The organism is Streptomyces sp. NPDC050988 (assembly GCF_044456225.1).
Taxonomy (GTDB): domain Bacteria; phylum Actinomycetota; class Actinomycetes; order Streptomycetales; family Streptomycetaceae; genus Streptomyces.
Genome location: NZ_JBITFQ010000005.1, coordinates 283978 through 341648 on the forward strand (window position 1 = coordinate 283978; position 57671 = coordinate 341648).

Annotated in this window: 45 protein-coding genes (2 of these 45 only partly in view); 20 read left to right on the forward strand and 25 right to left on the reverse strand. The window is 70.1% G+C overall.

Going from position 1 to position 57671, the window contains the following annotated elements; all coding sequences use genetic code 11:
* Both ACIBEI_RS15090 and ACIBEI_RS15095 read right to left on the reverse strand, forming a co-directional pair.
* Nucleotides 1–1132: the 5' portion of a helix-turn-helix domain-containing protein gene (locus ACIBEI_RS15090; RefSeq protein ID WP_398888742.1), read on the reverse strand. It extends 98 nt beyond the left edge of the window; 1132 of the gene's 1230 nt are visible here — the first part of the coding sequence; its start codon is at nucleotides 1130–1132; the stop codon falls past the left edge of the window.
* 377 nt (nucleotides 1133–1509) lie between these two features.
* Entirely contained in the window at nucleotides 1510–1893 is a 384-nt protein-coding gene (locus ACIBEI_RS15095; protein WP_398888744.1) for a hypothetical protein, read from the reverse strand.
* Between the two features lie 440 nt (nucleotides 1894–2333).
* Here ACIBEI_RS15095 and ACIBEI_RS15100 point away from each other — a divergent pair, with 440 nt between their 5' ends.
* Both ACIBEI_RS15100 and ACIBEI_RS15105 read left to right on the forward strand, forming a co-directional pair.
* Nucleotides 2334–2858 carry a universal stress protein gene (locus tag ACIBEI_RS15100; protein ID WP_055616056.1) on the forward strand — a complete coding sequence of 175 codons (525 nt, stop codon included), beginning with the start codon at nucleotides 2334–2336 and terminating at the stop codon, nucleotides 2856–2858.
* Nucleotides 2859–3105: 247 nt separating this feature from the next.
* The gene (locus ACIBEI_RS15105) at nucleotides 3106–3681 is read left to right on the forward strand and encodes an acetate uptake transporter (RefSeq protein ID WP_398888747.1); all 576 of its coding nucleotides are present in this window, start codon (nucleotides 3106–3108) and stop codon (nucleotides 3679–3681) included.
* Between the two features lie 185 nt (nucleotides 3682–3866).
* On the opposite strand, the gene glmS is transcribed toward ACIBEI_RS15105, so the two are convergent.
* Entirely contained in the window at nucleotides 3867–5684 is a 1818-nt protein-coding gene (glmS, locus tag ACIBEI_RS15110) for a glutamine--fructose-6-phosphate transaminase (isomerizing) (RefSeq protein WP_398888749.1), read from the reverse strand.
* An 80-nt stretch (nucleotides 5685–5764) separates the two neighbouring features.
* Nucleotides 5765–6022 (reverse strand): hypothetical protein, encoded by a 258-nt coding sequence (locus tag ACIBEI_RS15115; protein ID WP_055616059.1) that lies wholly within the window; start codon nucleotides 6020–6022, stop codon nucleotides 5765–5767.
* Between the two features lie 163 nt (nucleotides 6023–6185).
* Here ACIBEI_RS15115 and ACIBEI_RS15120 point away from each other — a divergent pair, with 163 nt between their 5' ends.
* On the forward strand, nucleotides 6186–7760 hold the full coding sequence (locus ACIBEI_RS15120) for a purple acid phosphatase family protein (protein WP_398889014.1): 1575 nt from the start codon (nucleotides 6186–6188) through the stop codon (nucleotides 7758–7760).
* Between the two features lie 114 nt (nucleotides 7761–7874).
* On the opposite strand, the gene ACIBEI_RS15125 is transcribed toward ACIBEI_RS15120, so the two are convergent.
* Complete coding sequence (locus ACIBEI_RS15125; protein WP_398888751.1) at nucleotides 7875–8753, reverse strand: DUF4429 domain-containing protein; 879 nt, start codon at nucleotides 8751–8753, stop codon at nucleotides 7875–7877.
* 62 nt (nucleotides 8754–8815) lie between these two features.
* Between ACIBEI_RS15125 and ACIBEI_RS15130 the strand changes: the two genes are divergently transcribed.
* Entirely contained in the window at nucleotides 8816–10411 is a 1596-nt protein-coding gene (locus ACIBEI_RS15130; RefSeq protein WP_398888753.1) for a beta-N-acetylhexosaminidase, read from the forward strand.
* 137 nt (nucleotides 10412–10548) lie between these two features.
* Here the strand turns inward: ACIBEI_RS15130 and ACIBEI_RS15135 are convergent, their stop codons facing one another.
* From ACIBEI_RS15135 to ACIBEI_RS15180, 10 genes are all read right to left on the reverse strand, one after another.
* Entirely contained in the window at nucleotides 10549–12345 is a 1797-nt protein-coding gene (locus ACIBEI_RS15135; protein WP_398888755.1) for an IucA/IucC family protein, read from the reverse strand.
* On the reverse strand, nucleotides 12342–12902 hold the full coding sequence (locus ACIBEI_RS15140) for a GNAT family N-acetyltransferase (RefSeq protein ID WP_398888757.1): 561 nt from the start codon (nucleotides 12900–12902) through the stop codon (nucleotides 12342–12344). Before ACIBEI_RS15140 ends, ACIBEI_RS15135 begins: the two co-directional genes overlap by 4 nt.
* Nucleotides 12899–14191, reverse strand: coding sequence for a lysine N(6)-hydroxylase/L-ornithine N(5)-oxygenase family protein (locus tag ACIBEI_RS15145; RefSeq protein ID WP_398888759.1), 1293 nt, complete (start codon nucleotides 14189–14191; stop codon nucleotides 12899–12901). Before ACIBEI_RS15145 ends, ACIBEI_RS15140 begins: the two co-directional genes overlap by 4 nt.
* Complete coding sequence (gene desA, locus ACIBEI_RS15150) at nucleotides 14175–15617, reverse strand: lysine decarboxylase DesA (protein ID WP_398888761.1); 1443 nt, start codon at nucleotides 15615–15617, stop codon at nucleotides 14175–14177. Before desA ends, ACIBEI_RS15145 begins: the two co-directional genes overlap by 17 nt.
* Before the next feature lie 174 nt (nucleotides 15618–15791).
* Nucleotides 15792–16733, reverse strand: a complete 942-nt coding sequence (locus ACIBEI_RS15155; protein WP_398888763.1) for a siderophore-interacting protein — start codon at nucleotides 16731–16733, stop codon at nucleotides 15792–15794.
* Between the two features lie 314 nt (nucleotides 16734–17047).
* Nucleotides 17048–18097, reverse strand: a complete 1050-nt coding sequence (locus ACIBEI_RS15160) for an ABC transporter substrate-binding protein (RefSeq protein WP_398888765.1) — start codon at nucleotides 18095–18097, stop codon at nucleotides 17048–17050.
* A gap of 263 nt (nucleotides 18098–18360) precedes the next feature.
* Nucleotides 18361–19527: an acyl-CoA dehydrogenase family protein gene (locus tag ACIBEI_RS15165; protein ID WP_398888766.1), complete on the reverse strand. Its 1167-nt coding sequence runs from the start codon at nucleotides 19525–19527 to the stop codon at nucleotides 18361–18363.
* Between the two features lie 5 nt (nucleotides 19528–19532).
* On the reverse strand, nucleotides 19533–20489 hold the full coding sequence (locus ACIBEI_RS15170; RefSeq protein ID WP_398888768.1) for a hydroxymethylglutaryl-CoA lyase: 957 nt from the start codon (nucleotides 20487–20489) through the stop codon (nucleotides 19533–19535).
* Nucleotides 20486–22813, reverse strand: a complete 2328-nt coding sequence (locus ACIBEI_RS15175) for an acetyl/propionyl/methylcrotonyl-CoA carboxylase subunit alpha (protein ID WP_398888770.1) — start codon at nucleotides 22811–22813, stop codon at nucleotides 20486–20488. Before ACIBEI_RS15175 ends, ACIBEI_RS15170 begins: the two co-directional genes overlap by 4 nt.
* 56 nt (nucleotides 22814–22869) lie before the next feature.
* Entirely contained in the window at nucleotides 22870–24486 is a 1617-nt protein-coding gene (locus ACIBEI_RS15180; RefSeq protein WP_398888772.1) for a carboxyl transferase domain-containing protein, read from the reverse strand.
* Nucleotides 24487–24641: 155 nt separating this feature from the next.
* Between ACIBEI_RS15180 and ACIBEI_RS15185 the strand changes: the two genes are divergently transcribed.
* From ACIBEI_RS15185 to tesB, 3 genes are all read left to right on the forward strand, one after another.
* Nucleotides 24642–25232, forward strand: coding sequence for a TetR/AcrR family transcriptional regulator (locus ACIBEI_RS15185; RefSeq protein ID WP_398888774.1), 591 nt, complete (start codon nucleotides 24642–24644; stop codon nucleotides 25230–25232).
* A 109-nt stretch (nucleotides 25233–25341) separates the two neighbouring features.
* Entirely contained in the window at nucleotides 25342–26499 is a 1158-nt protein-coding gene (locus ACIBEI_RS15190; protein WP_189843518.1) for an acyl-CoA dehydrogenase family protein, read from the forward strand.
* Between the two features lie 34 nt (nucleotides 26500–26533).
* Nucleotides 26534–27412: an acyl-CoA thioesterase II gene (gene tesB / locus ACIBEI_RS15195; protein WP_398888776.1), complete on the forward strand. Its 879-nt coding sequence runs from the start codon at nucleotides 26534–26536 to the stop codon at nucleotides 27410–27412.
* Nucleotides 27413–27434: 22 nt separating this feature from the next.
* On the opposite strand, the gene ACIBEI_RS15200 is transcribed toward tesB, so the two are convergent.
* Nucleotides 27435–27533, reverse strand: coding sequence for a DUF397 domain-containing protein (locus tag ACIBEI_RS15200; RefSeq protein ID WP_398888778.1), 99 nt, complete (start codon nucleotides 27531–27533; stop codon nucleotides 27435–27437).
* A gap of 450 nt (nucleotides 27534–27983) precedes the next feature.
* On the opposite strand from ACIBEI_RS15200, the gene ACIBEI_RS15205 reads away from it, so the two are divergent.
* Complete coding sequence (locus ACIBEI_RS15205; protein WP_398888780.1) at nucleotides 27984–28901, forward strand: helix-turn-helix domain-containing protein; 918 nt, start codon at nucleotides 27984–27986, stop codon at nucleotides 28899–28901.
* Between the two features lie 16 nt (nucleotides 28902–28917).
* On the opposite strand, the gene ACIBEI_RS15210 is transcribed toward ACIBEI_RS15205, so the two are convergent.
* A complete protein-coding gene (locus tag ACIBEI_RS15210; protein ID WP_398888782.1) occupies nucleotides 28918–29739 on the reverse strand; it encodes a phosphatase in 822 nt (273 codons plus the stop codon).
* Between the two features lie 217 nt (nucleotides 29740–29956).
* The gene (locus tag ACIBEI_RS15215; RefSeq protein WP_398888784.1) at nucleotides 29957–31768 is read right to left on the reverse strand and encodes a PucR family transcriptional regulator; all 1812 of its coding nucleotides are present in this window, start codon (nucleotides 31766–31768) and stop codon (nucleotides 29957–29959) included.
* 244 nt (nucleotides 31769–32012) lie between these two features.
* On the opposite strand from ACIBEI_RS15215, the gene ACIBEI_RS15220 reads away from it, so the two are divergent.
* The 3 genes from ACIBEI_RS15220 (at nucleotide 32013) to ACIBEI_RS15230 (ending at nucleotide 36304) form a co-directional block, all read left to right on the forward strand.
* Nucleotides 32013–33506 carry a sodium:solute symporter gene (locus tag ACIBEI_RS15220; RefSeq protein WP_398888786.1) on the forward strand — a complete coding sequence of 498 codons (1494 nt, stop codon included), beginning with the start codon at nucleotides 32013–32015 and terminating at the stop codon, nucleotides 33504–33506.
* A gap of 63 nt (nucleotides 33507–33569) precedes the next feature.
* On the forward strand, nucleotides 33570–34571 hold the full coding sequence (gene speB / locus ACIBEI_RS15225; protein WP_398888788.1) for an agmatinase: 1002 nt from the start codon (nucleotides 33570–33572) through the stop codon (nucleotides 34569–34571).
* Nucleotides 34568–36304, forward strand: coding sequence for a thiamine pyrophosphate-binding protein (locus tag ACIBEI_RS15230; RefSeq protein WP_398888790.1), 1737 nt, complete (start codon nucleotides 34568–34570; stop codon nucleotides 36302–36304). The genes speB and ACIBEI_RS15230 overlap by 4 nt, the downstream gene beginning before the upstream one ends.
* Nucleotides 36305–36389: 85 nt before the next feature.
* On the opposite strand, the gene ACIBEI_RS15235 is transcribed toward ACIBEI_RS15230, so the two are convergent.
* The 3 genes from ACIBEI_RS15235 to ACIBEI_RS15245 all read right to left on the reverse strand — a co-directional run bounded on the left by ACIBEI_RS15235 (nucleotide 36390) and on the right by ACIBEI_RS15245 (nucleotide 41405).
* A complete protein-coding gene (locus ACIBEI_RS15235) occupies nucleotides 36390–37877 on the reverse strand; it encodes an FG-GAP and VCBS repeat-containing protein (protein ID WP_398888792.1) in 1488 nt (495 codons plus the stop codon).
* Nucleotides 37878–38053: 176 nt separating this feature from the next.
* On the reverse strand, nucleotides 38054–38857 hold the full coding sequence (locus tag ACIBEI_RS15240) for an endonuclease I family protein (protein WP_398888794.1): 804 nt from the start codon (nucleotides 38855–38857) through the stop codon (nucleotides 38054–38056).
* A 238-nt stretch (nucleotides 38858–39095) separates the two neighbouring features.
* Nucleotides 39096–41405 carry an ArnT family glycosyltransferase gene (locus tag ACIBEI_RS15245; RefSeq protein ID WP_398888796.1) on the reverse strand — a complete coding sequence of 770 codons (2310 nt, stop codon included), beginning with the start codon at nucleotides 41403–41405 and terminating at the stop codon, nucleotides 39096–39098.
* 192 nt (nucleotides 41406–41597) lie between these two features.
* Between ACIBEI_RS15245 and ACIBEI_RS15250 the strand changes: the two genes are divergently transcribed.
* The 8 genes from ACIBEI_RS15250 to ACIBEI_RS15285 all read left to right on the forward strand — a co-directional run bounded on the left by ACIBEI_RS15250 (nucleotide 41598) and on the right by ACIBEI_RS15285 (nucleotide 51935).
* Nucleotides 41598–41816, forward strand: a complete 219-nt coding sequence (locus tag ACIBEI_RS15250) for a hypothetical protein (protein WP_398888798.1) — start codon at nucleotides 41598–41600, stop codon at nucleotides 41814–41816.
* Nucleotides 41817–42140: 324 nt separating this feature from the next.
* Nucleotides 42141–43058: a serine hydrolase gene (locus ACIBEI_RS15255; protein ID WP_398888799.1), complete on the forward strand. Its 918-nt coding sequence runs from the start codon at nucleotides 42141–42143 to the stop codon at nucleotides 43056–43058.
* The gene (locus tag ACIBEI_RS15260) at nucleotides 43055–43654 is read left to right on the forward strand and encodes an AAA family ATPase (RefSeq protein ID WP_398888801.1); all 600 of its coding nucleotides are present in this window, start codon (nucleotides 43055–43057) and stop codon (nucleotides 43652–43654) included. Before ACIBEI_RS15255 ends, ACIBEI_RS15260 begins: the two co-directional genes overlap by 4 nt.
* A 269-nt stretch (nucleotides 43655–43923) precedes the next feature.
* Nucleotides 43924–44796: a calcium-binding protein gene (locus tag ACIBEI_RS15265; RefSeq protein ID WP_398888803.1), complete on the forward strand. Its 873-nt coding sequence runs from the start codon at nucleotides 43924–43926 to the stop codon at nucleotides 44794–44796.
* A 145-nt stretch (nucleotides 44797–44941) separates the two neighbouring features.
* Complete coding sequence (locus ACIBEI_RS15270) at nucleotides 44942–45958, forward strand: esterase-like activity of phytase family protein (RefSeq protein WP_398888805.1); 1017 nt, start codon at nucleotides 44942–44944, stop codon at nucleotides 45956–45958.
* A 106-nt stretch (nucleotides 45959–46064) separates the two neighbouring features.
* On the forward strand, nucleotides 46065–49799 hold the full coding sequence (locus ACIBEI_RS15275) for an ABC transporter ATP-binding protein (RefSeq protein ID WP_398888807.1): 3735 nt from the start codon (nucleotides 46065–46067) through the stop codon (nucleotides 49797–49799).
* A gap of 134 nt (nucleotides 49800–49933) precedes the next feature.
* Nucleotides 49934–50326: a hypothetical protein gene (locus tag ACIBEI_RS15280; protein WP_398889016.1), complete on the forward strand. Its 393-nt coding sequence runs from the start codon at nucleotides 49934–49936 to the stop codon at nucleotides 50324–50326.
* 160 nt (nucleotides 50327–50486) lie between these two features.
* The gene (locus ACIBEI_RS15285; RefSeq protein ID WP_398888809.1) at nucleotides 50487–51935 is read left to right on the forward strand and encodes a S28 family serine protease; all 1449 of its coding nucleotides are present in this window, start codon (nucleotides 50487–50489) and stop codon (nucleotides 51933–51935) included.
* 63 nt (nucleotides 51936–51998) lie between these two features.
* On the opposite strand, the gene ACIBEI_RS15290 is transcribed toward ACIBEI_RS15285, so the two are convergent.
* From ACIBEI_RS15290 to ACIBEI_RS15305, 4 genes are all read right to left on the reverse strand, one after another.
* Entirely contained in the window at nucleotides 51999–52640 is a 642-nt protein-coding gene (locus ACIBEI_RS15290) for a hypothetical protein (RefSeq protein ID WP_398888810.1), read from the reverse strand.
* A gap of 308 nt (nucleotides 52641–52948) precedes the next feature.
* The gene (locus ACIBEI_RS15295) at nucleotides 52949–54775 is read right to left on the reverse strand and encodes a glycoside hydrolase family 3 protein (protein WP_398888812.1); all 1827 of its coding nucleotides are present in this window, start codon (nucleotides 54773–54775) and stop codon (nucleotides 52949–52951) included.
* Between the two features lie 488 nt (nucleotides 54776–55263).
* A complete protein-coding gene (locus ACIBEI_RS15300; protein ID WP_398888813.1) occupies nucleotides 55264–56181 on the reverse strand; it encodes a LysR family transcriptional regulator in 918 nt (305 codons plus the stop codon).
* Nucleotides 56182–56218: 37 nt separating this feature from the next.
* Nucleotides 56219–57223, reverse strand: coding sequence for a helix-turn-helix domain-containing protein (locus ACIBEI_RS15305; RefSeq protein WP_398888815.1), 1005 nt, complete (start codon nucleotides 57221–57223; stop codon nucleotides 56219–56221).
* A 163-nt stretch (nucleotides 57224–57386) separates the two neighbouring features.
* On the opposite strand from ACIBEI_RS15305, the gene ACIBEI_RS15310 reads away from it, so the two are divergent.
* Nucleotides 57387–57671: the 5' portion of a short-chain fatty acid transporter gene (locus ACIBEI_RS15310; protein ID WP_398888817.1), read on the forward strand. It continues 1221 nt past the right edge of the window; the window shows 285 of its 1506 coding nt (coding positions 1–285); its start codon is at nucleotides 57387–57389; its stop codon lies off the right edge, out of view.

Sequence of the window (57671 nt, forward strand, 5' to 3'; positions counted from 1 at the left end):
CGACCGCGTGAGCGGCCGCCGTACGCCGGGTCTGCAGCGGCACGGGTGCCTCCTGCTGCACCGGCGGCGGCGGTGGCGCGCCGGAACCGTCCGAGTCCGACTGCTTCTCGCCCTGCGGACGGCGGGCCCGGTAGGCGGCCCGGTACGCGGCGGGGGACGAGCCGAGCTGCCGGCGGAAATGGCCGCGCAGGGCCACCGGGGAGCGGAAGCCGCAACGGCCCGCCACCTCGTCCACCGAGTAGTCGGACGTCTCCAGGAGCCGCTGCGCCTGGAGCACCCGCTGCGTGATCAGCCACTGCAGGGGAGCGCTCCCGGTGAGCGAGCGGAACCGGCGGTCGAACGTACGCCTGCTCATGTACGCACGTGCCGCCAGCGTCTCCACGTCGAACTGTTCGTGGAGGTGCTCCAGCGCCCAGGCGACGACCTCGGCGAGCGGGTCGGCGCCGATCTCCTCTGGTAAAGACCTGTCGAGATAGCGCTCCTGACCGCCACTGCGCCGGGGCGGGACCACCAGACGGCGGGCCAGCGCTCCGGCTGCCTCGTTTCCGTGGTCCGTCCGCACTATGTGCAGACAGAGATCGATCCCGGCCGCCGTGCCCGCCGACGTGAGTACGTCGCCGTCGTCCACGAACAGCTCGCGGGGATCGACGTGCACCGACGGATAGCGCTTGGCCAGCGTCGGTGCGTACATCCAGTGTGTCGTCGCGGGACGGCCGTCCAGCAGTCCGGCCGCCGCGAGTACGAAGGCGCCGGTGCACAGCCCGACTATGCGGGCGCCCTCCTCATGGGCCCGGCGCAGTGCGTCGAGCGCCTCCTCCGGTGGTGGTGAGGTGATCGACCGCCAGGCCGGCACGACGACCGTGCCTGCCCGGGCGATCGCCTCCAGCCCATTGGGCGCGGTGAGTTCCAGGCCTCCTGTGGTCCGCAGTGGGCCTTCCTCGCCGGCGCACACCAGTAGTCGGTAGCGCGGCACGCCGGCGTCCTGGCGGTCAATCCCGAACACCGAAAGCGGTATGGAACTCTCGAAGATGGGGCCGCCGCTGAACAGCAGCACCGCGACGATCTCCTTGCGGCGTCGCCCGGAAAGTTTCCGGGCCGCGGCTTCCGGCGCGGCAGTGGAGTCGTGGCTCATACTGCTAAGCCCCCCTCGGTGGTCGCGGCTCCTCGGTTGTGTCGCTCCTGCACGTTTCCCCTCGGTCCTGCACGAGTCCCCCGCCGTAAGACGTCAAGATCGAATCTACTGTGTCGCGTGGTGCCGAGGTGGCCAGTTCAGCACTCGGCAGATTGTCGACATGGCAACTTGGCGTGAAGCATTCGATCACGAAGCGTTGCACTCGTGGGCCGTACAGGGAAGTGCGCCTGCCTCGCGTGGCCGGTCCCAGTAGGGTGCGGGCACCCTACTGGACCCTTTCAGTGCAGGTCGAACGGGGGTTGGGGGCCTGGTCGGCCAAGGGGTGCGCGGTGTCCAGAAGTTGGCTGAAAAGCAACGGGCTCGTGCGCGGAAACCGGTCAGTCAACCGGCGTATTTCCACCGGCATGCCGACCGCCCCGGTGCGCTCCCGCGCCGGCCCTGCCGCGGGGCACATGATGGGGCGCCGGGTCCTCGCCGTGGGGTGCTCGGTGCGGCGCCTGCTCCGCCGTACGCTGCCGTGCCGCGCCCCGCTCGGACCGGCGCAGCAGCACTCGGCACGCCCCCGTCACCGCGGCCAGGCCGAGGGCCGCGCCGGCGGCGCCCGCCAGGGAGGTCCCGTACCCGACGAGGACGACCGGAACCAGGACGCAGCTGAAGGCCGCCCAGCGGACCACGTCGCTCACCGTGTCCTGGGTGGCGGCGGAGCGGGCGGCGGGTGTCCTGGAGGGGGGCTGGGGCGCGGTCGAGGGTTGTCCGGACACGGTGGGGCTCCCTGGGGCGGTGGCTTACAGGGGTTCAACGCGGGTTCGACCCGGCGGTCACGGGGGGCTTCCCAGGGGTGCCCTCGGAAGCCCTGGGGGGCGGGGGTCGTGGTCCGGCCGCGGGTGGGTGGGGGCTGGTCGCGCAGTTCCCCGCGCCCCTGCCAATGCCGCCCGCGGCAGCCCTGGCACCCTGAATGCCCGCCCAGGGGCTTTCTTGCTGGGTGAACGCTGTGCAAACCGCCTGTACGGGGCAGCAACCATTGCGTTACGGGCGTTCTCTCGTGCATGCTCCCTGGAACCCTCCCGCGGCGAGAGCGGGATCTGGGCAGAGGAGGCGTGCCGCCGTACCCTTGGGGGTATGGGGTTGGGAAGATGATTCCCGGACACAGCTCCGTAGCACCTGTCGTCCCACCCACGAGGATCCGAACGCCGAGACACTCATGGCCGGTCACGAATTCGAACCCGCGGACCGCAAGCGCCCCGTCGCCGATCCCACGGCGGCCGAGCCCTTGGCGGCGGAAGAACCACGTCAGTCCTGCGATCCCGCCTTCAAGCACGGCGTCGTCGTCGGCTTCGACGGATCGACATCGAGCGAGCGCGCCCTCGCGTACGCGATCGGCATGGCCTGCCGCTCCGGGTCGGGCCTGATCATCGTCCACGTCGCCAACCGGCTGCCCACCACGGTGTGGGCGGGCTGCGAGCCCCCGGTCTTCGTCGACGTCCCTGATCACCGCACCGAGGTGCTCGGGCTCGAACTCGCCTGTGCGGAGTATCTGGCCGAGGTCCCCTGGATCCTCGTCGAGCGCGGCGGGGACATCTGCCACGAACTCGAAGAGGTGGGGCGGGAGTACGAGGCGGACGCGATCGTCGTCGGATCGACCCACGGCATCGTCGGACGCATCTTCGGCTCCGTCGCCGGCCGGCTCGCCAAGCGTGCGCAGCGCCCGGTGGTCGTCATCCCCTGATCGGCCTCCGGCCGTTCCCCGGCCGACCGCTGATCGCCGCTGTTTCGGCCGCTGTTTCGACCTCTGTTCGAACGCCTTCGGTGTTGCCGTATCGCAACTCGGTGTTGTCCCAGGTGAGATGAGCCGTGGGCGAGGTCAACTTCCTTTACGTGTCGGGTAAATCTACTCGCGCGTAGATGTGTTTGTGCGCTTGTGAAGGGCATATACCGGTCACCGCACAACAGCACATGCACGAAGGGAGCCCGCCGTGGACAATGACGTCTCCGCGGGAAGCACCACCTGGACCCTCGGCCATCTCGCACTCGGACTCACCCTGCTGGCCTTCGGCCTCGGTCACACCGAAGTGATCGACGGCGTCACGGCAGCCGATTCCGTCTCTCTCGCCATCTATGTCGGTGGCATCGCGCTCTTCGTCGCCGGCCTCATGGCCTTCCGCGACCGCGACCACGACACGTTCACGGGTACGGCGTTCGCCGGGCTCGGGGCGTTCTGGTTCACCTGGGGTCTCGGTGCCGACACACAGGTCTCCGACAACGCGGCGGGGCTGTTCCTGCTGCTCTTCGCGCTCGTCGCGCTGAGTCTGACGCTGGGGGCGTCCGCCTCGGCGCCGCTCACCAGGGGCGCGTACGGGCTGCTGTTCGTGGCGATGGTGTTGCTCGCCGTGGCGCAGTTCGGTGACTCCGCGGGGCTTGCCAAGGTGGGTGGGTGGTTCGCGGTCGTCGGCGGGCTGGCCGCCTGGTACGCGGCGACCGCGGCGCTGGCTCACTGGCCTACGGCCATGCCGCGTCGTGCTGCCGGTCGGGGCGTGACGGCTCCCGGCTGACTGGCAGCCAGCCGGGGCAATGGGCGGCCCCGGCGTGTGGACGGACCCCCCGTGCGTTGGTGGCGGCACGTTGGGGGTCCGTCCTCTTGTTGTTCGCGTGCGGGTGGGTGGGGGCTGGTCGCGCAGTTCCCCGCGCCCCTTACGGGGCGCACCGAGACGGGCGCGCACCCCCGTCGACGGGGCTACTACTCCACCGTGACCGACTTCGCCAGGTTCCTCGGCTTGTCGATGTCCCTGCCAAGGGCCAAGGCCGTGTGGTAGGCGAGGAGTTGGAGGGGGATGCCCATCAGGATGGGGTCCAGTTCGTCCTCGTTCTTCGGGACGACGATGGTCTGGTCGGCCTTCTCCTGGCACTCGTGGGCCACGGCGAGGATCTTGCCGCTGCGGGCCTTGATCTCCTCCAGGGCCGCGCGGTTCTTCTCCAGCAGGTCGTCGTTCGGGACGATCGCGACCGTCGGCAGCGCGGGCTCGATCAGCGCGAGCGGGCCGTGCTTCAACTCCGAGGCGGGGTAGGCCTCGGCGTGGATGTACGAGACCTCCTTCAGCTTCAGCGAGGCCTCGCGGGCCACCGGATAGCCGCGTACCCGGCCGATGAAGAGCATCGAGCGCGCCTCGGCGTACTGCTCGGCGAGCTTCTTGATCTCGTCCTCCTGGTCGAGGATCTCCGTGATCTGGCCGGGAAGCTTGCGCAGGCCCTCGATGATCCGCTTGCCGTCGGAGACCGACAGGTCACGGGTGCGGCCCAGGTGCAGCGCGAGCAGCGCGAAGGCGACCGTGGTGTTCGTGAAGCACTTGGTGGATACCACGCACACCTCGGGGCCCGCGTGCACGTACATGCCGCCGTCGGCCTCGCGGGCGATGGCCGAACCGACCACGTTCACGATGCCCAGGACCCGCGCGCCCTTGCGCTTCAGCTCCTGCACGGCCGCCAGGACGTCGTACGTCTCACCGGACTGGGACACCGCCACGTACAGCGTGTCGGGGTCGACGACCGCGTTGCGGTAGCGGAACTCCGAGGCGGGCTCGGCGTCCGCGGGGATGCGGGCCAGCTCCTCTATCATCTGCGCGCCGATCATGCCCGCGTGGTACGAGGTGCCGCAGCCGAGGATCTTCACGCGGCGGATCTGGCGCGCCTCGCGGGCGTCCAGGTTCAGGCCACCGAGGTGGACCGTCGAGAACCGGTCGTCGATCCGGCCGCGCAGCACACGGTCCACGGCGTCGGCCTGCTCGTGGATCTCCTTGTGCATGTACGTGTCGTGGCCGCCCATGTCGTACGACGCGGCCTCCCACTCCACGGTGGTCGGCTCGGCCGTGGTGCGCGTGCCCTCGGTCGTGTACGTACGGAAGTCGTCGGCCTTCAGTGTCGCCATCTCGCCGTCGTCGAGCGTGACGATCTGGCGGGTGTGGGTGACGAGCGCGGCGATGTCCGAGGCGACGAACATCTCCTTCTCGCCGATGCCGAGGACGACCGGGGAGCCGTTGCGGGCCACCACGATGCGGTCCGGGAAGTCGGCGTGCATGACGGCGATGCCGTACGTGCCCTCGACGACCCGGAGGGTCTCGCGGACCCTGTCCTCCAGTTTCTCGGCCTGGGAGCGGGCGATCAGGTGGGTGAGGACCTCGGTGTCGGTCTCGGAGAGGAACTCGACGCCGTCGGCCTCCAGCTTCTTCCGCAGGTCGGAGGCGTTGTCGATGATGCCGTTGTGGACGACGGCGACCTTGTCGTCGGCCGACATGTGCGGGTGCGCGTTCACGTCGGACGGAGCGCCGTGGGTGGCCCAGCGGGTGTGGGCGATGCCCGTGGTGCCGGCGAAGCGCTTGGGGACGCGGGCCTCCAGGTCACGGACGCGGCCCTTGGCCTTGACCATCTTCAGGCCGGCCGTCTTCGGAGACGTCACGACGATGCCCGCCGAGTCGTAGCCGCGGTACTCGAGGCGCTGCAGGCCTTCGAGGAGGAGCGGTGCCACGTCACGCCTGCCGATGTATCCCACGATTCCGCACATACGGTTTCTCTGTCCCCTTTGGTTGTTCGGTGTTTCGGTTCGGCTCTGTCGTTCTGTTCGGCTCTGTCGGCCCTCGGCTGTCAGCCGTAGACGATGCGGCGCAGCTGTCTGAGCGTGAGCTCGGGCGGTGCGACCGCGCGGTACTTCAGGTCCGCCGCGATCCGTTCGAAGATCGTCGAGTTCACCAGCCCCTGAGCCTGGAGCTCGCGATGGCGGCGACGGACGTAGTCGTCGGTCGCCTCGTCGAAGTAGGCGAGGACGTCCTGGATCACCCGCAGTGCCTCGCCCCGGCTGAGGGGCGAGGAGCGCGTCAGATGATCAACAAGTTCGTCGTGCACCCGTCGATCCTGAGGTAAAGCGCTGGCAATCGCAAGAATCCTGCCCGATTTCGGGCACGAGGCTGTTGAAACTCTTATGGGAGGCTGTTCGGGGCCTGTTCATCCTGTGGCCCGCGGTGCGATGGTTGCCAGGAGCACCTTTTCGGCCATGGACACTCCACGCATGGGCGTACCGGAGCAGCTCGCCGCGCGCATGAGCATGGCCGAGCAGCACGAATACCTTCGCGCCAGATTCTCGCGGCGCACGATGATCAGGGGCGGCGCCGTCACGCTGGGCGCCGTCGCGGGCGGGGCCTTCGTGCCCGGTGCCGTCGCACAGGCGGCGACGAAGACTTCCGTACCGACGCAGACCGCCGCGCGCACCGAGAGCGTCGATGGCGCGCTCGTCGCCCCCTTCGGCCGCCATCTCGCCTGGGGCAGCGACCCCCGTACGGAGATCACCGTCTCCTGGCAGGTCCCGGTCGCGGTGCAGAAACCCTTCGTCCGGATCGGCGCCCACCCCTGGGACCTCTCCCACAAGATCGACGCCGAGGTCCGCACGCTCTTCACCCCGGCCGGTGTCGGCGCGAGCGGCAACCACACTCAGTACTACGTGCACGCCAAGCTCACCCACCTGCGGCCCGGCCGGACGTACTACTACGGCGTCGGCCACGCCGGCTTCGACCCGGCCGAGGCGCACCTGCTCGGCACGCTCGGCACCTTCACCACCGCGCCCGCGCACAAGGAGCCGTTCACCTTCACGGCCTTCGGCGACGAGGGCGTCGGCTACCACGGCCTCGCCAACAACAGCCTGCTGCTCGGCCAGAACCCGGCCTTCCACCTGCACGCGGGCGACATCGCGTACGCCGACCCGGCCGGCGCGGGCCAGACCGCCGACGCCGGGTTCGACTCGCGCGTGTGGGACCAGTTCCTCGCGCAGACCGAGTCGGTCGCCAAGTCCGTCCCGTGGATGCCGGCCTACGGCAACCACGACATGGAGGCCTGGTACTCGCCCAACGGCTACGGCGGCGAGGACGCCCGCTGGAACCTTCCGGACAACGGCCCCGACAAGAAGAACCTGCCGGGCGTCTACTCCTTCGTCTACGGCAACACGGCGGTCATCTCCCTCGACGCCAACGACATCTCCTTCGAGATCCCGGCCAACCTGGGGATCTCCGGCGGTACGCAGACCAAGTGGCTCGAAGCGCAGCTGAAGAAGTTCCGCGCCTCGAAGGACGTCGACTTCGTCGTGGTCTTCTTCCACCACTGCGCCTACTGCACCTCCACCTCGCACGCCTCGGAGGGAGGTGTGCGCCAGGAGTGGGTGCCGTTGTTCGAGAAGTACACGGTGGATCTCGTCATCAACGGCCACAACCACCAGTACGAGCGCACGGACGTCATCAAGGCGGGCAAGGTCACCAAGAAGCTGCCGATCGGTGGTACGGCGTATCCCGAGACGGATGGTGTGGTGTACGTGACGGCGGGGGCGGCGGGGCGCAGTCTGTACGCGTTCACTGCGGCGCAGTCGTACGAGGGGCATGAGAATGAGGTCGAGTCCGTTGCGTCCTTCGTCAATACGAAGGATGGCAAGGTCGATGAGACCGTTGCGTGGTCGCGGGTGCGGTATCTCGACTATTCGTTCTTGCGGGTGGATGTGACGCCGGCGTCGAAGGGGCGTACTGCCACGTTGAAGGTGCGGGGGATTGCTGAGACCGGTGAGGAGGTTGATCGGTTCACTGTGGCTCGGCGGGTTCGTTGATCTTGTTGTGGTTCGGCGGCTGCGGGCGCGTTGTGGTTGCTCGCGCAGTTCCCCGCGCCCCTAAAAGACGGCGCCCGCGCCCCCACCGGGGGCGCGGGCGCCGTCTTTGAACGGCTACATGCCCCTCAGTACCGCCTGCTTGGCCAAGGTGAATTCCTCGTCTGTGAGGACGCCGGACTTGTGGAGGTCGCCGAGTTCGCGGAGGCGGCGGAGGAGGGCGTCGTGGTCGGCTTCCGGGGGTGGGGCCGGGGTGGGGGTTAGTTGGGCGGGTGGGGTGTCCGTGGGGGACGGGGCCGATGGGTGGGGGAGGCGGGCCTGTACCGCTGCCGCTACCAGGGCCATCAGGGGGTCCTTCTTGAAGCCCCACAGGTCCACGGAGTTGGGGTCGTACTTCGGTGGGGCCTTCGTGGGGGCGCCCCGGACGGTGAAGCGGAGGAAGCCGTTCTCCAGGCCGACCGCGGGATGCCACTCCACGGACTGGATGTCGGCCAGGGCGAGCGTGCGGGCGCCGGCCGCCGACTTGGCCTCCTCCGTCTTCCAGTTCCACTCCAGGCGGATGGTCTCCCCGTCGAAGCTCGCGGTGCCGTCGCCCGCGGAGACCGACAGGGGCACCGCGGGCCCCGGGAGCAGATAGCGGTCGACGGCGGTGGCGGGCACCTCGTCCAGGAGGAGCGCGTTGCGGATCTCGTCCACGAAGTACTCGGCGACGCCGTAGCGGTCCGAGTCGACGGTCATCTGGTAGGGGTCGTGGGAGTCCGTGAGTCTGCCGCCGGTCGCATGCAGCAGCGGGTCGGCGCCGTCGCGCAGCCGGAGCCTCAGCCGCCCGGACTTCTTGCCCTGCTCGAAGGAAATTCCGGCCAACGCGCCCAGCGGTACGGCGAGTTCGCCCAACGTCTTGCGCAGCAGGCCGACGTTCTTGTCACGGCCGGGCACGAGCCGCAGGGCGTCGCCGTCGAAGGTCCACGTGCCGTCCCGTTGGATGATTTCCGCCATGGGGGTGATTGTTTCACCGCCTGTGCGGGAGAGTGGTCTATACCCATTCGAAGGGAGCGCATGTGAGACAGCACAGAACGCCCCGACTCCTCGGTACGCTGCTGCTCGTGGTGGCCGCAGGTATCTCCGTCGTCGGCGCGGCACCGTCCGCCGCCGGCCGAACCGCTACTCCGCTCGGCCAGGTGATTCCGGCCCCCGCCTCTGTCGACGCGGGCGGATCCGTGTACCGGATCACCGGTGATACGCGCATTCGTGTGGACGACTCGCGGGAGGCCCGGCGCATCGGCTCGTATCTGGCCGATGTGCTGCGGCCGTCGACCGGCTATCGGCTGCCGGTCACGGACGACGACGGACGCGACGGCATCCGGCTCCAGCTCAGCCGCAAGGACTCCGCGCTCGGAGCGGAGGGCTACCGGCTGCAGAGCGGCAAGGGTGCCGTCACCATCACGGCCCGGGAGCCCGCCGGGCTCTTCCACGGTGTGCAGACCCTGCGCCAGCTCCTGCCGGCCGCGGTCGAGAAGGACTCCGTACAGCCCGGACCCTGGGCGGTCGCCGGCGGCACCATCACCGACACGCCCCGCTACGGCTACCGCGGCGCGATGCTGGACGTCTCCCGGCACTTCTTCGGCGTCGATCAAGTCAAGCGCTACATCGACCAGTTGGCGCTCTACAAGGTCAACACGCTGCACCTCCACCTGAGCGACGACCAGGGCTGGCGGATCGCGATCGACTCCTGGCCGCGGCTCGCCACGTACGGCGGGTCCACGCAGGTCGGCGGTGGAACCGGCGGCTTCTACACGAAGGCCCAGTACAAGGAGATCGTCCGGTACGCCTCCTCGCGCTTCCTCGAAGTCGTGCCCGAGATCGACATGCCCGGCCACACCAACGCGGCCCTTGCCTCGTACGCCGAGCTGAACTGCGACGGGGTCGCCCCGCCGCTCTACACCGGTACAGCGGTCGGCTTCAGCTCGCTGTGCGTCGCCAAGCCGGTGACGTACGACTTCGTGGACGACGTGATCCGTGAGCTGGCCGCGATCACGCCCGGCAGGTACATCCACATCGGCGGCGACGAGGCGCACTCGACGCCCCACGAGGACTTCGTGGAGTTCATGACCAAGGTCCAGCCGGTCGTCGCCAAGTACGGGAAGAAGGTCATGGGCTGGCACCAGCTGACCGGGGCGACCCCCGCGAAGGACGCGCTGGCCCAGTACTGGGGTCTGGACGGCACGAACGCCGCCGAGAAGGAGCAGGTCGCGGCGGCCGCGCGGAACGGGACCGGGATCGTCCTGTCACCCGCCGACCGGGTGTACCTCGACATGAAGTACAACGCGGACACCCCCCTCGGCCTCGACTGGGCCGGCCTGGTGGAGGTCAAGCGGTCCTACGACTGGGATCCCGGCAACTACCTTGCGGGCGTGCCCGGTTCGGCGGTCCGGGGCGTCGAGGCGCCGCTGTGGACGGAGACCCTCGCCACCTCGGCGAACCTCGACTACATGGCGTTCCCACGGCTGCCCGGGGTGGCCGAACTCGGCTGGTCGCCCGCGGCCACGCACGACTGGGACACGTACAAGGTGCGGCTCGCGGCACAGGCGCCGAGGTGGGACGCGATGGGGACCGGCTACTACCGGTCGTCGCAAGTCCCCTGGCCCGCCGGGTAGTTGACGGGTGGCTGCCGGGTAGTTGACGTCCGGTAGTCGGAGCGCGACAGGTGAACACGGCGGCGGGCGCCCCCTGGGACCGTTCTGGGGGACGCCCGCCTGCTTGTGGGAGCTGTAAGTCCGTGAGTGGTCGGTGCTTACAGCCCGGCGATGGGGTTCTTCAGGTTCCCGACGAGCTGGAGGGCCCCGGCGGGATCGGCGAGATCCACCATCTCCTTGTTGTTGCGCAGCTGGAGACGGTTGAGGCAGGACAGCGAGAACTCGGGCGCGAACATGTCGTACTGCTTGAACTTGTCCGCGAGTTCGGGTGTGGCCTCCTGGTACTCGCGTACGCAGTCGGCGACCGTCCGCCAGAAGTCGTCCTCCTCCAGGACGCCCTCGTCCGCCAGGTTCGAGGCGAGGAAGCGGAAGAAGCAGTCGAAGACGTCGGTGAAGATCGACAGGAGTTTTTTGTCCTCGGGCACGTCGACGCGCAGCCGTTCGACCGTCGGCGGGAGCACCGCGTCCGGGTCCATGACGGCGATCTCCTCGGCGATGTCCTTGTAGATCGCCCGCTCGACGACACCGTCCTTGAGTACGAGGATGACGTTCTCGCCGTGCGGCATGAACACCAGGTCGTACGCGTAGAAGCTGTGCAGCAGCGGGGTGAAGTAGGCCCGCAGATAGCGGCGCAGCCACTCCACCGGTGTCAGCCCCGAGCGCTCGATCAGGGTGGCGGCGATCGACGCGCCCTCGTGGTCGACGTGCACGAGTGAGGCCATGGTGGCCAGGGACTCGCCGTCGCGGAGCGAGGGGACCGGGCTCTCGCGCCACAGGGCGGCGAGCATTTTCCGGTACGGGGAGTAGCGGTCGGTGGCGGCCTCGTACTCCAGGTGCCGGTAGCCGACGGCCGCCCGCTCGCGGATGATCGACAGGCCCGTCGACTTCAACACCGGGTCGTTGTCGATGAGTTGGGCCAGCCAGTCGTTGATGGCCGGGGTCGCCTCCATGTAGGCGGCGGACAGCCCGCGCATGAAGCCCATGTTGATGACCGACAGGGCGGTCTTCACATAGTGCTTCTCGGGCGCGCTCTTGTTGAAGAACGTCCGGATCGACTGCTGGGCCAGGTACTCGTCGCCGCCCTCGCCCAGGCACACCAGACGCTTCTGGGCGACCTCGGCGGCGAAGGTGACCGTGAGCTTGTTCCACCACTGCCAGGGGTGGACCGGGATGAACAGGAAGTCCGCCGGGTCCAACTCCTGTGCGCGCAGGGTGTCGTTGAACCGCGCGACCGTCTCCTCGCCCAGCTCGTCGCGCAGGAACGACTCGTACTCGATGCCCACGCCCGCCGTGAAGGCGGCGCGCGAGCGGTGCGCGGCCAGCCAGACCAGCCGTACGGGGCTGGCGGTCTCCGGCGCGTACGAGAGGTACTCGTGGACTCCGAAGCCCAGCCGCCCGTTGTTGGCGACGAAGCAGGGGTGGCCCTCGGTCATGCCCGTCTCGATCTCCTGGAAGCCGCTTTTCGCTAGCTCCGCGGAGGTGAGCTGGGGCTTGGTGAGCTTGTAGCAGGTGCCGGCGAGGGTGGAGGAGATCTCCTCCAGGTACACCGGGAGCACCTCGTCGCTCAGACCGAGCGCGACCTTCAGCTCGACGAAGAAGTCCAGGGCGTGCAGGGGGAGTTCGCCGCCGCCGCGGTGCCTGGTGATCGACTCGGCGTCGACCTGCCAGTGGTCGAGGGCGCGGCGGATGGCGGTGAACCGGTAGCGGGTCAGCCCGTCGTCACTGCGGATGGCGTACTCGGCGGGGCCGCCGTCCTTGCCATCGCCGCTGTCGGTCGGCTCCGGGGTGATCAGCCGTTCGTGGGCGAACTCGGCGAGGGCCTTGCGGACGAGGAGGCGGTTGGCCCGCGCCCAGCGGTGGGGGGACAGATGTGCCACGGCGTCGGACAGGGTCACAGGGAAACTCCTCGGGTGGCCAGGAACTGCTCGCGCGTGCAGAAGGACAGCAGCGCGCGCTTCTCCGGCTTCTCGATCTCGCGCGCCGGGACGAAGCCGACGGCCTCGTTCAGCGCGTGCACTGCCTTGTTGGTGACATCCGGCTCTACGACGACCCGCCGGGTGCGCGGGTCGGCGAACAGCTCGTCCATCACCGCGGTGATGACGGCCCTGGTGAAGCCGTGCACGGGCCGGTCGGTGGGGGCGACCAGGAAGTGCATACCGACGTCACCGGGCTCGGGCTCGTACAGCCCCACCAGTTCGATGTACCGGGGGTCGTACTTCTCCATCAGGAACGCGGGCCGTCCGTCGTGGAACCCGAGATACGCGTGATGGTGATCGTTGGCCGTGATGGCCATGTACTCCCGCTCCACGTCCTGGAGTTTCGCCTCCTGCATCATCCAGAAGGCGGCCTTGGGATGCGTCACCCAGGAGTGCAGCAGCTCGGCGTCCTTCAGGGGGTCGAGGGGGCGCAGGCTCAGGGAGCCCACGGTGTTGCCGGTTCCGGCGGCGCTCATACGGCGAACTCCTGGAACGCGATGGACTTTTCGACCGGGTAGTACTCGGTGCCGAGCAGTTCCCGGATGATGTAGGCATTGCGGTACGCGCCCATGCCCAGGTCGGGTGAGGTGATCGAGTGGGTGTGGACGCCGGCGTTCTGGAGGAAGATGCCGCGGCCGGTCGTGTCGATGGCGTAGTTGCGGGCCACGTCGTGGTTGCCCTGCTCGTCGTAGACGAGGCGGTCGCGGACGGGCCTCAGGAACTCGGGCTCCACGTACTTGTAGCCGGTCGCCAGGACCAGGCCCTCGGAGTGCAGCTCGTAGTCCTTGCCCTGCTCCTCCTGGCGCAGGCCGAGGGTGTACGTGCCGGACTCGTAACTCGCGCTGCTCAGCGCGGAGTTGGTGAGCAGGCGGGTGGGGACCGGGCCGCCGAGGTTCTTCTGGTAGAGCAGGTCGAAGATCGAGTCGATCAGCTCGCCGTCGATGCCCTTGAAGAGGCCCTTCTGCTCCGTCTGGAGGCGGTAGCGGGTCCGCTCGGGCAGCGCGTGGAAGTAGTCGATGTACTCCGGGGAGGTCATCTCCAGCGTCAGCTTGGTGTATTCGAGCGGGAAGAAGCGCGGCGAGCGCGTGACCCAGTTCAGCCGGTAGCCGTGGACGTCGATCTCGCTGAGCAGGTCGTAGTAGATCTCGGCGGCGGACTGCCCGCTGCCGACCAGCGTGATCGACTTCTTGGCCTGCAGTTCCCGCTTGTGCTGCTGGTAGCGGGAGTTGTGGATGAAGTCCCCGCCGAGTCCGGCGCAGGCCTCCGGGATGTACGGGGGAGTGCCGGTGCCCAGGACGAGGTGGCGTGCGTGGTACTCGTCACCGGCGGTGGTGCGGACGGCGTACACGTCGTCCGCGTACGTCACCTCCGCGACCGTCGTGCTGAAACGGACGCTGGTGAGTTTCGAGGCGGCCCAGCGGCAGTAGTCGTCGTACTCGACGCGGAGCGGGTAGAAGTTCTCGCGGATGTAGAACGAGTACAGACGGCCCGATTCCTTCAGGTAGTTGAGGAAGGAGTACGGGGACGTCGGGTCGGCCAGGGTGACCAGGTCCGACATGAACGGGGTCTGGAGGTGTGCGCCCTCCAGGAACATCCCGGAGTGCCACTCGAAGTCCGGCTTGGACTCCAGGAAGACACCGTCGAGTTCGTCGATCGGCTCGGTGAGGCAGGCGAGGCCGAGGTTGAAGGGGCCGAGCCCGATACCGATGAAGTCGTGGATCCTCACGGCGGATCCAGGAAGCGCGGATTCAGGAAGCGCGGTCAAGGGACTCTCCCAGGTACTGCTCGGCGTGGCCGGCGATCAGGTCGAGCACGGCGGAGATGTCGTCCGTCGTGGTCTCGGGGTTGAGCAGGGTGAACTTGAGGAAGTGGCGGCCGCCGACCTTCGTACCCGCGACCACCGCGTCGCCGGAGGCGAACAGGGCCTTGCGGGCGTACAGGTTGGCGCGGTCGATCTCGGCCGGGTCGGTGACGGCCGCCGGGATGTAGCGGAAGACGAGGGTGGAGAGGGAAGGCGCCACGACGACGTCGTAGCGCGGGTCGGCGGCGAGCAACCGCCAGCCCTCCTCGGCCAGTTCACAGACCTCGTCGAAGAGCTGGCCGATGCCGTCGGCGCCCATCACGCGCAGCGTCATCCACAGCTTGAGCGCGTCGAAGCGGCGGGTGGTCTGCAGGGACTTGTCGACCTGGTTGGGGATGCGCTCCTGCACCATCCGGCGCGGGTTCAGGTACTCCGCGTGGTAGGTCGCGTGGCGCAGCGTGGCCGCGTCGCGGACCAGCACGGCGGACGAACTCACCGGCTGGAAGAAGGACTTGTGGTAGTCCACGGTCACGGAGTCGGCGCGCTCGATGCCGTCGATGCGGTGCCGGTTCTTCAGGGACGCGAGCAGTCCGCAGCCGTACGCGGCGTCGACGTGCATCCAGGCACCGAACTGCTCGCACAGCTCGGCGATCTCGGGCAGCGGGTCGATGGAACCGAAGTCGGTGGTGCCGGCGGTCGCGACGACCGCCATCGGCACCAGGCCGTCACGCTTGCAGCGCTCCAGCTCGCGGGCGAGCGCGACGGTCTGCATGCGCTTGTCGTTGCCCACGGGGATCGAGACCACGGAGTCCTGGCTGAGGCCGAGGAGTTTCGCCGACTTCTTGACGCTGAAGTGGCTCACCTCGGAGGCGAAGATCCGCAGTTTGGCGTGCGAGTCGCTCTTGGCCTCCTCGCGGGCCAGCAGCAGCGCCTGGAGGTTGGACTGCGAGCCACCGGAGGTGAACACGCCGTCGGCGGCGGGCCCGAACCCGATGCGCTCGTTGGTCCAGTCGACGAGCTTGCGCTCGATGAGGGTGCCGCCGGCCGACTGGTCCCAGGTGTCGAGGGAGGAGTTGACGGCGGAGAGGACCGCCTCGCCGAGCACGGCGGGTATGACCACCGGGCAGTTGAGGTGCGCGAGGTAGCGGGGGTGGTGGAAGTAGACGGCGTCCCGGAGGTAGACGTCCTCCAGCTCGTCGAGCACCGCGGTCGTGTCGTGCAGCGGCTTGTCGAGGTCGATCCGCTCGATCCGGGGCGCGAGGGCGTCGACCGTGACGCCTGTGAACGGACGGTCGGTGGTGGCGAGTTTGGCCGCCACCCGCTCTATTCCTTCGGTCACGGAACGGCGGTACCGCTCCGCGGTCGTGTCATTGAGCAGGTGCGAGCGCATGGGGGAGTCCTCCGGGGGACAGGAGAGAAACGGGCGCGGGGGAGATGTGGGGGGCGGCGCTGAACTTAGGTAAGCCTAACCTAACTTCGCATCCGTGTCCGCCCCACCCGTCACGCTGTGACCTATGCCTCGCTCTCGTTACTTCGCCCGTCACCTCGCATGTCATTTCTCCTGTTACTCGCCTTGCTCGCGCAGCTGCTCCTCGCTCAGTCCGCGCCGCCAGTAGCCGACGAAGGTGACACGCCTGCGGTCGATCTCCCGCTCCCGTACGAGGTGGCGGCGCAGGGCTTTTACGCAGCCGGACTCGCCTGCGATCCAGGCGTAGGGGGCCTGGGCGGAGGGGAGTTGGGCCGCGCGGATGGCTTCCAGGGCTATGGGGGTTGCTTCGGCGGATGCGGCGGGTGCGGCGGCTTCGGGGGTGCCGTCGGGGTCCTCGTCGGGTGCTTCGGTGCGTACCTCGTCGCGCACCTCGTCACGTACCAACCAGGTGATCTCCGCGTCCGCGGAGGTGGTGGGTTCGACGCGGTCGCCGGGGTGCGGGACCTCCAGCCAGACGCGGGCCTTCGTCCCGGCGGGCAGGGTCTCCAGGATGGCGGAGGCGGCGGGCAGGGCCGTCTCGTCGGCCCAGATGACGATCAGGTCGGCGTCGGCGGGCGGGCGGAACCGGATCGCCGTGTTGTCGGCGACGGACGGGCCGAGCAGGACCGCCCGGTCGCCGGCCTCGGCGTCCGCGGCCCAGCGGGAGGCCGGGCCCGCGGGAGTCGCGGCGCCGGGTTCCGTGCCGTGCAGCACGAAGTCGATGTCGATCTCGGTGGTGGCGCCGTTCCCGTCCTGGCGCAGGGCGCGCAGGGTGTACGAGCGCATGACCGCGCGGACGTCTTCGGGGGTGTCGATCCAGGCCTGGCGCCAGCCGTCGCCGTACTCCATCGGCATGACGGGGGTCTGCTGGCCGGGGCGGGGGAGGAAGAGCGAGAGGCTCTGGTCCTGGCCGTTGGAGGCGAAGGCGTGGAGGTCCGGGCCGGTGAAGGTGACGCGGACGAGGGACGGGCTGAGCCGCCTCGTCCGTGTGACCTGAAGGGTGAAGAAACGGAACGGGGCGGCTGATGCCGTCGGCATGGCTTTTGCTCCTGAGTTTGCGTCAGGGGGCGGGTTCGCTTCGCGGAGGGGGGTGGGGTGGGGGGTTGTGTGTGTGGGGTGCGGGCCGGTGGGGGCTGGTCGCGCAGTTCCTCGCGCCCCTGAAAAACTGCGCAGTTCCCCGCGCCCCTGAAGGGGTGACGGTCGTGCGCATGGTGCGGGCCGGTGGGGGCTGGTCGCGCAGTTCCTCGCGCCCCTAAAAGATTGCGCAGTTCCCCGCGCCCCTGAAAAACTGCGCAGTTCCCCGCGCCCCTGAAGGGCGCCCAGGTGGGGGCGCGCCTTCGAGGGGCTGTCGGTCAGGCGACCTTCTTGGCCTTCTCTATTGCTTCGGCGAGGGTGTTGAGCATGGGGGTGCACTTGTCGTAGGAGAGGATCGGCTCGGGGGTGCGGGGGATGACCTGGTCGGCCTTGACCGCGGGGAGCTTCTTCCAGGTGGCCTTGGTGATGTCGGCCGGCTGGATGGTCGCGGTGCGGTCGTCCATCATGATGATGTCCGCCGGGTACTTGTCGACGTTCTCCCAGCTCAGGTTCTCGAACCAACCGCCGCTGGCCTTGAGGGCCTTGGCGGAGGGCTCGACGAGGTTCACGCCGAGGGCCTTGAAGTACTCCAGGTCGATGGAGAGGTTCGAGCCGGAGACGTAGAAGATGTCCTGGCTCGCGGAGCCGATGAGGACCTTGATCTCCGGGCGGGCCTTGGCGGCCTTGCGCAGACGCTCGGCGGCCGTCTCGAAGTTCTTCTTCGCCTCGACGGTCTTGGCGGCCTTCACATCGGCGCCCAGCGACTCGGCGAGCGCGAGCATGCGCTCCAGCGGCTTGGGCAGCTGGCGGTCGAAGACGGAGATGCCGACGCTCGGGGCGAGCTTCAGGATCTTGTCCTTGGACTCGTCCGGGACGTACCAGAGGGTGCCGGCGTCGTCGAACATCGTGGAGAGCAGCACGTCGGGGGCGAGCCCCGCGTACTTCTCGATGTTGAACTCGCCCCACGTGTTGCCGAGGACCGTCAGCTTGCTGACGTCCATGTCGCCGGCCTGGACATCGGCCTTGCCGTCCTTGGTCTTCGTCGGGCCGAAGACGCCCTTGACCTCGATGCCGTAGTCGTAGAGGGCGGCGGCGACACCGGTGAAGGCGACGATGTTGGCCGGGACCTTGTCCAGCTTCACCGTCGTACCGCGGTCGTCCTCGAAGCTCCACGGGCCGGACGCGGCGGCGCTTTTCGTCGCGTCCGCCGAGCCACCGCTCTTCGAGTCTTCGTCACCGCAGGCGGCGAGTACGGCACCGAGGCCGAGGGCGCCACCGGCGGCGAGGATGCCGCGGCGGGTGAGGTGAGTGGCACGGGCGTTGGACATGGCGTGGCTGCTTTCGAACAGGGCGGATGACCCACCGGACAGTGCGAAAGTAGGTTAGCCTAACCTCATCGCATGTCCAGAGGGCGGGTCCCACCTGCGGGAACGCCGGAGGTGGCCCGCATCAGCCCTTGTGAGCGGACTGTGCGACCCCTGAGCCCGGAGGCCCAGGGGTGCGCTTTTTCGGCCATCGGCTCGGCCGTCCACACAGCGGCTGACTCGGCCGGTGACTCGGCCGTGGCCCGACTGGTGAGCCGGGCGGTGAGTCAGCCCGTCAACCCCAACTCCCGCGCGATCAGCATCCGCTGGACCTCGCTCGTGCCCTCGCCGATTTCCAGGATCTTGGAGTCGCGCCACATGCGGGCGACCGGGTATTCGTTCATGAAGCCGTAGCCGCCGTGGATCTGGGTGGCGTCGCGGGCGTTGTCGACGGCGATGGTGGAGGAGTGGAGCTTGGCCAGGGCCGCCTCCTTCTTGAAGGGTTCGCCCGCGACGAGGCGGGAGGCGGCGTCGCGCCAGGCGAGACGGGCCGTGTACGCCTTCATCTCCATGTCCGCGATCTTGAACTGGATCGCCTGGTTCGCGCCGATCGGGCGGCCGAAGGCGTGGCGCTCCTTCGCGTATTTCAGTGACTCGTCCACGCAGCCCTGGGCCAGGCCCGTCGCGAGGGCCGCGATGGCGATGCGGCCCTCGTCCAGGATGCGGAGGAACTGCGCGTAGCCGCGGCCCTCGGAGCCGAGCAGGTTCGCGGCCGGGACGCGGACGTCGGCGAAGGACAGCTCGCGGGTGTCCGAGGCGTTCCAGCCGACCTTCGAGTAGGGGGCCGCGACCGTGAAGCCGGGGGTGCCGGACGGCACGATGATCGAGGAGATGAGGGGCTTGCCGTCCGCGGTACGGTCGGTCACCGCCGTCACCGTGACCAGGCCTGTGATGTCCGTCCCCGAGTTGGTGATGAAGCACTTGGTGCCGTTGATCACCCACTCGTTCGTCGCCTCGTCCAGGCGGGCCGTCGTACGGGTCGCGCCAGCGTCCGAGCCACCGTCCGGCTCGGTGAGACCGAACGCGCCGAGGATCTCGCCCGAGCAGAGACGGGGGAGCCACTCCGCCTTCTGCTCGTCGGTTCCGAAAAGGTGGATCGGCATCGCGCCGAGGGAGACGCCCGCCTCCAGGGTGATGGCCACCGATGAGTCGACACGGGCCAACTCCTCCAGCACGATGCCGAGGGCCATGTAGTCGCCGCCCATGCCCCCGTACTCCTCCGGGAACGGCAGCCCGAACAGACCCATGCGGCCCATCTCGCGGACGATCTCGTACGGGAACTCGTGGCGCTCGTAGAAGTCGCCGATCTTCGGTGCCACGACGTCGTGCGCGAAGTCGGCCACCGTACGGCGGAGTTCGTCGAGTTCGGGGGAGAGGCGGTGGTCGAGAGGCATGGGGATCACTCCTGGTGGGAGAGGGCGCGGACGGTGCGGGACGGGCTGGGTCGGCCCAGTTGTTCGGCCATCCACACGCTGGTGGCGGTGAGACGGTCGAGGTCGACCCCGGTGTCGATGCCGAGGCCCGTCAGCATCCACACGAGGTCTTCGGTGGCGAGATTGCCGGTGGCGCTCTTCGCGTACGGACAGCCGCCGAGGCCGCCCGCGGACGCGTCCACCGTCGTGACGCCGTGCTGGAGCGCGGCCAGGGTGTTGGAGAGTGCCTGGCCGTACGTGTCGTGGAAGTGCACGCCGAGGGAGGGGGTGGCGATGTTCTGTTCGTTGAGCGCCGTGAGGAGCCGGTCCACGTGTCCCGGGGTCGCCACGCCGATCGTGTCGCCGAGGCTCAGCTCGTCGCAGCCCATGTCGAGGAGCGCACGGCAGACCCGTACGACCTGGGGGACGGGCACCGGTCCCTCCCACGGATCGCCGAAGCACATCGACAGGTAGCCGCGCACATGGGCGTCCTGCGCCTTGGCCCGCGCGACCACCGGCTCGAACATCGCCAGCGCCTCGTCCACGGTCCGGTTCAGATTGGCCTTGGCGAAGGACTCCGTGGCACTGGCGAAGACCGCGATACGGGTCGCGCCGAGGGCCAGGGCCCGGTCCAGGCCCCGTTCGTTCGGTACGAGGACGGGGAGGGCCGTGCCCGAGAGGTCGCCCAGGTCGCGGACGAGGGGGAACAGCTGCTCAGCGTCGGCCAGTTGGGGCACCCACTTGGGGTGTACGAAGCTGGTCGCCTCGATGGTGGTGAGGCCCGCGTCGGCCAGCCGCCGTACGAACTCCGCCTTGGTCTCCGTCGGGACGGTCGCCTTCTCGTTCTGCAGTCCGTCGCGGGCGCCGACCTCGTGGATGCGGACGCGGGCCGGGAGGCCATCGGCCGGTACGGCCATGGGCAGGCCGAGTTCGGGGGTGGTCATGCCTTCTCCTCCTCCTGCGCTTCCTGCTCCTCCGGGGATTCATCCCGTGGCGCGACCACGGCCAGGATCTGGTCCATGGCGACCGTCGTGCCCGGGGTGACGTCCAGCTCGGTGACGGTGCCGGCGTGCGGGGCGGAGATGACGTGCTCCATCTTCATCGCCTCCACCACCAACAGGCTCTGCCCGGCGGCCACTTCGTCCCCGACGGCCACCTTCACGACGGTCACCGTGCCGGGCATGGGCGCGGTGAGGGAGTCCGCGCCCGCGTGCGCCGCGCCGGTGAGGGAGGCGGCGACGGGGTCGTGGTCCAGGAGGTTCCAGGCGTCACCGTCTCGGCCGAGCCAGGTGCCGGCGTGGTGGAAGGTGTGGGTCCGGCCGGCGAGGTGGAGGGTGACGGTGGGTTGCTGTGACAGGCGGTTCTCTTCCCCAGACCCACCCCTTCCCGAAACTGGGGGCAGGCCCCCAGACCCCCAGGAGATGGCGGCTGCGCCACCGGACTCGTGGACGGGTTCGGCTGCGCCGGCGGGCCCGCCATGGCGCCGGGCTGCGCCCTCGGCGCCCGTGAGGGAATCGGCTGCGCCGTCAACGCCGTCGAGCCGGAACTCCGTTCCGTCGATCCGGAACTCCGTCCCCTCCTCCGTGCTCCGCACGCGGACGGTCACGGGGTCGTGCCCCGGCACCCGCAAGTGGTGCACCGTCCATGCCGGTTCGCCGCCAAGGCGCCAGCCGCTCGGCACCGAGAACGGGTCGACCCATGCGGACCCACTCAGCCCGCTCCCACCCAGCCCGTCCGGCGTTTGAGGACGAGGCCGTTCAGGCCGATTGGCGGGGGTCTGGGGGCGCAGCCCCCAGCTTCGGGAAGGGGCGGGGCTGGGGAAAAGAGCCGCTTGTCGCAGCAACCCGCCGACCACGTACACCTCCGGCGGAACCCCGGTCGAAACCAGCCCCTCGACCTCCCGCTCCACCAACCCCGTGTCCAACTCGCCGGCAACAACCGCAGGATGGCCCAGCAACCTCCGGAGGAACCCCGCGTTCGTCTGCACCCCCAACGTCACCGTCCCCGCCAACGCCCCGCGAAGCCGCCGCAGCGCGGTCGCCCGGTCCGGCCCGTACGCGATGACCTTGGACAGCATCGGGTCGTACAACGACCCGACCTCCGTGCCCTCGGACAGCCCCGAGTCCGTACGGATGCCGTCCCCCTGGGGCTCGTGCAGCCGCAGGACCGTACCGCCGGACGGCAGGAACCCCCGCGCCGGATCCTCCGCACAGATCCGGGCCTCGACGGCATGCCCGGTGAGCGTGATGTCTTCCTGGGCGAAGCCGAGTCGCTCGCCCGCCGCCACCCGCAACTGCCACTCCACCAGGTCGATCCCGGTGATCATCTCGGTCACCGGATGCTCGACCTGGAGACGCGTGTTCATCTCCATGAAGTAGTACGAGGACACGGGGGGTTCGGGGGGTGTCCCCCCGATGGGCACAGTGACGCCCGGCATGATGAACTCGACCGTGCCCGCGCCCGAGTACCCGCAGGAGCGGGCCGCCTGGACGGCCGCCTCGCCCATCGCGGCCCGGGTCTTCTCGTCGAGGAAGACGCTGGGCGCCTCCTCGATGATCTTCTGGTGGCGGCGCTGGAGGGAGCACTCGCGCTCGCCGAGATGTACGACGTTTCCGTGGCCGTCCGCCAGGACCTGGATCTCGATGTGCCGGGGCCGGTCGACCCACCGCTCGACGAGGAGCGTGTCGTCGCCGAAGGAGGCCCGCGCCTCCCGCCGTGCGGCGGCGATCTCGTCCGCCAGCGCGGAGGCGTCCCGAACGAGCCGCATGCCCTTGCCGCCCCCGCCCGCCGACGGCTTCAGCAGCACGGGCATCCCGATCTCCCGGGCGGCAGCGGCCAGTTCGGCATCGGACAGCCCACTACCCGAAGACCCCGGTACCACCGGAACCCCCGCCGCCTTCACCGTCTCCTTGGCGCGGATCTTGTCGCCCATCAGCGAGATGGCGTCCGCCGGAGGACCGATGAAGACGAGCCCCGCGTCGGCGCACGCCTGCGCGAAGTCGGCGTTCTCCGCCAGGAATCCGTACCCGGGGTGCACCGCCTGCGCCCCCGTCCTGGCAGCCGCCTCCAGCAGCCGCTCCGCCGACAGATAGCTCTCGGCGGCCGACGCCGGACCGATCCGTACCGCCGTGTCCGCCTCGCGCACATGCCGGGCGTCCGCGTCGGCGTCGGAGAAGACGGCCACCGAGCGGACGCCCAGCGACCGGAGCGTACGGATGATCCGTACGGCGATCTCGCCCCGGTTGGCCACAAGTACCGTGTCGAACATCGTCGTCCGTTCCCTCGCATCCGTACCCTCATGACCGCTCCGCACGTCCGTCCCCCTCACATCCGGAAGACGCCGAACTGGGGGTCGCCCAGCGGGGCGTTGGCGCACGCGGTCAAGGCCAGTCCCAGCACCTGCCGGGTCTCCATCGGGTCGATCACACCGTCGTCCCAGAGCCGGGCCGTGGCGTAGTAGGCGTTGCCCTGGGTCTCGTACTGGGCGCGGATCGGAGCCTTGAAGGCCTCTTCCTCATCCGTCGGCCAGGACTCGCCGCGGCCCTCCAACTGGTCGCGCTTGACGGTCGCGAGGACCGAGGCGGCCTGTTCGCCGCCCATGACCGAGATCTTGGCGTTCGGCCACATCCACAGGAAGCGGGGGGAGTACGCCCGGCCGCACATCGAGTAGTTGCCCGCGCCGTACGACCCGCCGACCACCACCGTCAGCTTCGGGACGCGTGTGCAGGCGACGGCCGTGACCATCTTCGCGCCGTGCTTGGCGATGCCCCCGGCCTCGTACTGACGGCCCACCATGAAGCCCGAGATGTTCTGCAGGAAGACCAGCGGGATGCCGCGCTGGTCGCACAGCTCGATGAAGTGGGCGCCCTTCTGGGCGGACTCGGAGAACAGGATGCCGTTGTTGGCGACGATCCCGACCGGGTGGCCGTGGATCCGGGCGAAGCCGGTGACGAGGGTCTGCCCGAACTCCGACTTGAACTCCGCGAAGCGTGAGCCGTCCACGACGCGTGCGATGACCTCGCGCACGTCGTACGGGGTGCGCGAGTCGACCGGCACCGCGCCGTACAGCCCGGCCGGGTCCACCTTCGGCTCGATGCCCTGCGTGACCGACCACGGGAGGGGGCCGCGGTCGGGGAGTGTGGAGACGATGGTCCGTACGATCCGCAGCGCGTGCGCGTCGTCCTCCGCGAGGTGGTCCGTGACGCCGGAGACGCGGGAGTGGACCTCGCCGCCGCCCAGCTCCTCCGCCGTGACGACCTCGCCGGTGGCGGCCTTCACCAGGGGCGGGCCGCCGAGGAAGATCGTGCCCTGGTTCCGCACGATCACGGCCTCGTCGCTCATTGCCGGGACGTACGCCCCGCCGGCCGTGCACGAGCCGAGGACGGCCGCGATCTGGGGGATCCCGGCGCCCGACATCCGGGCCTGGTTGTAGAAGATCCGGCCGAAGTGCTCGCGGTCGGGGAAGACCTCGTCCTGCATGGGGAGGAAGGCGCCGCCCGAGTCCACCAGGTACACACAGGGGAGGCGGTTCTCCAGCGCCACCTCCTGCGCGCGCAGGTGCTTCTTCACCGTCATCGGGTAGTACGTGCCGCCCTTGACCGTGGCGTCGTTGGCGATCACCACGCACTCGCGGCCGCTCACCCGGCCGATCCCGGCGATGACGCCCGCGGCCGGGGCCTGCCCGTCATACATCCCGTCGGCCGCCAGCGGGGCCAGCTCCAGGAGGGGCGAGCCGGGGTCGAGGAGTGTGTCCACGCGGTCGCGCGGCAGCAGCTTGCCGCGGGCGGTGTGCCGGGCGCGGGCCCGCTCACCGCCGCCGAGACGGGCCGCGGCCAGCTTGCCCCGCAGCTCGTCGACGAGCGTGCGGTGCGCCTCCTCGTTGGCCCGCCAGGCCTCCGCCGCGGGGTCCCCCGCGGTCGTCAGCTCCGGTGCCTCGTGCATTCTGCGGTCCCCTCACCCGGTGGTCACCGGTCCATGAACCAAGCCGTCACCGGTCCATGAACCAAGGTCTCGTCGGCCCATGAATCAAGTTAATGAGCGTTAACGCGTTTCCTTCAGGTTAACGAGCGCTAACCTCTCTGTCTAGAATTACGTGCATGGCCACGAGAACCGACGCCCCCACCCGCCGCGAGCAGATCCTCAAGGAGGCCGCGCGGCTCTTCGCCGAGCGCGGTTTCCACGGGGTCGGGGTCGACGAGATAGGGGCGGCGGTCGGCATCAGCGGCCCCGGCCTGTACCGGCACTTCCCCGGCAAGGACGCGATGCTCGCCGAGCTGCTGGTGGGGATCAGCGGGCAGCTGCTGACCGGCGGCAAGCGCCGCCTGGCGGAGTCCGACGGGAATCCCGAGGCGCTCCTCGACTCGCTCATCGAGGGGCACATCGACTTCGCGCTCGACGACCGCCCCTTGATCACCCTGCACGACCGTGAGCTGGACCGCCTCCGGGACAGCGACCGCAAGCTGGTCCGGCAGCTGCAGCGGCAGTACGTCGAGCTGTGGGTGGAGGTCGTCCGCGAGGTCTTTCCCGGCCTGGCCGAACCGGCCGCCCGCTCGGCGGTGCACTCGGTGTTCGGACTGCTGAACTCCACCCCCCACCTGGGCCGCCCCGGCGCCCTCCCGGGCCGCGCGGGGACGGCGGAGCTGCTGCACCGGATGGCGAGGGGGGCCTTCGCGGCAGCCGCGGCGTGACGAGCGTTACGGGGGTCCTCCTCTGGACGCTGCCGCCTACCCGCCGGTACGGTGATGTTCTGAGCAAGCGCTTAGACATGGACTCATGAGCCAGGTGGAGGTGGCGGCGGTGCGCCGTACGGTGTTCAACGAGGATCACGAGGCGTTCCGGGAGACCCTCCGGGCCTTCATCGAGGCCGAGGTCGTTCCCGTCTACGACGAGTGGTTCGCGGCCGGCCAGGCGCCGCGCGACTTCTACTACAAGCTCGCCGAGCTGGGCGTCTTCGGCATCCGCGTGGACGAGGAGTTCGGCGGCGCCGGCATCGACTCGTACAAGTTCGAGGCCGTGATGTACGAGGAGACCGCCCGCGCGGGTGTCTCCTTCGGCGGCTCCGGTGTGCACGTGCTGCTCGGCCTGCCCTACATCAAGGCGCTCGCCACCGACGAGCAGAAGAAGCGCTTCCTGCCGAAGTTCGTCTCCGGCGAGGAGATGTGGGCGCTGGCGATGACCGAGCCGGGCACCGGCTCCGACCTCGCGGGCATGAAGACCACCGCGAAGCTCTCCGAGGACGGCTCGCACTACGTCCTCAACGGGGCCAAGACCTTCATCACCGGTGGCGTGCACGCCGACCGTGTGATCGTCTGCGCCCGTACGTCCGCGCCGACGGCCGAGGACCGCCGCTTCGGCATCTCCCTCTTCGCCGTGGACACCAAGGCCGAGGGCTACTCGGTGGGCCGCAAGCTCGACAAGCTGGGTCTGAAGACCTCCGACACCGCCGAGCTGGCGTTCGTCGACGTGAAGGTGCCCGTCGAGGACCTGCTCGGCGAGGAGAACAAGGGCTTCTACTACCTCGGCGGCAACCTGCCCTCCGAGCGCTGGGGCATCGCCTTCGGCGCGTACGCGCAGGCCGCGGCTGCCGTCCGCTTCGCCAAGGAGTACGTGCTGGAGCGGACCGTCTTCGGCAAGCCGGTCTCGCACTTCCAGAACACCAAGTTCGAACTGGCCGCGTGCCAGGCCGAGGTGGACGCCGCGCAGGCCGTCGCCGACCGGTCCCTGGAAGCCCTCGACGCGGGCGAGCTGTCGCCCGCCGAGGCCGCGTCCGCGAAGCTGTTCTGCACCGAGGTCGCGCACCGCGTCATCGACCGCTGCCTCCAGCTGCACGGCGGCTACGGCTTCATGAACGAGTACCCGATCGCCCGCCTGTACGCGGACAACCGCGTCAACCGCATCTACGGCGGCACCAGCGAGATCATGAAGTCGATCATCGCCAAGGACATGGGTCTGTAAGGTCCGCGAAATTACCGCACGGTACAACCGACCCATGAGCAAGGCACTTGAAGCCCTGCTCGATCTGCTCGACCTCGAGCAGATCGAGCAGGACATTTTCCGCGGCCAGTCCCGGTTCGCCGTCGTCCCGCGCGTCTTCGGCGGGCAGGTCGCCGCGCAGGCACTGGTCGCCGCGGGGCGTACGGTGCCCGACGACCGGTTCGCCCACTCGCTGCACGCGTACTTCCTGCGCGCCGGGGACGCGGGCGCGCCGATCGTCTACACCGTCGACCGGATCCGCGACGGCCGGTCCTTCACGACCCGCCGGGTGGTCGCCGTCCAGCACGGCCAGCCGATCTTCCACCTCTCCGCGTCCTTCCAGACGTACGAGGAGGGCATGGAGCACCAGGCCGACATGCCGGCCGCGCCCGATCCGGAGACCCTGCCGACGGCGGCCGAGCTGCTGCCGAAGTACGTCGACCTGTACCGCGAACAGGGTGTCGTGGAGCGGCTGTTGGAGGCCCGCGAGGCCGTCGACCTCCGCTATGTCGACGCGCCGCCGTTCGCCAGCGTGGGGGAGGAGCGCGAGCCCCGCTCCCAGGTGTGGTTCCGCACCAACGGCAAGCTCGCCGACGACCCGCTCCTGCACGTCTGCCTCGCCACGTACGTCTCCGACATGACGCTCCTCGACTCCGTACTACTCGCCCACGGCCGCGGCGGCTGGGTCACGGGAGACGTCGTCGGCGCTTCCCTGGACCACGCGATGTGGTTCCACCGCCCGTTCCGCGCCGACGAATGGCTCCTGTACGACCAGGAGTCACCGTCCGCTTCCGGCGGCCGGGGCCTCGGCCAGGCCCGTATCTACACGCAGGACGGACGACTGGCGGTCACGGTGATCCAGGAGGGGGTTGTACGGGTTCCTCGGGGATCCTGATCCTGATCCGGGGGCGGTGAGGTCAGCTCCTCGACGCGTACGTCACGAAGTCCGCCCACACGCCCGGCGCGAGCGCGAGTTGAGGGCCGCCGCATTCGTTCTTGGAGTCACGGACGTGCACCGCGTTGGGGGCGAGGGCGGGGGCGGGGGACGAGGGCGATCTCGACGCAGGAGTTGCCGTCAATGCCCTGTCGGACCGCTGGGGTGTCGAACTGGGCCCCGTCCCCCGAAAAACCGTATGGGCGGAGCTCGGCCTCGCGCCGCACTCACCGGAGCCTGAGGGCGTGTGTTCCGGTGGGCCTGGCGCTCTTCCCAAAGAAACACGAGGCGGAAAGAAACCTCACCAAGCCCCACCCCTCCCGCCCACGGCGGGCGCTCACTCGCGCGAGTGAACATCACCAACTGGGCTGGCTTCGGGACAGGTTGGCTGCTCTACGCTCAGCGCGGCACCACACAACCGCAGCAGCCGCGCAATCGCAGCAGCCAAACAACCGCAGACATGCGACGGCCCCCGCCGGGACGGCAATCCCAGTGCGAGGGCCTGACCACAGAGGAAGATCGGACCTTCCTGATGGATACCCAGAAGCCTAGCGTGCGCCCGCACGCCCAGGCCCGTCCCACGGGCGAAAACCACCCGCCCCGGAGCGCCTGCGCGAACACCCGCCCGGGCGGCGGCATCGTGCACGACAACTCACGCCACACCACCCGTTTTACGGTCGTCGGCAACCACCTCGCCCAGCACCCGGAGCTGTCCGGGCTGGCCATCGGGCTCGGCGTCCACATCCAGTCGCTGCCCACCGGGGCCCGGGCCGACATCAAGACCCTCGCCGCCCGCTTCCCCGAGGGGCCGACCCGTATCGCCGCCGCTCTGCGCGAACTGGAGGCCCACGGCTACCTGCGCCGCACCCGCGAACGCACTGAGAGCGGCCGGATCATCACCCGCACAGTCTCCTGCAACCAGCCGGGGCGACATGGGGACGCGACCGACCACGTGCCCGACGACGTGACCGGCCCCTCAGCCAGGCCCCCGGCCCGGAGGGCGGCCGACCAGCGGAAACAGCCCACACGCCGCGCACTCCCCGCCGTACCGAAGCCCGCGTACGCCTCCCCGGACCTCCTCCGGACGGCCATCGACGTCCTGGCGGGCCTCCGTCGCGAGGACCCCCGCCTGCTCCTCTCCGCCACCGATGCCGAGCACCTCGCCCCCGGTGTGGCCGCCTGGCTGGAGCGCGACCTCACCCCCACCGCCGTACGCGACGCCTTGGCCTCCGATCTGCCACCTGAGCCCCTGCGCCGCCCGGCCGCGTTCCTGGCCCACCGCCTCGCGGCCCAACTCCCGCCGCTACCTCCGTACCGCGCTCCCGAACAGCCCCCGTCCGTCAGACACCCGCTCCGCAACTGCGACAGCTGCGACCGCGCCTTCCGCGCACCCGAACCCGGCCGCTGTCGCGACTGCCGTTCTCGTACCCACCTGCCCGCGGCCGTCTGAACTCAGTCCGTAGAACTCAGACCGTGTCTGTGTCTGTGTCCGTGTCGGTGTCCGTGAGGCCCGCCGCCTCCAGCAAGTACGCCGTCATCGGGTCGTAGAACCGGGGGCTCGTGACGTGGTCGTCCATGGGGATGGTCACCTGGACCGTGCCCTCGGACTCCGCGAGGAACAGGGCCGGGTCGTTGCAGTCGGCGTAGCCCATGGAGTCGATGCCCAGCTGGCCCGCGCAGCCCGCCCAGCCGTGGTCGGCGACGACCAGGTCGGGCAGCGGGCGGCCCTCGCCCTCCAGGCCCTTCAGGATCGCGCGCATCGGCTCGCCCGAGTGGGTATGCCACAGGGTCGCGCCGTGCTCCAGGACCGCGACGTCCGCGAACTGGAAGACGTATCCCTCGTCCGTGGTCAGGCCGTCCGGGATCACGACGATCTCGCAGCCGGCGGAGCGCAGGGCGGCGGCGGTGGCGCGGTGCACGTCGAGGAGGCCGCCCGGGTGGCCCGTCGCGAACAGCACGCGCTGCTTGCCCGCTGCCGCCTTGCGCAGCCTGCCCGCCATCCGCTCCAGGGCGTCGACCGTCAGGTCCGGGTCGATGGTGTCCTGGCCGTAGCGGTACTCCGGGTCGTCGTTCACGCCGCACCGCTCGGCCATGACCGCCAGGACGTCCTGCTCGTCGGTCCAGCGGTCGCCGAGCTCCAGGCCGAGCCAGTAGTTGCGGTCGCCGTTCGCCAGCTTGCGGTAGTGGGAGAGGTTGTTCTCGCGGGGGGTGGCTACGTCGCCCGCGATACGCGTCCGTACGAGGTGGTCTACGAGGTCGGCGCGGCGGGGGGTCCCGGGTATCGGCATGCCCCCCATTCTGCCGGTGCGCTCCGCTGGGTGGCGCCGGTGTATCGAACCGTGGGACATGGGTCACTCGGGGTTTGGGGCGGGGTTGAGTGGGGCGGGCGGGGTTGTGTGCCGGGTGCGGGTGGTGTGTGGCTTGTCGCGCAGTTCCCCGCGCCCCTGAAAAGCGGGGCTGCGCCCCTGCGTTTCAGCCCGTACGGCGTTTGAGGACGCCGCCGTCTTACGCGTGTCGCAGCGCGAACCACAGCTCCATGCGGACGTCCGGATCGTCCAGGTCCGTGGAGAGCAGGGTCGCGCAGCGGGCGATGCGTTGGCGGACCGTGTTGCGGTGGACGGAGAGGGCGACCGCCGTGCGGTCCCAGCTGCCGTGGAGGGAGAGCCAGGTACGGAGGGTCTCCGTGAGGGCCGGGTTCGCGGTGATGGGGGCGAGGACTGTTCGGGCGTGGGCGGCGGCCTCTGCCAGGGGGACCAGGTCGGCGAGGCCCGGGTGTTCGCCGTGGCGGACCAGGCGGGTGCGGGTCGCCCTCGCGCGAGACAGGGCACGGCCCGCCTGTGTGTCCGCGGACGCCCACTCCCGCGGGCCCACCGGGGCGCTGACCCCGCATGTCCAGCCCGGCTGGACGGCCAGTTCGCGGTGGCCCGCGGGCACGAGGACCCGTACGACGTCACCGTCCACGTCCACCAGCGCCGAACCGAGCGCCGCCCCCAGCGCGGACGCGGTCACGGCGTCCGGCGCCGGACCGTCCGGCCGCGCGTGCACCACCACCCAGCGCTCACCCCCGCCCAGCAGCGGAGCTACCTCCTCCGGAGCGGCGCCCAGCAGTAGCCGCACGAGGGCCGAGGAGCGGGCGGCGCCCGTGCTGCTCTGGTGCTCCCCGGTGAGGAGGGAGAGGAGTACCGCACCCACGGACGCGATCGTGTGGTCGCCGGGGTCGCGGCGCGGGGCGGCCACGCCCAGCACGAAACCCTGCCCGGTGCCGAGGGCGTACGCGGCGAGGTGTACGCCGGCGGCGGTGTCACTCGCGGAGGTGGGGGAGGGGGAGGGAGAAGGAAGGGAGGAGTGAGGGGATGGGCTGGGGCCGGCCGCCGAACCGCCGCCCGAACTGGATCTGCCGCCCGAACTGGATCTGCCGACGAGCCCGGATCTGCCTCCGCGAGCGACACCGCCTCCGACCCCGGAACCGCCTCCCGTCCCGGAACCGCCCCCTGTCCCGGAATCGCCTCCGGCCCTGGTACCTCCTCCAACCCCGGCACCGCCTCCTGTCCCGGAACCGCCCCCGACCCCGGATCTGCCCCCGACCCCGGAACCGGATCCTGCCCCGGAACCGCCCCCCACCCCGGAACCGCCCCCGGTCGCCGGTCGCACCACCGCCACCAGCCCCGCCAACGCCCCGCTCACCTCAGTGCCCGTGCCAACCCCCGGCATCCGCCCCGCCGAAGCCACCTCCCCGCCGTCCGGGGCGTACAGCGTGGCCCGGCCGCCCACCCGCTGGGCGAGTTGGCGGAGGACCGACGGGACGGGGTCCGGGCGGGCCGCGGCGGCGGCCAGGCTCTGCTGGGCCTCCGTGACGCGGCGGAGTTCGGTGTGGCGGGCCTGGGCCATGAGCTGCCAGACGGCCCGGGCCACGCCGGAGAAGGTCGTGCGGGGCGGGACCTCCACCAGCGGCAGCCCGTAGTCGTCGCAGGCCACGACGAGGGCGCGCGGGACCGTGTCGTGCACCGGGGCCACGCCGAAGCCGAGGGCGGCGCCGCCCGCCTCCACGATCCGGGAGACGTAGTCGTCGAAGTAGGTGCCCGAGCCCGCCGCCTCCGGCACGTGCACTCCTGCCGTGAGCAGCAGCTCGCCGCCGAGCAGATACGGGTACGGGTCCGCCATCTCCGAGGTGTGCGCCCAGTGGATCACCGTGGCCGAATACTGGGGCCCCGCGATCTGCCGCAGCCCGAGGTCCTCCCGGGCCAGCAGGGCGGCGAGAGGGACGGGAGGTGTGGGTGGGACCGCAGGGGCGGGGCCTGGAACGGCAGGGTCCGGCATGGTGGACGTTTCCTCCATCGGATCCGGTGACTGTGGATGAAACGTACACTTCTTCGTTGCTTTCCGGCCACCTAGGGTCGTCCCCACCGGAGGCCGCGGGTACGGGCGGATGTCCCCGCGAACCGGCCACGCGAACACGTCAAGCGAACACGCACGCGACGCCACGCGCGGTCAGCCACCGGCGAACCCCCAGCACACACCCACCCGCACGACACGCCACCGAACGCGCGAAGAGGAGCCCCCAATGGCCGTCGACTACACAGTGATCGTCGTCTATCTGGTCGGCATGCTGGCCATGGGCTGGTGGGGCATGCGCCGCGCCAAGTCCAAGAGTGAGTTCCTGGTCGCCGGGCGGCGGCTCGGCCCGACGATGTACTCCGGCACCATGGCCGCGATCGTCCTCGGCGGCGCGTCCACGATCGGCGGCGTCGGCCTCGGCTACCAGTACGGGCTCTCCGGCGCCTGGATGGTCTTCACCATCGGCCTCGGGCTGCTGGCCCTGTCCGTCTTCTTCTCGGCCCGCATCGCCCGGCTGAAGGTCTACACCGTCTCCGAGATGCTGGATCTGCGGTACGGCGGCCGGGCCGGTGTCATCTCCGGCATCGTCATGTGGGCGTACACCCTCATGCTCGCGGTCACGTCGACCATCGCGTACGCCACGATCTTCGACGTCCTCTTCGACATGAACCGCACGGTCGCGATCATCCTCGGCGGCTCGATCGTCGTCGCGTACTCGACGCTCGGCGGCATGTGGTCGATCACCCTCACCGACATGGTGCAGTTCGTCGTCAAGACCATTGGTGTGCTGCTGCTCCTGCTGCCCATCGCGGTCGTCAAGGCCGGCGGGTTCAGCGAGATGAAGGCGCAGCTGCCCACCGAGTACTTCGACCCGCTGGGCATCGGCGGCGAGACGATCTTCACGTACGTACTGATCTACACGTTCGGCATGCTGATCGGGCAGGACATCTGGCAGCGCGTGTTCACCGCGCGCAGTGACACCACGGCCAAGTGGGGCGGCACGGTCGCGGGTACGTACTGCCTGGTGTACGCGCTCGCCGGTGCCGTCATCGGCACGGCGGCCAAGGTCCTCTACCCGAAGCTGGGCAGCGCGGACGACGCCTTCGCGACCATCGTCAAGGATGAACTCCCGGTGGGCGTGCGGGGGTTGGTCCTCGCTGCCGCGCTCGCCGCCGTGATGTCCACCTCCTCCGGTGCCCTCATCGCCTGCGCGACCGTCGCCAACAACGACATCTGGTCGCGGCTGCGCGGAGCCGTCACCACCGCCTCCGACGCCACCGCCTCCGGCACCATCGCTTCCGACGAGGAGCGCGACGAGGTCCGGGGCAACCGCGCCTTCATCCTCATCATGGGCATCGCGGTGATCTGTACGGCCATCGCGCTCAACAACGTCATCGAGGCCCTGACCGTCGCGTACAACCTGCTCGTCGGCGGTCTCCTCGTGCCCATCCTCGGCGGCCTGCTCTGGAAGCGCGGCACCGCCCAGGGGGCCCTCGCCGCCGTCGTGGTCGGCGGCCTCGCGGTGATCGGCCTGATGGCGTCCTACGGAATCCTCGCCAACGAACCCATCTACTACGGGCTCCTCTCCTCCCTGGCCGTCTACGTGATCGTCTCGCTGGCCACCCCGGCGACCGACGCGGCCGTCCTCGCCGCCTGGCGCGAGCGGCTCGCGGGCCGCACCTCCGAACCCGTGTCCGAATCGGTTCCGGCTCACCAGTAGAGTCGGAGAAGCAGCACATACGCGATGAAGCGTGTGAATCGCAGGAAAGAAGGCATTACCCCCATGAGCAGTTACGAGACGCCCCGCGGCCCCGTCGACTCGTCCCGCGTGCCGCGGTTCGCGGGCCCGGCGACCTTCGCCCGGCTGCCCCGGCTCGACGAGGTCGGCACCACCGACGTCGCCGTCGTCGGTGTGCCGTTCGACGCGGGCGTCTCGTACCGGCCAGGGGCCCGCTTCGGCGGCAACGCGATCCGCGAGGCGAGCCGGCTCCTGCGCCCGTACAACCCGGCCCAGGACGCCTCGCCCTTCGCTCTCGCCCAGGTCGCGGACGCCGGTGACATCGCCGCGAACCCGTTCAACATCAACGAGGCCGTCGAGACCATCGAGGGCGCCGCCGACGAACTCCTCGGCACCGGCGCCCGGTTGATGACCCTCGGCGGCGACCACACCATCGCGCTGCCACTGCTGAGGTCCGTGGCCAAGAAGCACGGGCCCGTCGCGCTGCTCCACTTCGACGCGCACCTCGACACCTGGGACACGTACTTCGGCGCGGAGTACACCCACGGCACCCCGTTCCGCCGGGCCGTCGAGGAGGGCATCCTGGACACGGAGGCCCTCTCCCACGTCGGCACGCGCGGCCCGCTCTACGGCCGGCAGGACCTCACCGACGACGAGAAGCTCGGCTTCGGCATCGTCACCTCCGCCGACGTCTACCGGCGCGGCGCCGACGAGATCGCCGACCAGCTGCGTCAGCGCGTCGGCGACCGGCCGCTCTACATATCCATCGACATCGACTGCCTCGACCCGGCCCACGCGCCCGGCACGGGCACGCCGGAGGCGGGCGGCATGACCTCCCGCGAACTTCTGGAGATCCTGCGCGGCCTGGCCTCCTGCCACCTGGTCTCCGCCGACGTCGTCGAGGTCGCCCCCGCGTACGATCACGCCGAGATCACCTCCGTCGCCGCGTCCCACACGGCGTACGAACTGACCACCATCATGTCCCGCCAGATCGCGCAGGCCCGCGAGAAGAACGTGCAGGCGCCCGAGGAGAACGACGCCAAGTGACCCACGACCACGACCTGGTGCTCCGCCCGACCGCCGCGCAGACGGAGGCCGCACTCAACCCGCCGCCCGGACGCAACGGCGGAGACCTGGTCGTGGAGACCCTCACCGGTCTCGGCGCGACCACCGTCTTCGGCCTGCCCGGCCAGCACGCGCTCGGCATGTTCGACGCGCTGCGCCGCTCCGACCTCGCCTACATCGGCCTGCGGGTCGAGAACAACGCCGGGTTCGCGGCCGACGCCTACGGCCGGATCACCGGCGAGGCCGCCCCGCTGCTCCTGTCGACCGGCCCCGGCGCGCTGACCTCGCTGGCCGCGCTCCAGGAGGCCGCCGCGGCATCGGCACCCGTTCTCGCCATCAGCAGCCAGATCCCGACCGCCGGGCTCGGCGGCGGACGCCACGGCCATCTGCACGAACTCCCGGACCAGCAGGCCTCGTTCAGGGGCGTCGTGAAGTCCGTCCACACGGTCCGTACGCAGTCGCAGATCCCCTCCGCGATCGCCGAGGCCTGGGAATCGGCGCTCACCGCCCCGCACGGCCCGGTCTGGGTCGAGATCCCGCAGGACGTGCTGCTCGCCGAGACGTCACTGCCCGTCGTCACGGCCGTGGACGCCGCGCCCCACGACCTCCCGCCCCGCCCCGAACTGACCGCCGTGGCAGCCCACTTGCTCTCGAAGGCGGCCCGCCCCGCGATCATCGCGGGCGGCGGAGTCGTACGGTCCGACGCGTCCGGCAAGCTGCGGCAGCTCGCCGAGCGGCTCAACGCGCCCGTCGTCACCACCTTCGGCGGCAAGGGCGCCTTCCCCTGGAACCACCCGCTCTCCCTCCAGTCCTGGCTGGAGGACCGGCACACCACGGACTTCTTGGAGGACGCCGACGTCCTGCTCGTCGTCGGCTCGGGGCTCGGCGAACTGTCCTCGAACTACTACACGTTCAAGCCCCGCGGTCGGGTCATCCAGATCGAGGCCGACCTCGGCAAACTGGAGTCCAACCACCCGGCCCTCGGCATCCACGCGGACGCCCGCCTCGCCCTGTCGGCCCTGCTCGAAACCGTGCCCGAAGGGACTGTTCCCGTACGGGAGGACGCGACGGACGCGGATGACGTGGAGGACACGGAGGACGCGACGGCGGCCGACCGCGTACGTGGCGTGCTCGATCTCGTCCGTGAGCGCATCGACTCTCAGGAACTCGCCCTGGAACAACGGGTGTTGGCCGCCGTCCGCGAGGCCCTGCCCGACCGGTCGGCCAGCTTCTGGGACATGACGATCCTCGCCTACTGGGCCTGGTCCGCCTTCGACGCCCGCCGGCCGAACACCATGCACTCCGCCCAGGGCGCGGGCGGCCTCGGCTACGCCTTCCCGGCGGCCATCGGCGGCGCGGTCGCCGACCCGACCCACCCGGTCCTCGCGGTCTCCGGCGACGGCGGCGCGCTGTACTCCATCGCCGAACTGGCCACCGCCCGGCAGCACAACCTCGACGTGACCTGGCTCATCGTCGACGACGGCGGCTACGGCATCCTGCGCGAGTACATGACCGACGCCTTCGGCCAGTCCACGGCGACGGAACTGTCCCGCCCCGACTACGTGGCGCTCGCCGAGTCCTTCGGCGTACCCGGCGTACGGACCACCCCGGAGTCACTCGCCGACGACCTCGCCAAGTCCCTTGCCACGCCCGGCCCTTCGGTGGTCGTGCTGCCGGCGCTGCTGCGGATGTTCGCGCCGACGCACCTGGACTGAACCGCCCCTGACCCGGAGATCCGGCCCGGACATGACGGTGGGGCGGCACGAGGCCGCCCCACCGGCATGTCCGTGGACCGCTCGCTCAGCGCAGGTACGCGCCGAAGTGCGCCGCCGTGGCGGGCGCGCCGAGGTCACCGGCGCCGAACGCGAACGACGACGTGGCGGTGAGGCCGCTCGCCGTGCCCTTCAGCACCCAGACCGCGCCGTTCTGGGCGTTCTCGGCCGTGGAACCGGCCGCGAGGTCGGAGTGACCGTCGCCGTTGAGGTCAAGGAGAGCGGTGGTCACACCGAACTCGTCGCTGTTCTCGGCGACTCCGGGGATACCGGCGGTGTTCTGATGGAAGGTCTTCGTTCCGGCGCCCGTGGCGCCGGAGGCGCTGCCGGGGACCAGGGCGATCGAGCCGGCGTCGTAGATGTCGCCGATGTCCTCGCCCGGGATGCCGAGCGCGATGTCGGCGTAGCCGTCACCCGTGACGTCCGCGACCGAGACCGACCCGCCGATCTCGTCCTCCTCTTCCTCGACTCCCGGGAACCCGGGGCTGTCCTGGTTGAAGGTCTGGACGCGGTCCGAGGACAGGCCCGTGGCCGAACCGAGAGCGACCTTGACGGTGCCGCTGCCCCAGTCGTTGCCGACCACGACGTCGTCGAAGCCGTCCTTGTTGACGTCCCCGACGCCGGTGCCCGTCTTGTTGCCGGCGGCCTCACCGGGGACCCAGCCGCTCTTGAAGCCCGTGCTGCCGCCACCGAGGAGCAGGCGGTTGCCGTAGACGCCGTCGCCCTTGTACTCCCAGACAACGATGTCGTCCTTGCCGTCACCGTTGACGTCACCGGTCTCGGTGGAGGTGTAGGGGCCGCTGATGGAGTCGGCGTCCTCCTCGCAGCCGCCGTTGGTGGCGCAGGAGGCGTCGTCGGCGTCGTAGCCCCACCACAGGGACTTGTCCAGGACGGGCAGGACGGCGGTGGGTGTGCCGGTCCGCGAGATCGGGCCCTTCCACACGGCGGCGGCGCTGCTGGGGGCTTCGTCGCCGAAGGAGGACACCTGCTCGAACAGGGCGAGGTCCGTCTTGCCGTCGCCGTCGAAGTCACCGGCCGTGGGGGACTGGCCGTACCCGGCTATCGCCGTGCCGCCGGTGAGTCCGGAGGCGGAGCCCCACAGGACGACGGAGCCGGCCTTGCCGCCCGAGATCACCAGGTCGCTGAAGCCGTCGCCGTCGAGGTCACCCTTGGTGAAGTTGGTCCCGAAGCGCTCGCTCGCGACGGCGGAGCCGGGAACGCCGCTGGTGGAGCGGCTGATGAGCTTCTTGTTGGCGGCGGAGACCCCATTGGCGGAGCCGTACGTGACGGCCACGTAGCCCGCCTTGGTCTTGCTGGAGATCGTGGCGTCCGGGGCCGACACGACCAGGTCGGCGTATCCGTCGCCGTTGAAGTCGTCCTGCGCGTCCGCGGACCCGGTGGCCGCCTGCGCCGAGGCCCCGGTGAGGGCCATGGCGCCGAATCCTCCGGCGAGCAGCACCGCGGCTGCCAGGGGTGCGGTGAGCGCGGTACGAGTTCGGCGGTGTGCTCGGGACATACGTAAGCCTTTCGAGTCGGTCGGTTCTGCACGCGGAATGCCGCGTTCAGTCAGTTCGACTCGATCGGAGCGCCCCCAGTTGTACGCCCCAATGTCATGGATTCGTAACCGAGGGGACAGGTGTGGCGCTGAACTCCCTTTCTGTCACAGGGAGTTCAGCGCGGGTCACCGTCGGTCTACCAGATCGCCTCGACCCACTCGGGGTGGTCGATGAACGGGTTCCGGTTGCCCTGGTAGTTCGAGTAGATGAGTTCGTTGCGGCGCTCTTCGGAGGCGCTGGGCGGGTCCGCCTCGTTCCACCGCTTCAGGACCGAGAGGCGGCCGTGGTAGGGGACGCTGCCGTTGGTGACGGCGTCGTTGGGCTCCAGGTCCTCCCAGGCGTCGTCGCCCTCGTAGCGGACGGCCATGTAGAGGATCATGCGGGCCACGTCACCCTTGACGGCGCTGCGGGGCTCGAAGGAGTTCGAGTCGGTGAGGCTGCCGCCGCTGTTGGTGAAGCTGCTGCCGCCGGTGTCGAAGTCCTTGTTGCCGCGGATGCTGTTGACCTGGACGTCCTCGGGGCGCAGGTGGTGCAGGTCCGTGCCGGGGCCGGCCGAGGTGCCGAAGTCGCCGTGGGACTGGGCCCACACGTGCTCGCGGTTCCAGTTGCCGGTGTTGCCGCCGTTGAGCGTCTTGCTCCGCGAGATGCCGGAGTACAGCAGGATCACGTTGCTGCTGTTGTTCGGGTCCTGGTCGGTGACCTTCAGCGCCTCCCAGACCGCGGCGTACGAGATCTTGGTCTGGTCGCTGATGATCGTGTGCAGCGAACTCTTGAGGGCCGTGCCGGTCTTGCCGATCGCGCCCGCGTAGTACGTGTCGTCGTACGCGGTGGTCGTCGCCGCGGCGGGGGTCGCGGCGACCGTCGGGAGCGTGAGGCCGACGAGGACGGCGGAAACGCCTACCGCCAGCGCCTTCCAACTGCCTTTGTGCGCAACGGACATGGGGGTGCCCTTTCCCGGGAACGGCACGCGCCGGGACGCGGGGGGCCGGCTCAACGGACCCGCGTTCTACGCGTGTTGACACTTCGGTCAATCGGGAGCGTGACATGGACATGGGGTCGCTCGTGTAACCGGGAGGAGGCGTTTGTGTGACGTTCTCGCATACAGCGCAACCCCTGGCCGTTGCCGGTCCAGGGGCTGCGTGACGCGAGGGTTCTCCCCAATTGTGGGAGGGATTGCCCTAATTGACGTCCGAGGCGTCCAGGCGGTAGAGCGCCTGGGTGTTCTGAGTGCTCTGGGAGTCGGTGGAGGAATCGGACGACGAGGAGTCGGTGCCGCCGTACTCGCTCGCCTTCACCGCCGTCGCGTGTTCCTGGACCCAGGCGGTCACCTCGGAGCTGGCGCTGTCGCCGCCGCCCATGCCGCCACCGCCGCCGCCCATGCCGCCGCCGAGCACGATGTAGTGCAGCTCGCCCTTCTTCACGAGCTCCTTCAGCTTGGCGAGGGTCATGGCCTTGTCGCTGCCGGACCAGCCCCACATGGAGATGACGGGCTGCTTGGTGCTGACGATCAGCTGGGCCGCGCTCTGCGAACTGGACACCGCCACCAGCCACTTGGCGCCGTCGCGGTGCTTCTCCAGGTACGTGACCATCGCGCTGTCGGCGCCACCGCCGGGACCGCCGCCCATGCCACCGCCGCCGCCCATGCCGCTGGGCCGGGAGGCGGCGTCGCCGCCCTGCTCGCCGGTGCCGGAGGTGCCGTTGGGCGGGGTGCCGGTCTGGCCGTTGCCCTGCTCCTGGCTACCCTGTTGCTGGCCGCCGCCGGGCAGCTGGCCGTTGGGGGCGCCGCTGGGGGTGCCGCCGGGCGGCGTACCCGTCTGGCCGCCGGCCGGGGCCTCGCCACCCGCCTGCTGGCCGCCCTGCTGCTGGCCGCCCGGTGCCTGGCCGCCACCGCCGCCGGGGAAGCCGCCCCGGCCACCGCCGCCACCGCCGCCGGGTCCGCCGCCCATGCCGCCGCCCGTGGTGGGGCCGGCCGTCGGGTTGGTACCGCTCATGCCGCCGCTCGAACCCGCGGTCACCGAGGCCGCGTACGCGGTCGGTCCGGCGAGGGAGGCGGCGACGGCCGCGGTCAGGGCGACGGCGAGCAGTCGTACGCGCCGGCCCGACCGGAAGAGGAGGAGCCCGGCGATCGCCAGGACCATCACCGCGGCGATGGTCGGCCACAGCCAGGAGTTCCAGCCGGAGGCCCGGCGCAGCAGCACCACGGCCCAGATGCCGGTGGCCGCGAACGCGACGGGCAGGACCCACAGCCACTTCTTGTCGGTCCGGAAGGCGTGCAGGAGCATCAGCCCGCCGCCTCCGCACAGCGCCGCGATGCCGGGGGCGAGGGCGGTCGTGTAGTAGGGGTGCATCGTGCCTTCGGCGAGGCTGAAGGTGAGGTAGTGCAGGGCGGTCCAGCCGCCCCACAGGACCAGTGCGGCCCGCGTGAGGTCCGTACGAGGGGCGCGACCGCGCAGTACCAGGCCGCCGACGAGTGCGACGCCAGCGAAGGGGAGGAGCCAGGAGATCTGGCCGCCGAGCACATCGTTGAACATCCGGCCGATCCCGGCGGTCCCGGAGAAGCCGCCTCCGCCACCGCCTCCACCGCCGCCGTTGCCCTCGCCGCCGAGGACGCGGCCCAGGCCGTTGTAGCCCATGATCAGGTCCCAGGCGGTGCCGTCCGTCGAGCCGCCGATGTAGGGCCGGTCGGAGGCGGGCACCAGCGACACGGCCGCCGCCCACCAGAAGCTGGAGACGGCGAGGGCGACCGCGGCGATGGCGAGGTTGCGTACTCGGCGCAGCCAGCCGCCCTGGGCCGCGTACAGGTAGACCGCGAAGACGGCGGGCAGGGCGATGTACCCCTGGAGCATCTTGGTGTTGAAGGCGAGGCCGAAGCAGACGGCCGAGCCGACGAGCGGCAGGAGCCTGCCGTTGTGGACGGCGCGCAGGGCCAGGGCCGCGCCCGCGACCATCAGGAAGACGAGCAGCGTGTCCGGGTTGTTGTCGCGGTTGATGGCGACGGTGATCGGGGTGAGGGCGAGGACCAGCGTGGCGACGGCCGCGGCGCCGTGTCCCCAGACCCGCTTGACCGACGCGTGCAGGATCCAGATCGTGCCGAGGGCGGAGGCGACCAGCGGCAGCATCATCTGCCAGGTGCCGTACCCGAAGACCCGGCAGGACAGCCCCATCACCATCAGGACGAAGGGGGGCTTGTCGACGGTCATGAAGTTCCCCGCGTCCAGCGACCCGAAGAACCACGCCTTCCAGCTCTGCGTACCGCTGTACACGGCGGCGCTGTAGAAGCTGTTCAGGCTGGACGAGGAGAAGTTCCAGGAGTACAGCACCCCGGCCAGGACCATGATCGCGATCAGCGCGGGGAGGGACCAGCGCGGTGGCTTCCCGGGCCGCGCGCCGGTCTCGGCGGGAGGCGGGGAGGAGGCGGCCGGGTCTGCCGCGGGGGCGGTCCGGGCGGCCTCGGGGGCGTGGGGGTACGGATCGGTGGCAGATGTCACGCGTGCATCGTGCGAAAGCGGTGTGGGCGAGAGCTGTGGTGAACCTGGGGCCCGGCTGTGAGTGGGGGAAGGGAGGTCCCATGGAAGCGTATGAACACGTAAAGGGCCGACGGTCAAGGTTCGCCGCCGAGGGCGGGGGCGAACGGCTCCTCCGAGCCGTCGGCCGGTTCGGACGGTACGTTCTCGGGCACGTTGACGTATCTGGCGCCGGGCAAGCTGATGGTGGGGGAGCGGGCCTTCTGGGTCGCGGAGGACACGGTGATCCAGGGCGGCGACATCTGCGGTGACCCCGAGACCGCGGAGGCGGAGAAGTGCCCCGCCGACGACCTGGACGCCGCCGCCGAGGCCGGCAACCTGACGGTGGAGGCGACGATCAAGAAGGGGATCGCCGAGAGGGTCACCCAGAAGTAACCGAAGCAGCCGCAGTCGCAGTCGCTGCTGCAGCCCCAGCCGCCGCCGCAGCCCCAGCAGCGCGCGGCCGCTGTCGCGCGAGGAGGACCCGGAATCCCCTCTCCAGGCCGCCCCGGGCATCCCGGTTCCGGGCCGCCCCGCCCATCCGGGTTCCGGGCCGCCCCGGCATTCCGCTTCTGGGCCCCGAGGCCCTGTCTCCAGGGCTTCAGGGCCGCCCAATTCCCCTTCCGGAAACCCGCGTACAACCCCCGGCCACCCCGGTGAGTCGAGAGAGGCGAGTGTGCCGAGGCGCGCTCGTTCGTACCCGAGGGATGGAAGTACTCGATGACTCACCGGATATCCCGGCGTACCCGTGTGTTCTGCGCGGGCCTCGGCGCCGGGGTCCTAGTGCCGCTCACCGTGGCCGTGACACCAGCGACCGCGGCCGCGACACCGCAGGCGACCTGCACGTCGAACCAGTCGGCCCTGGCCACCAAACTGCAGAAGGACATCACCACGGCCCTCGCGAACCGCAGGGGCACCGTGGCCGTCGGCCTCCACGACCGGAGCACCAACACCACCTGCACGCTGAGACCGACCCAGGCCTATGACTCGGCCAGCGTCGTCAAGGTGACCGTCCTCGCCACGCTTCTGTGGGACGCCAAGAAGGCCAACCGCTATCTCACCCAGCGGGAGTCCGATCTGGCCACCGCCATGATCACCAAGTCGGACAACACGGCCACGACCAAGCTCTGGAACCAGCTGGGCACGACGAAGGTGAAGGGCTTCCTCGCCGCGGCCGGCATGACCCGGACCAGACCGGGAGCGAACGGCTACTGGGGCCTCACCCAGATCACCGTCCAGGACGAGCAGAAGCTCCTCGCGCTGCTCACCGCCAGGAACACGGTGCTGAGCGACAACTCCCGGGCCTACGTACTCAAGCTCATGGGCAGGGTCGTCTCCTCGCAGCGCTGGGGCACTCCGGCGGGAGCCCCCTCCTCCGTCGCCGTCCATGTGAAGAACGGCTGGCTGTCCCGCTCCACGCACGGCTGGCGGGTCCACAGCGTGGGCACCTTCAAGGGGGCCGGCCACGACTACACGATCTCGGTCCTGACCCACGGCAACAGCACCATGAACTACGGGGTGACGACGATTCAGGCCGTGGCAAAAGCCATCCACAAGGACCTCGTGCCGACCGGAGCGAAGCGCTACACGCCCACGACCGACCCTCAGGAAGCCTTCCCGGCGGTGCCCACTTCATGATCATCTGGCTCAACGGCGCCTTCGGCGTGGGCAAGACCACGACCGCCGGGCAACTCACCACCCTCCTGCCGGACTCCAGGCTCCTGGACACCGAACAGATCGGCTACATGCTCTGGCACGTCCTGGGGAAGCCGGCCCGCGACTTCCAGGAATTCCCGCCGTGGCGCGGGCTGGTGGTGGAGACCGCGCGTCAGGTGCTCGACCATGTGGGCGGCACGCTGGTCGTGCCGCAGACCGTGCTGGAGAAGCCGTACTGGCGTGAGATCCGCACGGGACTGGTCCAAGCGGGCATTCCCTTACGCCACTTCGTCCTCCACGCCGACCACAACACGCTCGTCGAACGCATCCAGAACGACACGGACCCGGAGGGCGTCGGCTCCCGCCGGCGGCGCCTGGACCATCTCCACGACTACGACGAGGCACTGCTCTGGCTGCGTGGCGAGGCCGAGTTGATCGACACCACCGGCGTCCCGCCGGCCACGGTCGCGAAACTCGTCATGACGACGGTCCGGCATCAGGGCGCCCCCGAGATGAGGGAGAACGTCCACCCGGGCTTCCCCAAGGGCTCACCAAGGAGTGCTAGAAAACCCCGATGACCTGCGGAGTTCGGCAAAAAGAAGCGATTCTCCGGTGCAACCCTCGGCCCCGGTCCATGGTCTGAACAGGTGATCGGAAACAACACCTGCCACACCCGTCACAGACCGCACGGACAGCGCAGACCGCGCGTACAGCACAGACCGCACAGGCCGCACCGGCCGTCCGATCGCCGAACGCGGCGAGGGCCCCGACGACTTCACCGGCGCCCTCGCCGCAGACTCCGACTCCGACTGCGTTCAGCGCACACTCCACGAAGGGTCCCTTTCGCATGCGCTTTTTAGGAAGCATCGCCGCCACCTCCACCCTCGTCCTGGCTCTGGGGGGGGGAGCCGTCCTGGCCGCGCCCGCCGCTCAGGCGGACACCATGGACACCACGGACACGGCGACCACGGCCACCGTCGAGCGCTATGACGGCGCGATCTGGTACCGGGCCGCCGCCGGACAGGTGAACGACCTGCGGATCTCCACGAAGGCGATCGACGTCGACCCGAACGAGTTCGGGGGCGACTACCTCGTCACCTTCCCGGACAAGTTCGAGATCACCATCACCACGGACGCGTGCACATACCCCTCGGCGACCGACCGCACGGTCGTCGAGTGCGTGGAGCCCGAGCCCCTGGGGTCCGACGACTCGGACATCTACGACGTCGACCTCGGTGACGGCGACGACGCCGTGACGGTCGGTGAAGACACCTTCACGCAGGGAACCCTCAACGGCGGCCCGGGCGACGACGTCATCCGTGGCAAGGGCGCGAACGTCCTCAAGGGCGGGGACGGCGACGACCACCTGGAGGGCATCGACGGCGTCTGGGGCAAGGGCTCCTTCGGCGACGCCGGCAACGACACCATCCTCACCGGCTGCGAGTACCACTGCAGCGGCGGTGCCGGGAACGACGTCCTCACGGTGACCGGCGAGGACGACCTCGGCTACACCACCCTGTACGGCGACGACGGCGACGACATCGTGCGCGGCAGCTCCGGCAACGACACCCTCTACGGCGGCAGGGGCAACGACACCCTGTACGGCCTCCAGGGCGACGACACGATCTTCGGCAACACCGGTGACGACGTGATCCACGGCGGCGCGGGCAACGACACGCTCTCCGGCGGCGCGGGCAACAACAAGGTCTACCAGGACTGAGCCCCAGGGCTCGACCGGAGCCGCGTAGGCATCGGCACCCACGCGGCTCCGGCGCCGGGCTCCCTGGATTCTCCGGAGTTGCCGACTCCCTGGAATTAACGGCCAGTACCCTCCCCCTCAACCCACGTCCGCCTACCGTGACGCCATGCGCCTGAGACCACTTCTCGCCACTGTCACGGCCGCCCTGGCGGCAGTCACCTGCCTCACCGCGGCAGGGCCCGCCAACGCCCAGCGTGGCAACGCCTGTTCGCCCTCTGTCTCCATCGAGAGCTTTTCCGACGCGCTGGACAAGACGACGTACGGGGGCACGTTCGTCGGTAACTTCTCCGCGCTCGCCGTGGACCGCGACGGCCGGATCGCGGCGGTCTCCGACCGGTCCGCGCTCTTCACGCTGGACCGGAAGACCCTCCGGCCCGCCTCCGTCGTGCCGCTCGCCGACGAGAGCGGGGCCGCGCTCGACTCCGAGGGTCTGGCCGTGGACCGTGACGGGACCCGGCTGGTCGCCTCCGAGACCGAGCCGTCCGTGCGCCGGTACGCCCGTGACGGCCGCATCCTCGACCGTCTCCCCGTACCGGACGCGCTCAGGGTCGCCCCCGCGGGCCGGGCCACCTCGAACCAGACCTTCGAGGGCCTGACCTTCCTCCCCGGCCGCCACACCCTGCTGGCCGGGATGGAGGGCTCCCTCGCGGGGGACACCACGGGCATCGTCCGCTTCCAGACCTGGGAGCGGCAGCGGGGCCACTTCGCCCTCGACGCCCAGTACGGCTACCGAACCGACACCGGCCTGAACGTCTCCGAGACCACGGCCACCCCCGACGGCCGCCTCCTCGTCCTGGAACGCGGCTTCACTGCGGGCGTCGGCAACACGGTCAGGCTCTACCTGGCCGACCCGCGCCGCGCCACGGACACGTCCGGCATCGACAACCTGACCGGCCAGAGCGGCGTACGTCTCGCCCGTAAGACCCTGCTCGCCGACCTCGTGAACTGTCCTTCACTCGGCGCCCAGGCCAAGCAGCCCCAGCCCAACCCGCTCCTCGACAACATCGAGGGTCTCGCCGTCACGGGCGGCGGCCACGGCCGGCTGAACCTGCTCCTGGTCAGCGACGACAACCAGAACCCGGTCCAGATCACCCGCTTCTACTCCCTCCGGGTCCGCCTCTGACCGCTGCCCCGAACATGGGCCGATTGTTGCGGAGGGATGAAATCCCCTCCCGTCCGCGTTGGTGCCTTCCGGACGATCAGATCGACCGGACGGATGGAAGGCACTCGTGGCGACACAGCGGGGATGGGCACGACGGCTGACCGGGTACGCCTGGCGGTACCCGAAGGACGTCGTGCTCGCGCTGGGCTCCTCGCTCGGGGGCATGGCCGTCATGGCGCTGGTCCCGCTGGTCACCAAGGTGATCATCGACGACGTCGTCGGGGACCACACCCGGGACATGGCCCCCTGGGCCGCCATGCTCATCGGCGCCGGAGTCGTCGTCTACGTCCTCACCTACATCCGCCGCTACTACGGCGGCCGCCTCGCGCTCGACGTCCAGCACGACCTGCGTACGGACATGTACGAGACGATCACCCGCCTCGACGGCCGGCGCCAGGACGAGCTGTCCACCGGCCAGGTGGTGGGCCGCGCGACCAGCGACCTCCAGCTCATCCAGGGCCTGCTGTTCATGCTCCCGATGACCGTCGGGAACGTACTGCTCTTCCTGATCTCCCTCGTGATCATGGCCTGGCTGTCGCTGCCGCTCACCCTGGTCGCCCTCGCCGTCGCCCCGGCCCTGTGGGTCATCGCCAAGCGCAGCCGCTCCAGGCTCCACCCCGCCACCTGGTACGCCCAGGCGCAGGCGGCAGCCGTGGCCGGTGTCGTGGACGGCGCGGTCAGCGGCGTACGCGTGGTCAAGGGCTTCGGCCAGGAGGACCAGGAGACCGGCAAGCTGCGCGAGATCGGCCGCAAGCTCTTCGCGGGCCGGCTGCGCACGATCCGGCTGAACTCCAGGTACACCCCGGCGCTCCAGGCGGTCCCGGCCCTCGGTCAGGTGGCCATGCTGGCCCTCGGCGGCTGGCTGGCGGTCAAGGGGCAGATCACCCTCGGCACCTTCGTGGCGTTCTCCGCCTACCTCGCCCAGCTCGTCGGACCCGTCCGGATGCTCGCGATGGTCCTCACGGTCGGCCAGCAGGCCCGGGCCGGCGCCGAACGCGTCCTGGAGCTGATCGACACCCGGCCGTCGATCAAGGACGGCACGAAGCCGCTGCCCGCCGACGCCCCCGCGACCGTCGAGTTCGACGACGTGTCCTTCGCCTACGAGGACAGCCGCCCGGTCCTGGACGGCCTCTCGTTCGAGATCCGCGCGGGCGAGACCCTCGCGGTCGTCGGCTCCTCCGGTTCCGGCAAGTCCACGGTCTCGCTCCTGCTGCCCCGCTTCTACGACGTGACCAGGGGCGCGGTCCTCGTCGGCGGCCACGACGTGCGCGAGCTGACCCTCGACTCGCTGCGGGCCGCGATCGGGCTCGTCCCCGAGGACTCCTTCCTCTTCTCCGACACCGTCCGCGCCAACATCGCGTACGGCCGCCCCGAGGCCACCAGGGAGGAGATCGAGACCGCCGCCCGGGCCGCCCAGGCGCACGGCTTCATCTCCGCACTGCCCGAGGGCTACGACACCAAGGTCGGCGAGCACGGCCTGACCCTCTCCGGTGGTCAGCGCCAGCGTGTGGCCCTGGCCCGCGCGATCCTCACCGACCCCCGCCTGCTGGTCCTGGACGACGCCACCTCGGCCGTGGACGCCCGCGTGGAACACGAGATCCACGAGGCCCTCAAGCAGGTCATGGCGGACCGCACCACACTCCTCATCGCCCACCGCCGCTCCACCCTGAACCTCGCCGACCGCATCGCCGTCCTCGACGAGGGCCGCCTCGCCGACATCGGCACGCACAAGGAACTGACCGAACGCTCACCGCTCTACCGGCGCCTGCTGACCGATCCGGACGAGCTGGGCGGCGTCTCGCCCGGTCACGCCCGGCCGGCCTGTCCGCAGGAGGACACCTCGGTACGGGACGAGCTGGACGCCGAGTTCGACGCCGAGCGGGGTGTGACCCCACACCTGTGGACGGGCGACCGCGAGCCGAAGGACACCGCCCTCGACGGCTCGCCCGCGACCCCCGAACTCCTCGCCCAGGTCGACGCGTTGCCCCCGGCCACCGACATCCCGGAGATCGACGAGGCACGCGCGGTCACACCGGAGGAGTCGTACGGGCTGAGGCGTCTGCTGCGGGGCTTCGGGCTTCCGCTGCTCGTCAGCCTCGGCCTGGTCGCCGTGGACGCGGGCATGGGCCTGCTCCTGCCGGTCCTGATCCGGCACGGCATCGACCAGGGTGTCTCCGAGGTCGCCCTCGGCGCCGTCTGGGCCGCGTCCGCCCTCGCCCTGGTGACGGTCGTCGTCCAGTGGATCGCGCAGACCGGCGAGATCCGCATGACCGGGCGTACGGGCGAACGCGTCCTGTACTCACTGCGTCTGAAGATCTTCGCCCAGCTCCAGCGCCTCGGACTCGACTACTACGAGCGGGAGTTGACCGGCCGGATCATGACCCGGATGACGACGGACGTGGACGCGCTGTCCACGTTCCTGCAGACGGGCCTGGTCACCGCGTTCGTCTCGGTCGTCACCTTCTTCGGCATCATGGTCGCCCTGCTGGTGATCGACGTGGGCCTGGCAGTGGTCGTCTTCCTGACACTGCCGCCGCTGATCATCGGCACGTTCTTCTTCCGCAGGGCCAGCGTGAAGGCGTACGAACTCGCCCGTGAGCGCGTGTCCGTGGTCAACGCGGACCTCCAGGAGTCGGTGTCCGGGCTGCGGATCCTCCAGGCGTTCCGCCGCGAGGGCGCGGGCGGCAGGCGGTTCGCGGAGGGCAGCGACAGCTACCGCCAGGCCCGTATCCGCGGCCAGTGGCTGATCTCGGTCTACTTCCCGTTCGTACAGCTGCTGTCGTCGGTGGCGGCGGCCGCTGTGCTGATCGTGGGCGCGGGCCGGGTCGACGCGGGCACCCTCACCACGGGTGCGCTGGTGGCGTACCTCCTCTACATCGACCTGTTCTTCGCCCCCGTGCAGCAGTTGTCGCAGGTCTTCGACGGGTACCAGCAGGCGACCGTCTCGCTCGGCCGGATCCAGGAGCTGCTCCAGGAGCCGACGTCGACGAAGGCCGCCGACGAGCCGCTCGAAGTCCTGTCCCTGCGGGGCGAGATCGCCTTCGAGGACGTGGACTTCGCGTACGGGTCCGCAGACGAGGCGGAAGAGGCCCTCAGCGACGTCTCGTTGAGCATTCCGGCCGGGCAGACCGTCGCGTTCGTGGGCGAGACGGGCGCCGGGAAGTCGACCCTCGTCAAGCTGGTGGCCCGCTTCTACGACCCGACCGGCGGCCGGGTCACGGTCGACGGCACCGATCTGCGCTCCCTCGACATCACGTCGTACCGACACCGTCTGGGCGTCGTCCCGCAGGAGGCGTACCTGTTCCTGGGCACGGTCCGGGACGCCATCGCGTACGGCCGTCCGGACGCGACCGATGCCGAGGTGGAGGCGGCGGCCCGTACGGTCGGCGCGCACGACATGATCGCCACGCTGGACGGCGGCTATCTCCACGAGGTCGCCGAGCGCGGCCGCAACCTCTCGGCCGGGCAGCGGCAGCTGATCGCGCTGGCCCGCGCGGAACTCGTCGACCCGGACATCCTGCTCCTCGACGAGGCCACCGCCGCCCTCGACCTGGCCACCGAGGCCCAGGTCAACCAGGCCACCGACCGCATCGCGGGCCGCCGCACCACGCTGGTGGTCGCCCACCGCCTGACGACCGCCGCCCGCGCGGACCGCGTCGTGGTCATGGCCGACGGCCGCGTCGCGGAGGACGGCACGCACGACGAACTGCTCGCACGCGGCGGCCGGTACGCGGAGCTGTGGCGGACGTTCGTGGGGGAGCCCGACCAGGACGAGGTCGCGACCGTCGGTACGTCGAAGTGACGTAGGAACACTTCCGCCGGCCCTCTCCTGCGGGCGTGGAAGGGCTCCGTCGGCCGGACGACGCAACCATCCGCGGTACGTCATGCGTCCGTACATCAGTACGCCGATTGCTGCGGGCCGTGGAAGGGACACCAGTGGACATGGGCGTGATACGTCGACGTCTGGCGCTGGGCACCGCCCTGCTGACCTCGTCGGGGCTGCTGGCGCTCGCGGGCCCCGGCGTGGGCGAGGCGTCCGCGGCGAGCCCGTGCCCCGGGCGGAAGGTGCGCACGGTGACCTTCTCCACCGGGTACGTGCAGGTCTACAAGAAGCGCGGCTACGTCTGCGCGGTGACCCGCCCCAAGACGGTGGGCGCCCGGAAGTACATGATGGTGAGCGTGCAGGCGCGGGGGAACCAGCCGGTGCCCAACAAGGGGCGGTTCACGAGGTACGCGGGCCCGGTGAAGGTGCACGCCGGCAACCGCTGTGTGTGGATCAAGGGCGCCGTCGGCTCGGGCTCGGTGAGCACGGGCTGGATTCTCTGCTGACCGGATTCTCTGCCGACCGGATCCTCCGCTGAGCCGACTCTCCCGGCCGAGTTGCGCGATCTTCGTCCCGTACTGTCCGTAATGCGTCCAACATCCCCTGGTGCGACGGCAGTTGCTCCGCTAGGTTCCGGCGGACATCTGCGTATTCAGGGGAGAACGCATGCGCAAAACGCTCAGATGGCTGTTGTCTCTCGTGGTGCTGATAGGCACCGTGAGCACGGCCGGGGCGGCCACCGCCGCCCAGCCGGACGCCACCGGCACGAATGTCGTCAACGACGACGCCGCGGACATCAAGGACCGGCTCCTCGCGATCCCGGGCATGAGCCTGATCGAGGAGAAGCCCTACACCGGCTACCGCTACTTCGTCCTCAACTACACCCAGCCCGTCGACCACCGGAAGCCGTCCAAGGGCACCTTCCAGCAGCGGATCACCATGCTGCACAAGGACACGGCCCGCCCGACGGTCTTCTTCACCGGCGGCTACAACGTCTCCACGACCCCGCGCCGCAGCGAGCCGGCCCAGATCGTGGACGGCAACCAGATCTCGATGGAGTACCGCTTCTTCACTCCGTCCAGGCCCGCGCCGGCCGACTGGAGCAAGCTGGACATCTGGCAGGCCGCCAGCGACCAGCACCGCATCTTCAAGGCGCTCAAGCCGATCTACGACAAGAAGTGGATCTCCACCGGCGGTTCGAAGGGCGGCATGACCGCCACGTACTACGAGCGCTTCTACCCGCGTGACATGGACGGCGTCGTCGCGTACGTCGCCCCCAACGACGTGGTGAACAAGGAGGACTCGGCGTACGACCGGTTCTTCGCGAAGGTCGGCACCAAGGAGTGCCGCACCCGGCTGAACGCGGTGCAGCGCGAGGCACTCGTCCGCCGTGAGCCGCTGGAGAAGAAGTACCAGGAGGTGGCCGCCGCCGAGGGCTACACCTTCAACACCATCGGCAGCCTGGACAAGGCGTTCGAGGCCGTCGTCCTCGACTACGTCTGGGGCTTCTGGCAGTACGGCACGCTCGCCGGCTGCGACGAGATCCCGGCGGACGCGAAGAACGCGACCGACGAGGAGATCTGGACGTCGGTCGACACGATCTCCGGCTTCTCCTTCTACACGGACCAGGGCCTGGAGCCGTACACGCCGTACTTCTACCAGGCGGGTACGCAGCTCGGCGCGCCGACCATCGTCTTCCCGCACATCGAGAAGAAGTACATCCGCTACGGCTACCTGCCGCCGCGGAACTTCGTGCCGCGCGACATCTCCATGAAGTTCCAGCCCGGCGCCATGCACGACGTCGACGCGTGGGTGAAGCGCAACGCGAACCAGATGCTGTTCGTGTACGGCCAGAACGACCCGTGGGGTGCCGAGCCGTTCCGCGTCGGCAAGGGCGCGCGTGACTCCTACGTCTTCACGGCCCCCGGCATGAACCACGGCGCCAACGTCGCGGGTCTCGTCCCCGACCAGAAGGCCCTCGCCACGGCCCGGATCCTGGAGTGGGCGGGCGTCGCCTCCGCCGCCGTCCAGGCGGACCCGGACAAGGCGAAGCCGCTGGCCAAGTACGACTCGAAGCTCGACAAGCGCAAGGTGGAGCGCCAGCTCAGGCCGTAACCGGCCGACGCGGCAAGCGCCCTGCCGCGCCCGTCCGGTGGAGTCCTCGGGGAGTTGCCGGGGCTACACCGGGCGGGCGCAGCCCACCGGCTTCGGCCCGCCCAGCTGGACGTACAACGCCGTCGAGGGCGGGCAGCCGGTGCGCTTCTCCACCGCCGCGGTCACCTTGAACTCCGGCGCCTTCTTGCCCGTGCTGTCGCACGACGTCTCACGGACCTCGCCCTCGCCCGCGCTGTAGACACAGTCGCCCACGATGGTGCGGGGACCTCCGCCGCCGCCCGGGTCGCCCGGATGCGGCGCCTCAAGATTGCGCATACAGGCGTAGCCCTGCGGGACCGCGCCGTCGCCGTCCTCGTCGGCCGAGGGCTTCTGCTCGCTGATGTGCAGCACGAAGTCCGTGGTGGCGGGGCAGGGCGGCCCCTCGCCGACCTTCCCGTCGTGCCGCGCGACCACCCGTGCCGCCGCCTTCTCGCTGGTGCACGGAACCTCGGTGAACGACTCGCGCCCGAACGAACTGCACTCGTCGATCGCGAGGAACACCACCCCGTATCCCGAGGCCCGCGTCGGAGCCGGAGTCGTCTCGTCCAGCCGGCGCTCCTCGGTCCCGGACGACTGCTGGCATCCCGTGAGCGCCGCCGCCACCAGCATCAGCAGCCCGCACACCATCCCCGTACGACGTGCTCCCACGCCCCGTCCATCGCGCATGGCACTCCCCCCGATCCCCCCGCCCAGCGTGACCCGTCGCGGCGGGCCCCGCCAGGCGTACGGGGTGCTTTGCGTCAGTTGGGGGCGGTGCGCCGGGTGTGCGGCGTAGGTCCCGTACGCCAGGCCCAGTAGGCCGGGCCCCGGTACGTAGGGGGCTGGGGGGTGTTTTGAAAGTCCCGCACAGCACCCACGGCGCCCGGCACGCACCCTCGCCGCACCGGCCGAAGACCCAAGTACGTCCAGTACGAGGGCCTTCGTCCGGCACGCCGAGGGCACGCACCGAACACCGCGGGCACCGCACAGGACTTTCAAAACACCCCCTCGTACCTCAGACCATGCCCGACGGGGTACAGCACCTCCGTCGGCTTGTCCGCCTTCTGTACCGGCACCGGGAGTTCGCCCACCGGGTCGGCGCGCCCCGCGAGCACGCGCACGGCGGCGCGCAGCTCGACGTCCGTCCAGGAGTACGCCGCCAAATAGGCCTTCACATCGGGCAGTTGGGCCACGTCGTACGGATTGCGGATGGCGAGCGCGATCACCGGGCGGCCCGTGGCGAGGAGCCGGTTCACGAGCGTCCGCTGGCTGGAGGCGGCCGTGACGTTGTACGTCCCCACGAGCACCGCGTCCACGTCCTGGGCCGCCGCGACGGCCTTGGCGATCGTCGCCTCGGTGGGGGCTGTACCCGTGGAGAGGACCGTCGCCGTGAAGCCCAGCTCGGTCAGCGCGGCGCCGAGCACGGTCGTGGGCGGACCGGTGGTGCCGGACGGCGAGGCGGGATCGGCCCCGACGACGAGAACCTTCCGATGCGTACGACGCGAAAGCGGCAGCAGACCACCGGAGTTGACGAGAAGAGTGGTGGTCCGCTCGGCGATGCGATCGGCGGCCTTGAGATGCGACGGGATCCCCACGACCCGGTCCACCCCGCGCCGAGTGACATACGGATTCTTGAACAGCCCCAGCTTGGCCTTCAGTCGCAGCACGCGCAGGATCGATTCGTCGAGGCGCGCCTCCGTCAGCTCACCACCACGGACGGCCTGGAGGACGGCGTTCCAGGCGACGTCCAGCTTCGGCGGGTTGAGGAGTTGATCCACCCCGGCCTTGAGCGCGAGCACGGGCACCCGATCGTCCCCGTACTTGGTCCGTACGCCCTGCATGCCCAGCGAGTCCGTCACCACGACCCCGTCGTAGCCGAGCCGCTCGCGCAGGATGCCGGTGAGGATGGGCCGGGAGAGGGTCGCCGGGTCGCCGGACGGATCGAGCGCCGGGACCATGATGTGCGCGGTCATGATCGAGTCGATCCCGGCGGCGATGGCGGCACGGAACGGCGGAGCGTCCAGCTCGGCCCACTGGGCTTCGGTGTGCTCGATGACCGGGAAGCCGTAGTGACTGTCGGTCTCGGTGTCCCCGTGCCCCGGGAAGTGCTTGGACGTGGCGGCGACCCCGGCGCTCTGATACCCCTTCACCTGCGCGGCGACCATCCCCGCCACCGCCTGGGGATCGGCACCGAAGGACCGTACGCCGATGACGGGGTTGGCCGGGTTGACGTTCACGTCGGCGACAGGCGCGTAGTCCTGCCGGACGCCCATCGCGCGCAGTTCGGCACCGCCGATCCGCCCCGCCGTACGGGCATCTGTGCGTGAGCCGCCGGCACCGAGGGCCATCGCACCCGGGAAGAGCGTCGCGGGCCTGCCCACCCGGGCGACGATGCCGTGCTCCTGGTCGGTGGAGATGAGCACGGGCAGCCCGCGCGGCTGTGCCAGCGAGGCCTTCTGGATGCCGTTGCTCAGATCAGCGATCTGGTGCGGGTCACGGGTGTTGTGCGCCCACCCGAAGTAGATGATCCCGCCGACCCGGTACTTCGCGATCAGCTCGGCGGCGTCGCGTACGCCGATCTCCGCGAGGTTGGCGTCGATGTCGGCCTGGTCGGGCGCGGTCGCCGAGTGCCCGTACACCCGCATCACGAAGAGCTGCCCGACCTTCTCTTCGAGCGTCATACGGGAGATCAGGGCCCGGAGCCTCTTGTCGTCGGGCCTGCCGGTGTCGTCGTCCTCGGCCAGCGCCGGACCGCCGCCGACGGCGACAACCGCCGCCGCGCCCGCGGTCGCCGCGAGCAGCGTACGTCTGGAGGTGTGCACGTGCGCTCCTTCCGGAGAGGGCCCGAAGGGCCCGTGGAGGGGCGAGCATGAAGGAAACTTCCAAGGAGTCACGGATATCCGGGAAATTTCTGCCAGTCAATAGCGCGGACGGCGGACACGGCGGATCCACCCCGCCTGGGCTCTTCCGGCGGGGATGCCCGGAGCCCTGCCTGCGGGGGAGCGGCCGGGGGAGAAATCACCACTCGCCGGCGTACGGACTGCCTGACGCAAGAGGGGCCGCCATCGGCGCTGTTGGAGGGGGGCGCGCCGATGACGGCGTGCTGCCGGCCGCAGGCGGCGGAGAGGGTAAGTCAGCGATCGCAGCCAGCAGCGAGGCCGACACCGCACTGCGGTGACTCATCCGGCAGCATGCGAGTTGGACGGGGGGTGGCGGGGATGGGTTCCCCGGATTCCCCGGATTCCCGAAAATTGGTACGGGTGGACACGCGCGTGCTCAACGGGGTTGGTGTGGCGATGTTTTGGGCCGCTCATCCGCCGACGCGAGCCGAAGCCCTCGGCCAGTGCTCCCGCAGCGTACGAACCGTCTCCGTGATGGCCGGGCGGCGGGTGGCGCCCGAGCGCCACAGCGCGTAGAGACGTCGTACGGGCATGGGTTCGAGCGCCACCTCCACCACTCCGGGCGGGAGAGGACCCCGGCCCAGGCGCGGGATGAGGGCGACGCCGAGGCCCGCCGCGACCAGGGCCACCAGGGTCGGGTTCTCGTCCGCCTGGTGGACGACGCTCGGCTCGCAGCCGGCGGCGCGGAGGGTGCGGAGCAGCCACTCGTGGCAGACGCGGCCCGGCGGCTGGCAGATCCAGCGCTCGTCCGTCAGCTCCGTACGGCGTACGGACGCGCGGGCGGCGAAGGGGTGGTCCGCCGGAACGAGGAGGTCGCACAGGTCGTCCCCGAGCACCGCCTGCTCGACCCCCGGCGGGACGGGCAGCGGCGCGATGTCCCAGTCGTGCGCCACGGCGATATCGACCATGCCCTTGGCGACCAGGTCCACGGACAGATGCGGGTCGATCTCCGACAGACGGGTGTCGAGGGCCGGGTGACGGACGGCCAGGTCGGCCAGCACACCCGGCAGCAGTCCACGGGCCGCGGTGGCGAACGCGGCGATCGTCAGCCGACCCGCCGGCAGCCCCCGCCGCTCCTCCAACTCCGTCTCGGCCCGCTCCACGATCGCCATCAACTCCCGTGCGGTCTCGGCCAGTTGCTCCGCCTGCTCGGTCAGCCGTACGCCCCGCCCCCGGCGTTCGAGGAGTACGGTCCGGGTCTCGCGCTCCAGTTTGGCGATCTGCTGGGACACGGCCGACGAGGTGTACCCGAGCGCCGCCGCGGCGGCACCGACGGTGCCGTGGACGGAGACGGCGTGCAGGGCGCGTAGGCGCTGGAGGTCGAGCATGGGGGCCCCTCGATGGCGATGAATCAGCTGGCGATGTCTAGAGGTGCTGGGCGTGCGCGTGGGACCGGGCGTACTGGGCGGGAGTCTGGCCGTACCGCTTCTTGAATTCCCGGATGAAGTGGCTGCTGTCGGAGAACCGCCAGAACCTCGCGAGTTCCGACACGCTGGGCCGGGCGGCGGGGGTGGTGAGCGCGAGCCGGGCCTGTTCCAGCCGCTGGTGGCGGACGTAGGCGGTGATGGACTCGTCGGCCGCGGTGAACGCCCGATGCAGCGTGCGCACGGAGACGTTGAGCTCGCGGGCCAGCATCGCGGGGGACAGCTCGGGATGGGCGAGGCGGCCGCGCACCAGGTCCTTGGCCGCCTGGACCAACGAGGGGGCCAACTGCGGCTCGGTTCCGTCGGTCCTCCGCCGGAGCACCCCCGACACCAGCTCCACGAGAGCGTCGCGGGCGGCGCGCACTCCGGCCGGGGACAAATCATCCAGGTTGGCATCGACCATGCGGGTGTGCGCGAGGAGCAGCCGCATCTCGGCGGAGTCCGCCGCCCCGAGGACCGGCCGCTTGTGGACGAGCGGTCCCAGGTGGGCGACCGGCAGGATCAATTTCCTTGTCGTGTTCGTGTGTTCCTTAACCGTGAACCGCCATGACGGGTTGTTGTACCGCACGATGAATTGTCCGGCCGACACGGCGACTCCGTCGCGATCGCGCGCGCGGCCGAATTCCCATGTACCCCGCCGCACGACATCCACGACCAGCATTCCGGAGAAGTAGTCGCAGCCGACCCAACGGCCGTCGACCGTGGCCGCCCCGTAGTGAATGTTCGTGACCAATACATCGTCAATTCTGAAGCCGAGGACACTGGCCCGGGAATCACCGGTACTGGTCAACTCGGCCGCCGGCAGCGGAATGGTCCTGCCGGCCTGTACGTCCCACTGGTGCCGGAGCGCGGCGCGCTGAGCTGCCGTGCGGGGACCGATCAGATCGGTGGAGAACCTCCCACGCGACGCTCTACGGTCCGGCTCGATTTCCGTTATCTCACCCATATCCCGTTTGGCTCACTCTCTGCTCTCGCAGCCTGTACACGGCCCAAGTAGAACACCGGCGCCAATCCAATGGAATGTGTGCGCCGTGTTGGCGCATCTTCCGTGAAGCTCCACAAGGCGCGGCCTACGGTGCCGCTACCCCTCCCCGCACAGAGGAATTGCCATGACGACCTCCACACCCGAGGCTCCTGATTCATCCGGTTCATCTGGTTCATCCGATTCATCAGCGAGAGCCAAGGAGACCTGGCTCGCCCGACTGGCGCTGCGCTTCACCGACTTCACCGAGAAGTGGCTGCCCGACGCGCTCGGCTTCGTCCTGGTCGGCACGTTCCTGATCCTCACCCTGGGGCTGGCGTCCGGTGAGAAGCTGCTCGGTGCCCCGTCCGACCCCGCGGCAACGAGTGGGTTCGGTCTGGTGGACGCGTGGGGGCAGGGGTTCTGGTCCCTC

Excerpts from the sequence above, each read along its gene's own strand:
- ACIBEI_RS15100 (WP_055616056.1), top strand. The coding sequence starts at position 2,334 with ATGGCCGGTCACGAATTCGAACCCGCGGACCGCAAGCGCCCCGTCGCC.
- glmS (WP_398888749.1), bottom strand. The coding sequence starts at position 5,684 with ATGTGCGGAATCGTGGGATACATCGGCAGGCGTGACGTGGCACCGCTC.
- ACIBEI_RS15120 (WP_398889014.1), top strand. The coding sequence starts at position 6,186 with ATGGGCGTACCGGAGCAGCTCGCCGCGCGCATGAGCATGGCCGAGCAG.
- ACIBEI_RS15125 (WP_398888751.1), bottom strand. The coding sequence starts at position 8,753 with ATGGCGGAAATCATCCAACGGGACGGCACGTGGACCTTCGACGGCGAC.
- ACIBEI_RS15140 (WP_398888757.1), bottom strand. The coding sequence starts at position 12,902 with ATGAGCGCCGCCGGAACCGGCAACACCGTGGGCTCCCTGAGCCTGCGC.
- desA (WP_398888761.1), bottom strand. The coding sequence starts at position 15,617 with ATGCGCTCGCACCTGCTCAATGACACGACCGCGGAGCGGTACCGCCGT.
- ACIBEI_RS15155 (WP_398888763.1), bottom strand. The coding sequence starts at position 16,733 with ATGCCGACGGCATCAGCCGCCCCGTTCCGTTTCTTCACCCTTCAGGTC.
- ACIBEI_RS15160 (WP_398888765.1), bottom strand. The coding sequence starts at position 18,097 with ATGTCCAACGCCCGTGCCACTCACCTCACCCGCCGCGGCATCCTCGCC.
- ACIBEI_RS15165 (WP_398888766.1), bottom strand. The coding sequence starts at position 19,527 with ATGCCTCTCGACCACCGCCTCTCCCCCGAACTCGACGAACTCCGCCGT.
- ACIBEI_RS15170 (WP_398888768.1), bottom strand. The coding sequence starts at position 20,489 with ATGACCACCCCCGAACTCGGCCTGCCCATGGCCGTACCGGCCGATGGC.
- ACIBEI_RS15175 (WP_398888770.1), bottom strand. The coding sequence starts at position 22,813 with ATGTTCGACACGGTACTTGTGGCCAACCGGGGCGAGATCGCCGTACGG.
- ACIBEI_RS15180 (WP_398888772.1), bottom strand. The coding sequence starts at position 24,486 with ATGCACGAGGCACCGGAGCTGACGACCGCGGGGGACCCCGCGGCGGAG.
- ACIBEI_RS15185 (WP_398888774.1), top strand. The coding sequence starts at position 24,642 with ATGGCCACGAGAACCGACGCCCCCACCCGCCGCGAGCAGATCCTCAAG.
- tesB (WP_398888776.1), top strand. The coding sequence starts at position 26,534 with ATGAGCAAGGCACTTGAAGCCCTGCTCGATCTGCTCGACCTCGAGCAG.
- ACIBEI_RS15205 (WP_398888780.1), top strand. The coding sequence starts at position 27,984 with ATGGATACCCAGAAGCCTAGCGTGCGCCCGCACGCCCAGGCCCGTCCC.
- ACIBEI_RS15210 (WP_398888782.1), bottom strand. The coding sequence starts at position 29,739 with ATGCCGATACCCGGGACCCCCCGCCGCGCCGACCTCGTAGACCACCTC.
- ACIBEI_RS15215 (WP_398888784.1), bottom strand. The coding sequence starts at position 31,768 with ATGCCGGACCCTGCCGTTCCAGGCCCCGCCCCTGCGGTCCCACCCACA.
- ACIBEI_RS15220 (WP_398888786.1), top strand. The coding sequence starts at position 32,013 with ATGGCCGTCGACTACACAGTGATCGTCGTCTATCTGGTCGGCATGCTG.
- speB (WP_398888788.1), top strand. The coding sequence starts at position 33,570 with ATGAGCAGTTACGAGACGCCCCGCGGCCCCGTCGACTCGTCCCGCGTG.
- ACIBEI_RS15235 (WP_398888792.1), bottom strand. The coding sequence starts at position 37,877 with ATGTCCCGAGCACACCGCCGAACTCGTACCGCGCTCACCGCACCCCTG.
- ACIBEI_RS15240 (WP_398888794.1), bottom strand. The coding sequence starts at position 38,857 with ATGTCCGTTGCGCACAAAGGCAGTTGGAAGGCGCTGGCGGTAGGCGTT.
- ACIBEI_RS15255 (WP_398888799.1), top strand. The coding sequence starts at position 42,141 with ATGACTCACCGGATATCCCGGCGTACCCGTGTGTTCTGCGCGGGCCTC.
- ACIBEI_RS15260 (WP_398888801.1), top strand. The coding sequence starts at position 43,055 with ATGATCATCTGGCTCAACGGCGCCTTCGGCGTGGGCAAGACCACGACC.
- ACIBEI_RS15265 (WP_398888803.1), top strand. The coding sequence starts at position 43,924 with ATGCGCTTTTTAGGAAGCATCGCCGCCACCTCCACCCTCGTCCTGGCT.
- ACIBEI_RS15270 (WP_398888805.1), top strand. The coding sequence starts at position 44,942 with ATGCGCCTGAGACCACTTCTCGCCACTGTCACGGCCGCCCTGGCGGCA.
- ACIBEI_RS15285 (WP_398888809.1), top strand. The coding sequence starts at position 50,487 with ATGCGCAAAACGCTCAGATGGCTGTTGTCTCTCGTGGTGCTGATAGGC.
- ACIBEI_RS15290 (WP_398888810.1), bottom strand. The coding sequence starts at position 52,640 with ATGCGCGATGGACGGGGCGTGGGAGCACGTCGTACGGGGATGGTGTGC.
- ACIBEI_RS15300 (WP_398888813.1), bottom strand. The coding sequence starts at position 56,181 with ATGCTCGACCTCCAGCGCCTACGCGCCCTGCACGCCGTCTCCGTCCAC.
- ACIBEI_RS15305 (WP_398888815.1), bottom strand. The coding sequence starts at position 57,223 with ATGGGTGAGATAACGGAAATCGAGCCGGACCGTAGAGCGTCGCGTGGG.